Source organism: Nocardioides sp. Bht2 (assembly GCF_047308515.1).
Classification (GTDB): Bacteria; Actinomycetota; Actinomycetes; order Propionibacteriales; family Nocardioidaceae; genus Nocardioides.
Genome location: NZ_JBLBWI010000007.1, coordinates 1 through 55939 on the forward strand (window position 1 = coordinate 1; position 55939 = coordinate 55939).

56 protein-coding genes, 2 tRNA genes and 1 pseudogene (1 of these 59 cut by a window edge) are annotated in these 55939 nt (G+C 68.1%); 17 read left to right on the forward strand and 42 right to left on the reverse strand.

What is annotated here, in order from left to right; translation table 11 throughout:
* Positions 1 to 201 precede the first annotated feature (201 nt).
* The 13 genes from ACLM5J_RS10915 to glmS all read right to left on the reverse strand — a co-directional run bounded on the left by ACLM5J_RS10915 (position 202) and on the right by glmS (position 11811).
* Positions 202 to 277: transfer RNA gene (locus tag ACLM5J_RS10915), tRNA-Glu, on the reverse strand.
* A gap of 34 nt (positions 278 to 311) precedes the next feature.
* A tRNA-Gln gene (locus ACLM5J_RS10920) sits at positions 312 to 383 on the reverse strand.
* A gap of 34 nt (positions 384 to 417) precedes the next feature.
* The gene (locus ACLM5J_RS10925) at positions 418 to 1437 is read right to left on the reverse strand and encodes a CPBP family intramembrane glutamic endopeptidase (protein WP_413656441.1); all 1020 of its coding nucleotides are present in this window, start codon (positions 1435 to 1437) and stop codon (positions 418 to 420) included.
* Positions 1437 to 2879, reverse strand: a complete 1443-nt coding sequence (gene gltX, locus ACLM5J_RS10930) for a glutamate--tRNA ligase (RefSeq protein WP_413656592.1) — start codon at positions 2877 to 2879, stop codon at positions 1437 to 1439. The genes ACLM5J_RS10925 and gltX overlap by 1 nt, the downstream gene beginning before the upstream one ends.
* 41 nt (positions 2880 to 2920) lie before the next feature.
* The gene (locus tag ACLM5J_RS10935) at positions 2921 to 3733 is read right to left on the reverse strand and encodes a fumarylacetoacetate hydrolase family protein (protein ID WP_413656442.1); all 813 of its coding nucleotides are present in this window, start codon (positions 3731 to 3733) and stop codon (positions 2921 to 2923) included.
* Between the two features lie 124 nt (positions 3734 to 3857).
* Positions 3858 to 4904: a tRNA (adenosine(37)-N6)-threonylcarbamoyltransferase complex transferase subunit TsaD gene (gene tsaD, locus ACLM5J_RS10940; protein ID WP_413656443.1), complete on the reverse strand. Its 1047-nt coding sequence runs from the start codon at positions 4902 to 4904 to the stop codon at positions 3858 to 3860.
* Entirely contained in the window at positions 4901 to 5395 is a 495-nt protein-coding gene (locus tag ACLM5J_RS10945; RefSeq protein ID WP_413656444.1) for a GNAT family N-acetyltransferase, read from the reverse strand. The genes tsaD and ACLM5J_RS10945 overlap by 4 nt, the downstream gene beginning before the upstream one ends.
* Positions 5392 to 6039: a tRNA (adenosine(37)-N6)-threonylcarbamoyltransferase complex dimerization subunit type 1 TsaB gene (gene tsaB, locus ACLM5J_RS10950; RefSeq protein WP_413656445.1), complete on the reverse strand. Its 648-nt coding sequence runs from the start codon at positions 6037 to 6039 to the stop codon at positions 5392 to 5394. The genes ACLM5J_RS10945 and tsaB overlap by 4 nt, the downstream gene beginning before the upstream one ends.
* Before the next feature lie 3 nt (positions 6040 to 6042).
* The gene (gene tsaE / locus ACLM5J_RS10955) at positions 6043 to 6963 is read right to left on the reverse strand and encodes a tRNA (adenosine(37)-N6)-threonylcarbamoyltransferase complex ATPase subunit type 1 TsaE (RefSeq protein ID WP_413656446.1); all 921 of its coding nucleotides are present in this window, start codon (positions 6961 to 6963) and stop codon (positions 6043 to 6045) included.
* Positions 6960 to 8114: an alanine racemase gene (gene alr, locus ACLM5J_RS10960; protein ID WP_413656447.1), complete on the reverse strand. Its 1155-nt coding sequence runs from the start codon at positions 8112 to 8114 to the stop codon at positions 6960 to 6962. The genes tsaE and alr overlap by 4 nt, the downstream gene beginning before the upstream one ends.
* A 13-nt stretch (positions 8115 to 8127) precedes the next feature.
* The gene (locus tag ACLM5J_RS10965; RefSeq protein WP_413656448.1) at positions 8128 to 9549 is read right to left on the reverse strand and encodes an NAD(P)H-hydrate epimerase; all 1422 of its coding nucleotides are present in this window, start codon (positions 9547 to 9549) and stop codon (positions 8128 to 8130) included.
* Between the two features lie 53 nt (positions 9550 to 9602).
* Positions 9603 to 9962, reverse strand: a complete 360-nt coding sequence (locus tag ACLM5J_RS10970) for a holo-ACP synthase (RefSeq protein WP_413656449.1) — start codon at positions 9960 to 9962, stop codon at positions 9603 to 9605.
* 4 nt (positions 9963 to 9966) lie between these two features.
* Positions 9967 to 11811 carry a glutamine--fructose-6-phosphate transaminase (isomerizing) gene (glmS, locus tag ACLM5J_RS10975; protein ID WP_413656450.1) on the reverse strand — a complete coding sequence of 615 codons (1845 nt, stop codon included), beginning with the start codon at positions 11809 to 11811 and terminating at the stop codon, positions 9967 to 9969.
* A 67-nt stretch (positions 11812 to 11878) separates the two neighbouring features.
* On the opposite strand from glmS, the gene coaA reads away from it, so the two are divergent.
* Positions 11879 to 12856, forward strand: coding sequence for a type I pantothenate kinase (gene coaA, locus ACLM5J_RS10980; RefSeq protein WP_413656451.1), 978 nt, complete (start codon positions 11879 to 11881; stop codon positions 12854 to 12856).
* On the opposite strand, the gene ACLM5J_RS10985 is transcribed toward coaA, so the two are convergent.
* From ACLM5J_RS10985 to rplM, 7 genes are all read right to left on the reverse strand, one after another.
* Positions 12853 to 13611, reverse strand: coding sequence for a hypothetical protein (locus ACLM5J_RS10985; RefSeq protein WP_413656452.1), 759 nt, complete (start codon positions 13609 to 13611; stop codon positions 12853 to 12855). The two genes, coaA and ACLM5J_RS10985, sit on opposite strands and share 4 nt — an antisense overlap.
* 37 nt (positions 13612 to 13648) lie before the next feature.
* The gene (locus tag ACLM5J_RS10990) at positions 13649 to 13831 is read right to left on the reverse strand and encodes a hypothetical protein (protein WP_413656453.1); all 183 of its coding nucleotides are present in this window, start codon (positions 13829 to 13831) and stop codon (positions 13649 to 13651) included.
* A gap of 623 nt (positions 13832 to 14454) precedes the next feature.
* Positions 14455 to 15060: a DUF6318 family protein gene (locus ACLM5J_RS10995; RefSeq protein WP_413656454.1), complete on the reverse strand. Its 606-nt coding sequence runs from the start codon at positions 15058 to 15060 to the stop codon at positions 14455 to 14457.
* Positions 15061 to 15234: 174 nt separating this feature from the next.
* Positions 15235 to 16248, reverse strand: coding sequence for a GNAT family N-acetyltransferase (locus tag ACLM5J_RS11000; RefSeq protein ID WP_413656455.1), 1014 nt, complete (start codon positions 16246 to 16248; stop codon positions 15235 to 15237).
* A 67-nt stretch (positions 16249 to 16315) separates the two neighbouring features.
* A complete protein-coding gene (gene glmM / locus ACLM5J_RS11005; RefSeq protein ID WP_413656456.1) occupies positions 16316 to 17665 on the reverse strand; it encodes a phosphoglucosamine mutase in 1350 nt (449 codons plus the stop codon).
* A 121-nt stretch (positions 17666 to 17786) separates the two neighbouring features.
* Positions 17787 to 18320 (reverse strand): 30S ribosomal protein S9, encoded by a 534-nt coding sequence (rpsI, locus tag ACLM5J_RS11010; RefSeq protein ID WP_413656593.1) that lies wholly within the window; start codon positions 18318 to 18320, stop codon positions 17787 to 17789.
* Positions 18320 to 18763, reverse strand: coding sequence for a 50S ribosomal protein L13 (gene rplM / locus ACLM5J_RS11015; protein WP_413656457.1), 444 nt, complete (start codon positions 18761 to 18763; stop codon positions 18320 to 18322). The genes rpsI and rplM overlap by 1 nt, the downstream gene beginning before the upstream one ends.
* 315 nt (positions 18764 to 19078) lie before the next feature.
* On the opposite strand from rplM, the gene ACLM5J_RS11020 reads away from it, so the two are divergent.
* Positions 19079 to 20398, forward strand: a complete 1320-nt coding sequence (locus tag ACLM5J_RS11020; protein WP_413656458.1) for a citrate synthase — start codon at positions 19079 to 19081, stop codon at positions 20396 to 20398.
* A gap of 62 nt (positions 20399 to 20460) precedes the next feature.
* Here ACLM5J_RS11020 and ACLM5J_RS11025 read toward each other — a convergent pair whose 3' ends face one another.
* A complete protein-coding gene (locus ACLM5J_RS11025; protein ID WP_413656459.1) occupies positions 20461 to 22035 on the reverse strand; it encodes a long-chain-fatty-acid--CoA ligase in 1575 nt (524 codons plus the stop codon).
* Positions 22036 to 22242: 207 nt separating this feature from the next.
* Here ACLM5J_RS11025 and ACLM5J_RS11030 point away from each other — a divergent pair, with 207 nt between their 5' ends.
* Entirely contained in the window at positions 22243 to 23598 is a 1356-nt protein-coding gene (locus tag ACLM5J_RS11030; RefSeq protein WP_413656460.1) for a S1C family serine protease, read from the forward strand.
* Positions 23599 to 23807: 209 nt separating this feature from the next.
* Positions 23808 to 24752: a hypothetical protein gene (locus ACLM5J_RS11035; RefSeq protein ID WP_413656461.1), complete on the forward strand. Its 945-nt coding sequence runs from the start codon at positions 23808 to 23810 to the stop codon at positions 24750 to 24752.
* A 92-nt stretch (positions 24753 to 24844) separates the two neighbouring features.
* On the opposite strand, the gene ACLM5J_RS11040 is transcribed toward ACLM5J_RS11035, so the two are convergent.
* Entirely contained in the window at positions 24845 to 26521 is a 1677-nt protein-coding gene (locus tag ACLM5J_RS11040; protein ID WP_413656462.1) for an ABC-F family ATP-binding cassette domain-containing protein, read from the reverse strand.
* 112 nt (positions 26522 to 26633) lie between these two features.
* Between ACLM5J_RS11040 and ACLM5J_RS11045 the strand changes: the two genes are divergently transcribed.
* Positions 26634 to 27638: a phosphatase PAP2 family protein gene (locus tag ACLM5J_RS11045; RefSeq protein ID WP_413656463.1), complete on the forward strand. Its 1005-nt coding sequence runs from the start codon at positions 26634 to 26636 to the stop codon at positions 27636 to 27638.
* Between the two features lie 94 nt (positions 27639 to 27732).
* Positions 27733 to 28470, forward strand: a pseudogene (locus ACLM5J_RS11050) (phosphatase PAP2 family protein); the annotation flags it as partial.
* A gap of 45 nt (positions 28471 to 28515) precedes the next feature.
* Here the strand turns inward: ACLM5J_RS11050 and ACLM5J_RS11055 are convergent.
* The 3 genes from ACLM5J_RS11055 to truA form a co-directional block, all read right to left on the reverse strand.
* Positions 28516 to 29892, reverse strand: coding sequence for an FAD-dependent oxidoreductase (locus ACLM5J_RS11055; protein ID WP_413656464.1), 1377 nt, complete (start codon positions 29890 to 29892; stop codon positions 28516 to 28518).
* Complete coding sequence (locus ACLM5J_RS11060; RefSeq protein WP_413656465.1) at positions 29892 to 30497, reverse strand: class I SAM-dependent methyltransferase; 606 nt, start codon at positions 30495 to 30497, stop codon at positions 29892 to 29894. Before ACLM5J_RS11060 ends, ACLM5J_RS11055 begins: the two co-directional genes overlap by 1 nt.
* Positions 30498 to 30592: 95 nt before the next feature.
* Positions 30593 to 31420, reverse strand: coding sequence for a tRNA pseudouridine(38-40) synthase TruA (gene truA / locus ACLM5J_RS11065; protein WP_413656594.1), 828 nt, complete (start codon positions 31418 to 31420; stop codon positions 30593 to 30595).
* A 51-nt stretch (positions 31421 to 31471) separates the two neighbouring features.
* Between truA and ACLM5J_RS11070 the strand changes: the two genes are divergently transcribed.
* Both ACLM5J_RS11070 and ACLM5J_RS11075 read left to right on the forward strand, forming a co-directional pair.
* On the forward strand, positions 31472 to 31675 hold the full coding sequence (locus ACLM5J_RS11070; protein ID WP_413656466.1) for a hypothetical protein: 204 nt from the start codon (positions 31472 to 31474) through the stop codon (positions 31673 to 31675).
* Between the two features lie 21 nt (positions 31676 to 31696).
* Positions 31697 to 32443 carry a DUF2786 domain-containing protein gene (locus tag ACLM5J_RS11075; RefSeq protein WP_413656467.1) on the forward strand — a complete coding sequence of 249 codons (747 nt, stop codon included), beginning with the start codon at positions 31697 to 31699 and terminating at the stop codon, positions 32441 to 32443.
* A 78-nt stretch (positions 32444 to 32521) separates the two neighbouring features.
* Here ACLM5J_RS11075 and rplQ read toward each other — a convergent pair whose 3' ends face one another.
* The 11 genes from rplQ to fdxA form a co-directional block, all read right to left on the reverse strand.
* The gene (rplQ, locus tag ACLM5J_RS11080; RefSeq protein WP_413656468.1) at positions 32522 to 33034 is read right to left on the reverse strand and encodes a 50S ribosomal protein L17; all 513 of its coding nucleotides are present in this window, start codon (positions 33032 to 33034) and stop codon (positions 32522 to 32524) included.
* Positions 33035 to 33201: 167 nt separating this feature from the next.
* On the reverse strand, positions 33202 to 34218 hold the full coding sequence (locus tag ACLM5J_RS11085) for a DNA-directed RNA polymerase subunit alpha (protein WP_413656469.1): 1017 nt from the start codon (positions 34216 to 34218) through the stop codon (positions 33202 to 33204).
* A 109-nt stretch (positions 34219 to 34327) separates the two neighbouring features.
* Positions 34328 to 34936: a 30S ribosomal protein S4 gene (gene rpsD / locus ACLM5J_RS11090; protein WP_413656470.1), complete on the reverse strand. Its 609-nt coding sequence runs from the start codon at positions 34934 to 34936 to the stop codon at positions 34328 to 34330.
* Between the two features lie 46 nt (positions 34937 to 34982).
* Positions 34983 to 35390, reverse strand: coding sequence for a 30S ribosomal protein S11 (gene rpsK / locus ACLM5J_RS11095; protein WP_413656471.1), 408 nt, complete (start codon positions 35388 to 35390; stop codon positions 34983 to 34985).
* 91 nt (positions 35391 to 35481) lie between these two features.
* A complete protein-coding gene (gene rpsM, locus ACLM5J_RS11100; RefSeq protein ID WP_413656472.1) occupies positions 35482 to 35853 on the reverse strand; it encodes a 30S ribosomal protein S13 in 372 nt (123 codons plus the stop codon).
* Positions 35854 to 36073: 220 nt separating this feature from the next.
* The gene (gene rpmJ, locus ACLM5J_RS11105) at positions 36074 to 36187 is read right to left on the reverse strand and encodes a 50S ribosomal protein L36 (protein WP_004008316.1); all 114 of its coding nucleotides are present in this window, start codon (positions 36185 to 36187) and stop codon (positions 36074 to 36076) included.
* 88 nt (positions 36188 to 36275) lie between these two features.
* Positions 36276 to 36497 (reverse strand): translation initiation factor IF-1, encoded by a 222-nt coding sequence (gene infA, locus ACLM5J_RS11110; protein WP_011757309.1) that lies wholly within the window; start codon positions 36495 to 36497, stop codon positions 36276 to 36278.
* A 252-nt stretch (positions 36498 to 36749) separates the two neighbouring features.
* Positions 36750 to 37835, reverse strand: coding sequence for an LLM class flavin-dependent oxidoreductase (locus ACLM5J_RS11115; RefSeq protein ID WP_413656473.1), 1086 nt, complete (start codon positions 37833 to 37835; stop codon positions 36750 to 36752).
* Between the two features lie 13 nt (positions 37836 to 37848).
* Positions 37849 to 40239, reverse strand: a complete 2391-nt coding sequence (locus ACLM5J_RS11120) for an FHA domain-containing protein (RefSeq protein WP_413656474.1) — start codon at positions 40237 to 40239, stop codon at positions 37849 to 37851.
* A gap of 47 nt (positions 40240 to 40286) precedes the next feature.
* Entirely contained in the window at positions 40287 to 41384 is a 1098-nt protein-coding gene (dapC, locus tag ACLM5J_RS11125) for a succinyldiaminopimelate transaminase (RefSeq protein ID WP_413656595.1), read from the reverse strand.
* Positions 41381 to 41707, reverse strand: a complete 327-nt coding sequence (fdxA, locus tag ACLM5J_RS11130) for a ferredoxin (protein ID WP_413656475.1) — start codon at positions 41705 to 41707, stop codon at positions 41381 to 41383. The genes dapC and fdxA overlap by 4 nt, the downstream gene beginning before the upstream one ends.
* Before the next feature lie 58 nt (positions 41708 to 41765).
* Here fdxA and ACLM5J_RS11135 point away from each other — a divergent pair, with 58 nt between their 5' ends.
* Entirely contained in the window at positions 41766 to 42743 is a 978-nt protein-coding gene (locus tag ACLM5J_RS11135; RefSeq protein ID WP_413656476.1) for a GNAT family N-acetyltransferase, read from the forward strand.
* Positions 42744 to 42770: 27 nt separating this feature from the next.
* Here the strand turns inward: ACLM5J_RS11135 and ACLM5J_RS11140 are convergent, their stop codons facing one another.
* From ACLM5J_RS11140 to ACLM5J_RS11155, 4 genes are read right to left on the reverse strand one after another with little or no spacing between them, the layout of a single operon-like run.
* Positions 42771 to 44519, reverse strand: a complete 1749-nt coding sequence (locus ACLM5J_RS11140; protein ID WP_413656477.1) for a VanW family protein — start codon at positions 44517 to 44519, stop codon at positions 42771 to 42773.
* Positions 44520 to 44566: 47 nt separating this feature from the next.
* A complete protein-coding gene (locus tag ACLM5J_RS11145; protein ID WP_413656478.1) occupies positions 44567 to 44956 on the reverse strand; it encodes a hypothetical protein in 390 nt (129 codons plus the stop codon).
* The gene (gene mshB, locus ACLM5J_RS11150) at positions 44953 to 45861 is read right to left on the reverse strand and encodes an N-acetyl-1-D-myo-inositol-2-amino-2-deoxy-alpha-D-glucopyranoside deacetylase (protein WP_413656479.1); all 909 of its coding nucleotides are present in this window, start codon (positions 45859 to 45861) and stop codon (positions 44953 to 44955) included. Before mshB ends, ACLM5J_RS11145 begins: the two co-directional genes overlap by 4 nt.
* Positions 45862 to 45906: 45 nt before the next feature.
* Positions 45907 to 46197 carry a hypothetical protein gene (locus ACLM5J_RS11155; RefSeq protein ID WP_413656480.1) on the reverse strand — a complete coding sequence of 97 codons (291 nt, stop codon included), beginning with the start codon at positions 46195 to 46197 and terminating at the stop codon, positions 45907 to 45909.
* 106 nt (positions 46198 to 46303) lie between these two features.
* Between ACLM5J_RS11155 and ACLM5J_RS11160 the strand changes: the two genes are divergently transcribed.
* Entirely contained in the window at positions 46304 to 48271 is a 1968-nt protein-coding gene (locus ACLM5J_RS11160) for an FHA domain-containing protein (RefSeq protein ID WP_413656481.1), read from the forward strand.
* Positions 48272 to 48278: 7 nt separating this feature from the next.
* The gene (locus ACLM5J_RS11165; RefSeq protein ID WP_413656482.1) at positions 48279 to 49370 is read left to right on the forward strand and encodes a hypothetical protein; all 1092 of its coding nucleotides are present in this window, start codon (positions 48279 to 48281) and stop codon (positions 49368 to 49370) included.
* 21 nt (positions 49371 to 49391) lie between these two features.
* Here ACLM5J_RS11165 and ACLM5J_RS11170 read toward each other — a convergent pair whose 3' ends face one another.
* A complete protein-coding gene (locus ACLM5J_RS11170) occupies positions 49392 to 50207 on the reverse strand; it encodes a thioesterase family protein (protein WP_413656483.1) in 816 nt (271 codons plus the stop codon).
* Positions 50208 to 50243: 36 nt separating this feature from the next.
* Positions 50244 to 51323: a GNAT family N-acetyltransferase gene (locus tag ACLM5J_RS11175; RefSeq protein WP_413656484.1), complete on the reverse strand. Its 1080-nt coding sequence runs from the start codon at positions 51321 to 51323 to the stop codon at positions 50244 to 50246.
* An 80-nt stretch (positions 51324 to 51403) separates the two neighbouring features.
* On the opposite strand from ACLM5J_RS11175, the gene ACLM5J_RS11180 reads away from it, so the two are divergent.
* The 6 genes from ACLM5J_RS11180 to ACLM5J_RS11205 form a co-directional block, all read left to right on the forward strand.
* Positions 51404 to 52315, forward strand: coding sequence for a DUF1707 SHOCT-like domain-containing protein (locus ACLM5J_RS11180; RefSeq protein WP_413656485.1), 912 nt, complete (start codon positions 51404 to 51406; stop codon positions 52313 to 52315).
* Between the two features lie 100 nt (positions 52316 to 52415).
* The gene (locus ACLM5J_RS11185) at positions 52416 to 52592 is read left to right on the forward strand and encodes a hypothetical protein (protein ID WP_413656486.1); all 177 of its coding nucleotides are present in this window, start codon (positions 52416 to 52418) and stop codon (positions 52590 to 52592) included.
* Positions 52593 to 52687: 95 nt separating this feature from the next.
* Positions 52688 to 53200, forward strand: a complete 513-nt coding sequence (locus ACLM5J_RS11190; protein ID WP_413656487.1) for a hypothetical protein — start codon at positions 52688 to 52690, stop codon at positions 53198 to 53200.
* Between the two features lie 187 nt (positions 53201 to 53387).
* Positions 53388 to 54437, forward strand: a complete 1050-nt coding sequence (locus ACLM5J_RS11195; RefSeq protein ID WP_413656488.1) for an ABC transporter substrate-binding protein — start codon at positions 53388 to 53390, stop codon at positions 54435 to 54437.
* The gene (locus ACLM5J_RS11200) at positions 54434 to 55339 is read left to right on the forward strand and encodes an ABC transporter permease (RefSeq protein ID WP_413656489.1); all 906 of its coding nucleotides are present in this window, start codon (positions 54434 to 54436) and stop codon (positions 55337 to 55339) included. The genes ACLM5J_RS11195 and ACLM5J_RS11200 overlap by 4 nt, the downstream gene beginning before the upstream one ends.
* Positions 55336 to 55939: the 5' portion of an ABC transporter permease gene (locus ACLM5J_RS11205; RefSeq protein WP_413656490.1), read on the forward strand. Its footprint extends 209 nt past the window's final position; only the first 604 of its 813 coding nucleotides appear in the window; it begins with the start codon at positions 55336 to 55338; its stop codon lies beyond the right edge, outside the window. The genes ACLM5J_RS11200 and ACLM5J_RS11205 overlap by 4 nt, the downstream gene beginning before the upstream one ends.

Genomic DNA, 55939 nt, shown 5'->3' on the forward strand with positions numbered 1-55939 from the left:
ACCCTCGCTACCGCCGTGAGAGGGCGACGTCCTAGGCCGCTAGACGACCGGGGCACGCTCCTACCGAGGCAGGAACGAGAAGAACTTTAGCAGGCAAGGCGGCCGCTACGCGAATCGAGGAATCGGCGAGCGGCTCCGGCGATCGCGGGCGGGGAGGCCTGAAATGCAACGAACTCCCCCAGTCACCTGAGGGAGTTCGGCTGGTACCCCGGAAGGGATTTGAACCCTCGCTACCGCCGTGAGAGGGCGACGTCCTAGGCCGCTAGACGACCGGGGCATGAACATGGAACCTCCGAAGAGGAACCTATTCGCTGGGATACAAGGACTCGAACCTTGACTAACTGAACCAGAATCAGTCGTGCTGCCAATTACACCATATCCCAAGGTGTTTCAGCCCTCGCGGGCCGAGACGAAACATTACACTCGCCCACCCCTGGCTACCAAAACGCCCCTCCCACTTCGGGATTCCAGGCCCATTCGCTTCGCCAACCAGAGCGCCAACGCGAGGTAGACGAGCGACTGGGTGAGGGTGACCGGGATGCTCCACCAACTGCCGCCGGTGGGAGTCAGCACGGTGTCCATCTCACCGAAGACGAGCGCCAGGGTGAAGGCGAACCAGTTGTTCAACACGTGCATGGCGATCGCCGCCTCCAGTCCACCGGTGCGGACCACCAGGATGCCGGCGACCACGCCGAATGCGAACCGGTCGAAGAAGATCGGCCAGTCCTGGCTGAGGCCGTGCATCAGCGCGAAGATGAACGCCGGCCCCAGAACCGCGACCCAGGTCGCCAACTGCTCACGTCGCTGCGGGAAGAGGCCACCGAAGGCCTGGGTCAGGTAGCCCCGGAAGGCGTACTCCTCCCCCGCGGCCTGGATCGGGACGAGGAACGCGATCACCACCAGGAACCAGAGGCTGGTGGTGGTGAACGGCGCCAACGTGGAGCCGACCTCCCCTGCGGTCTCCGCGGGGAGCAACGCACTGACCAGCAAGGTCGCGAGCAGGGCGACGACGGCCAACCCCGTGCAGGCGAAGAGGTAGCGCCAACGCAGGCGCGGCGCCACCGAACTCAGGGTGCCGGGTCGAAGTCCGTGCAGCATCCGCTGCGCGGCGAACGCCAGCGGGATCAGGACAGCCAACGACAGCGCCAGGTAGGCCAACCCGAGCGGGGTCAACTTCTCCAGCGTCAGGACGTCCTCGAACCGCTCCATCGGGTCGTCGACCCCGGTGGCGAAGAGGTAGACCAGGTGCCCGACGCCGATCAGCAACGAGAGGATCAGGCCCGCGGTCAGCCAGGTCGAACCGAGGAAGAGCACGCCGAGTGGAGCGCGCCATCCGCCGCGCGGGCCGGCCCGATGGAGCTGGTGATAGGCCAGCCCCGAACCGGCGACCGGTTCGGGGCTGGGTACGGCCTCAGCGGCCGGGTACGGAGTGACCATCAGGCCAGGACGTCCCGGAGCCGGGTCAGCGAACGTTCCTTGCCGAGCAGCTCCATCGACTCGAAGAGCGGCGGCGAGACCTTCCGTCCGCTGATCGCGACGCGGACCGGGCCGAAGGCGTTGCGCGGCTTGAGACCGAGCTCCTCGACCAGCTTGGCGCGCAGCGCCTCCTCGATGGCGGCGGTCGACCAGGTGGTCAACGCCTCCAGGCCCTCCAGGGCGGCCCGGACGACGGCGAGGCCGTCCTCGTTGAGCACCTTGGCGACGTCCGCCTCGTCGCGGACGAAGGTGGCCTCGTCGGCGAAGAGGAAGGCGAGCATGTCAACGGACTCGGTCAGCTTGTTCATCCGCTCGGAGACCAACGGCATGGCCAGCTCGAGGAGCTTGGCGTCGGCGTCGGAGACCGGGTCGGTGACCACGCCGGCACCCTTAAGGAACGGCAGCACCCGGTGGGTGAGGTCGTCGAGGGTGAGCATCCGCATGTGGTCGGCGTTGATCGCTTCGGCCTTCTTCAGGTCGAAGCGGGCCGGGTTCGGGTTCACGTCGGCGAGGTCGAACTTCTCGACCATCTCTTCGAGGGTGAAGACGTCGCGGTCGGCCGCGATCGCCCAACCGAGCAGAGCCAGGTAGTTGAGCAGCCCCTCGGGCAGGAAGCCCTGGTCGCGGTAGAGCGCCATGTGGGCCTGCGGGTCGCGCTTGGAGAGCTTCTTGTTGCCCTCACCCATCACGTAGGGCAGGTGGCCGAACTCCGGCGTCTCGGTGGCGACACCGATCGCCTTGAGCGCGTCGAAGAGCGCGATCTGACGCGGGGTGCTGGAGAGGAGGTCCTCGCCGCGCAGGACGTGGGTGATCTCCATGGTGGCGTCGTCGACCGGCGCGGTCAGGGTGTAGAGCGGGTCGCCGTTGGCGCGGCAGAGCGCGAAGTCGGGGACGAACTCCGTCTTGAAGGAGATCTCTCCGCGGACCAGGTCGTTGAAGCTGATCTCGCCGTCGGGCATCCTGAACCGGACGACCGGCTTGCGACCCTCCGCCTCGAAGGCGGCGCGCTGCTCGTCGCTGAGCTCGCGGCAGAAGCCGTCGTAGCCCATCACCTTGGAGCCGGCTGCCTTACGGCGGTCGGTGGCCTCCTCGGTGGTGCAGTAGCAGTCGTAGGTGTAGGAGGAGTTGCGCAGCTTCGTCAGCACGTCGACGTAGATGTCGGTGCGCTCACTCTGCTTGTAGGGGCCGAACGGGCCACCGACGACGACGCCCTCGTCCCACTTGAGACCGAGCCACCCCATCAGGTCGATCAGCGAGTCGTAGGACTCCTGGGTGTTGCGCTCCTTGTCGGTGTCCTCGATCCGGAAGACGAAGGTGCCACCGTGGCGCCGCGCGAACGCCCAGTTGTAGAGCGCGGTGCGCGCCAGACCGACGTGCGGGCTACCGGTCGGCGAGGGCGCCATCCGGACCCGGACCGGACGGTCGGAGTTGCTCACTGCTGCGTTCACTTTCGCTGGGCCACCTTGTTCGTAAGAGTTCCAATGCCGGCGATCGAGACTTCCACCTCGTCGCCGACGTTCATCGGGCCGACACCCTCAGGGGTGCCGGTGAGGATGACGTCTCCGGGAAGGAGGGTCATCACGCTGCTGACGTGCGCCACCAGGGTCGGGATGTCGAAGACCATATCGGCGGTGGACCCGTCCTGGACGAGGTCGCCGTTGAGGTACGTCTGTACCTTGATGCCGTCGGTGAAGGTCTGCGGGTCGAGGTCGGTCTCGATCCACGGCCCGAGCGGACAGAAGGTATCGAAGCTCTTGGACCGGGTGAACTGCACGTCCTTGCGCTGCAGGTCCCGGGCGGTGACGTCGTTGGCGATCGTGTAACCGTGGATCACGTCGGTGGCCTGCTCGGGCGGGACGTCGCGGCAGATCCGGCCGATCACCACGGCGAGCTCGCCCTCGTAGTGCACCTCGTTGGACTGACGCGGGTAGACGATGTCGTCGCCGGGGCCGACCACGGAGGTGTTCGGCTTGATGAACATCAACGGCTCGTCAGGAACGGCGCTGTCCATCTCCGCCGCGTGGGCGGCGTAGTTCTTGCCGATCGCCACCACCTTGCTGCGAGGCAGGACCGGGGCCAGCAGGCGGACGTCGTCCAGCTTGTACTCCTGATCCAGGAGCTTGATGCCGACATAGAGCGGGTCGCCGGCCAAACCGACGATCATCGCGTCGTCACCGGGCTGACCGTACTCGTCGAGTTCGCCGGTCAGGACGCCGTACAGGGGCTCTTCGCCGAGGGTAAATCTGCAGATACGCACGGAGTCGAGCCTATCTGCCCGGGCCGCAGGACGGCAGCGCGGCGGGCACCAGTCGGCGGTATCGGGAGTTCTGGGACCGTCCGCCCGCTCGGACCGCCCATCGCAGGGCGGAGGACCGAAGCGCTCAGACGAGGACCGTGGTCACCGGCTGCGAGGAGTCCGCCGGCAGGTCCAGCGCGGACGGCGTCCGTCCACGGGCCACCATCTCGGAGCCGAGAGCCGCGACCATCGCGCCGTTGTCGGTGCACAGCCCGGGACGCGGGACCCGGACCCGGATCCCCAGCTCGGCGGCACGGGACTCGGCCATCACCCGGAGCCGGGAGTTCGCCGCGACGCCACCGCCGAGCAGCAGGTCCTCGATCCCTTCCGAGCGGGCCGCATCCAGCGCCTTGCGGACCAGGACGTCGCAGACCGCCTCCTGGAAGGACGCCGCCACATCGGCGACCGGCACCGATTCGCCGGAGCGCTCCCGGGCCTCGACCCAGCGGGCGACCGCGGTCTTGAGGCCGGAGAAGGAGAAGTCGAAGCGGTGCCGCTCCAGGTCGCGCTTCGCGGTCAGGCCCCGCGGGAAGTCGATCGCGATCGAGTTGCCCGAGGCCGCCGTCCGGTCAATGTGCGGACCACCGGGGAACGGGAGCCCGAGCAGCCGGGCCACCTTGTCGAACGCCTCCCCCGCGGCGTCGTCGATGGTCGCCCCCATCGGATCCACGCCGAGCGTGATGTCACTGACCTTCAGCAACGACGAGTGCCCACCGCTGACCAGCATCGCGATACAGGGTTCGGGCAGTGCGCCGTGCTGGAGTTGGTCGACGGCCACATGCGCAGCAAGGTGGTTGACGCCGTAGATCGGCTTGCCCAGGCCGAGGGCCAACGCCTTCGCCGCCGCCACGCCGACCAGCAGCGCACCCGCCAGACCCGGACCAGCAGTGACCGCGACGGCGTCGATGTCCTGCAACGAGATCCCGGCCTTCTCGCAGGCCCGATCGATGGTCGGCACCATCGCCTCGAGGTGCGCGCGCGAAGCGACCTCCGGCACCACGCCGCCGAAACGGGCGTGCTCCTCGACGCTGCTCGCGACCTCGTCGACCAGCAGGGTGTGACCGCGGACGATACCGACGCCGGTCTCATCGCAGGAGGTCTCGATCCCCAATACCAACGGCTCGTTGCTCATCCGGCACTCCCCTCGCTCGACGGTGCGGCGGCACGCATCAGGATCAACGCGTCCGACCCGTCGCGGTAGTAACGGGGACGCAGATCGATCTGCGTGAACCCCAACGTCTGGTAGAAGGCGACCGCGCCGTGGTTGTCGGAGGAGACCTCCAACAACATCCGCTCGGCACCGTCACCGCGAGCAGCGGCGAGAGCCTCAAGGACGAGTCGCCGGGCCACGCCGCCGCGGCGGAAACGCGGGTCCACCACGATCCGGATCAGGTCCGCGACGTCGCCGAGCACCATCGTGGCGATCACCGCCACGATCTGCTCATCGGCCCTGTCAGAGGCGGTCTCGGTGTGGGCGACGACGATCCGGCGGTTGGCGCCGGTGATCTCGTTCTCCCACCCGGCGGCGTCCCACCGGTCCGCCTCGAAGCCGGTCGCGTCGAGGGCAGCCAGCCCCACCGCGTCGGCAACCGTCGCTTCGCGCAGTGCGATCACGGCGCTCACAGCACCTTCTTCGGCTGGTGCGCCGCCACCGCGTCGGGGCGCCGCAGGTAGAGCGGTTCCGGGTCGAGAAGCTCGGCACGCTCGCCGGCGACGACCCGGCCCAGCCAGCCGGCGGACGGCCGCTGTGGGCCTACGCCCGCACCCAACAGGTCCGCGTACAGTCCAGCGCCCTCGCCCACGATCGGGGTGCCGGCGGCGAGTCGGGCAGCGAGGTCGGCAGGCCGCTCGACCTCGGGCCCCGCCGTCCGAACCCCGTCGCTGTAGGCGGCCCAATAGACCTCCTTGCGGCGGGCATCGGTGGCGACCACGAAGTCTCCGTCGACCACGCCGCTGTCCCAGGCCTCGACGGCCAGGACATCGAGTGAGCAGATGCCGTAGACCGGCAACTCCAACACGAAGCCCAGGGTCCGCGCAGTGACCAGCCCGACGCGTAGACCGGTGAACGGACCGGGGCCGGTGCCGACCGCGATCGCGGTCAGGTCGAAGCGGTCGATCTGCGCATCGGCCAGCACCTGCTCGATCAGCGGCGCCAGCAGTTCGCCGTGCTTCATCACGCGGTCGGAGACCCGTTCGGCGACCACGACATCGCCGTCGGTGATCGCGGCGGTGACCTGGGGGGACGAGGTGTCGAAAGCGAGCAGCACGATTCAGAGATTACCGAGGTCGTTGGCGCACCAGCGCGCGCCGATGGGTTGCAGGATCATTTCGCGTGGGTCGTCCTCGGAGACATCGTCGCCCACACCGCGAACGATGGTGATCTCCAGCCGGTTGTCGGCCAGCCCTTCGGCGAGCCCCTCCCCCCACTCGACGACGGTGACCGCCTCGTCGAGGGAGGTGTCGAGGTCGAGGTCGTCGAGTTCGTCGATGCCGCCGAGCCGGTAGGCGTCCACATGGACCAGCGCCGGGCCGGCACCGTTCGGCGGATGGACCCGGGCGATCACGAAGGTGGGCGAGGTGACCTCACCGCGGACGTCGAGACCGACCCCTATCCCCCGGGTGAACGTCGTCTTGCCGGCGCCGAGACCACCGGTCAACAGAACCAGGTCTCCAGCCTTGAGCTGGCTCGCCAACCGGCGGCCGAGGTCGTGCGCGGCATCCGCGGTCGGAACCGGGATCCGGATCTCGAAGAGCCTGACCATCTCCACCAGGACGCCTTCGGTGCGGCAGGTGACGAAGCCGTGGTGATCCCAGAAGGCCAACGACTTGGGGAGTTCGACGCGCGCATAGACCCGCATCCCGGCATGCCCGCGGCTCCGCGCCGCCGCGGCCGCAGCCGCCACCAGCGCCCCTGCCACACCGTGCCCTTGGGCTCCCGGAACCACACCGAACCGGCGGACCAGCAACAGCGGTTCATTCCCCGGGCCGAAGAGCAGGCAACCGACCGGATCACCGTCGAGACGCGCCACCAGACCGCCGTTGGCGGCCAACGCCTCGCGGAGCGACTCCTCGGTCTCGTGGAGTGCATCGGCGGGCGGGTCCAACGGCGGGCGCGAAGAGAACGCGGCCTGCACCACGGCATGGACGACGGCCGCGTCGGCACCGCCGACGGGTTCGATCGACAACGTCACTGCGCGTCCTCGCTGTCCACGTGCACCCGGGTGAAGCGGCCACCGATGCGAGTGACGATCTCATAGCTGATGGTGCCGCAGGCGTCAGCCCAGTCCTGGGCGGTCACCCTCCCGTCGGCACCGGTTCCGAAGAGTTCTACCTCGTCGCCGGGGTCGGCCTCGCCGTCGCCCAACTCGATCACGAACTGGTCCATGCAGACGACTCCGCGGATCGGGCGACGGGCACCCGCGGCCCACACCTCGGCGCGGTTGCCCGCTGCCCGCGGGATCCCCTCCCCGTAGCCGGCCGGAACGAGACCGACGCGGGTGGCCCGAGGCGCGATCCAGGTGTGCCCGTAGGAGACACCCGCACCTGCGTCGATCTCCTTGACCATCGCCAGCTTGGCCCGCACCGTCATGGCCGGGATCAGCCCGAGGTCGGTGCGGCGGCCGGGTGCGGGATCGATCCCGTAGCTGGCCAGGCCGAACCGGACCATGTCGAAATGCGCGTCGGGGCGCAGCAGCGCGCCCGCGCTGTTGCAGATGTGCCGCCACTGCGGCGTGAGGCCTGCCGCCTCAGCGATCTCGAGCGCCTCTTTGAAGACTCCGAGCTGGGCGTCGTTGGCGGGGTGCTCCGGCTCGTCGCTGGCCGCGAAGTGGGACCAGACGCCGGTGATCGCTACGGCACCGGTCCGTTCCAGGGCGGCGGCATGCGTGCACAGCGCGGCCCAGTCGCGCAGGTGTGCCCCGCCGCGGCTCAGGCCGGTGTCGATCTTGAGGTGGACCCGCGGCTGCACACCGATCTCGGCACCGGCGGCGATGATCCCGTCGAGCTGGCTCACCGTGTATCCGGCCACCTCGACCCCCGCCGCAAGCACAGGCTGGTACTCCTCACCGGGCACCGCGAGCCACGCGAAGAGGGGGCCAACGTCGCCGCTGGCACGCAACGCCAGCGCCTCGTCGAGGGTCGCCACCCCGAGCCAGTCGGATCCGGCAGCACGCGCAGCACGCGCGACCTCGACCATGCCGTGGCCATAGGCGTCTGCCTTCACCACCGTCATAGTGGCCGGAGTAGTCGCTGCCGACACCAGGTCACGTAGCCGACGCACGTTGTGCCGGATCGCGGCGAGGTCGACGACGATCTCCGCACGTCGTGCAGGCGTCGAGCTCATAACGGCCATTCTTTCAGGCCCGCTCCGCCCCCGGGTGCAGCAGGTCACCGATGGTGGGCCGGAGTGTCGCGGCCACCACGCTGGCGGTGAGTGGTCCGTCGGCCGCCGCACGGGTCGCGGCGGCGCCGTGCAACCAGGCTCCGACGCCGGCTGCCTCCCACGGCATCAACCCTGCGGCGAGCAGGGTGCCGATCACGCCGGCCAGCACATCGCCGGCGCCTGCCGTCCCCAGCCACGGCACCCCGGTGGTGTTGATCAGCACCTCACCGCTCGGGTCGGCGATCACCGTGCGCGGGCCCTTAAGGAGCACCACCGCGCCGAACCGCGACGCCGCCTCGCGGGCATGGTGCAACTGCGCCTCCTCGACCTCGCCCCGATCGACATCGAGCATCCGGGCCAGTTCCCCGGCGTGAGGCGTCAACACCGCCGGCACCTCGAGCGGCGCGGTCACGAAGGCCAGGGCGTCGGCGTCGACCACCAACGGGACCCGGTCGGCCAGGCAGGCGGTCAGCGCAGCCTCGGCGTCCGCTCCGCTGCCCGGGCCGACCACCCAGGCCTGCACCCGGCCGCCACCGACGACCTCGGGATGGCGGGTACGGACGGCGTCCACCGCCGCTCCGTCGTAGCGGAGCATCCCGGCCAGCCCCTGGTTGGCACCGTCCATGCAGAGCAGGGCCGCGCCCGGGTAGGTGGCGGAGCCGGCACGGACGCCGAGCACCCCCCGGGTGTACTTGTGGCTGTGTGCGCCGGGCCGCGGCAGGAGTCGGGCGACGTCGTCGCGCTGGAGCGTTCGGATCGCACTGGGCGGCAGGTCGAGGCCGATGTCGACCAGGTGCACAGCGCCGCAGGCTGCCGCGGCCGGAGCGACCAGGTGCGCGACCTTGTAGGTACCGAAGGTGACGGTGAGGTCGGCCCAGACATGGGCCCCAGGCAGCTGCCCGGTGTCGACCTCCACTCCGCTCGGCACGTCGACCGCGACCATCGGCACGCCGGCGTAACGCGCCAGCGCCCGCTGCGCGTTCTCCGCGAGCCCCGGCCGCCCGCCGATCCCGACGATGCCGTCCACCACCACGTCCGCCGAACCGTCACTCACACGGCGCGAACCGTCGCCTATCTGCGCCGAACCGTCACTCGTTGTGCCACCCGCCGCCCGTAGCGCCGCCAGACCAGCCGGATGCACCCGTTCGGCCAGGAGCTCGGCATGCACCCGAGCGCCACGGCGCGCCAGGTGGGCTCCCGCCCACAACGCGTCGCCACCGTTGTCACCGGAACCGACCAGCAGCACCACCCGGCGCCCGTAGATTCCACCGAGGAAATCGATGATCGCGTGGCTCAGGCCGACGGCTGCGCGCTGCATCAGCACGCCGTCAGGCAGGCTGGCCAGCAGGGTGGATTCAGCGTCGCGGACCTGGGCCACGGTGTGTGCATGACGCATGGCGCGAGCCTACTCAGCCTGCGCCCTCAGGCACCCCGACCCGCGCAACACGGCTAGCCCAGTTCACCTTCCAGAACGACATAGGCGGCAGCCATCCCGCCGTCGTGGGTGAGCGAGAGGTGCACCGTGCAGACGCCGAGCGAGTCAGCGACCTGCAACACCGAACCACGGATCTCGAACCGCGGCCGTCCGCTCTCCTCCTTGATCACCTCGGCGTCATGCCATGCCATCCCGGGAGGTGCGCCCAGCGCCTTCGCCAGTGCCTCCTTGGCGGCGAAACGAGCCGCCAGGGAGAGCAGCGGGAGGTGCCGTTCGGCGTCGGTGAACAGCTTCTCCCGCAACGCCGGGGTGCGCGTGATCGAGGCTTCGAAACGGTCGACGGCGACCACGTCGATCCCCACACCGACGATCATCGGTTCACTCGACGGTGACGGACTTGGCCAGGTTGCGGGGTTGGTCGACGTCGTGGCCCATCAGGGTGGCGAGCTCACAGGCGAACAACTGCAACGGCACGGTCGCGACCAGGGGCTGCAGCAGGACGGGGACCTGCGGCAACTCGATCAACTCGTCGGCGTAGTCGGCCACCGAGTCGTCGCCAGCTTCTGCGAGCACGATCGTCCGCGCACCCCGGGCCCGGATCTCCTGGATCGCCGAGATCATCTTGTCGTGCAACTGGTCGCGCCCGCGCGGCGGAACCACGCAGAAGACCGGAAGCCCCGGCTCGATCAGCGCGATCGGGCCGTGCTTGAGCTCACCGGCAGCGAACCCCTCGGCGTGGATGTAGGCGAGCTCCTTGAGCTTGAGTGCTCCTTCCATCGCCACCGGGTAACCGGCGTGCCGCCCGAGGAAGAGGACGACCTTGGCGTCGAGGAGGTCCTGCGCCAGGTTGTAGACCTGCTGGGCGCCGTCGAGGACCTGCTGGACCTGGGCCGGAACCTTGTCCAGGTCGCGGACCACGGAGGCGATCTCGTCGCCGAACTTGGTGCCACGCAACTGCGCCAGGTAGAGACCGAGCAGGTAGCAGGCGACCATCTGGGTGAGGAAGCCCTTGGTGGAGGCGACCCCGATCTCCGGACCGGCGTGGGTGTAGATCACGGCGTCGGACTCACGCGGGATGGTGGCACCGTTGGTGTTGCAGATCGCCAGCACCTTCGCCCGCTGGGCCCGTGCGTGCCGGATCGCCATCAGGGTGTCGGCGGTCTCGCCGGATTGGCTGATCGCGACCACCAGCGTGTTGCGGGTCAGGATCGGGTCGCGGTAGCGGAACTCATGGGCGAGCTCGACCTCCACCGGGATCCGGGTCCAGTGCTCGATGGCGTACTTCGCGACCTGGCCGGCGTAAGCCGCCGTGCCGCAGCCGACCACGATGATCCGGTCGATGTCACGCAACGCTTCGTCGTCGATGCGGACCTCGTCGAGCATCAGCTGACCACGCTCGGTGTGCCGGCCGAGCAGAGCAGCAGCGATCGACTCCGGCTGCTCGAAGATCTCCTTGCGCATGAACCAGTCGTGGCCGTCCTTCTCGGCGGCAGCGAGGTCCCAGTCGACGTGGTACTCCTTGCCCTGGGCCGGGTTGCCGTCGAAGTCACTCACCTCGACGCCGTCACGGGTGATGGTGACGACCTGGTCCTGGCCGAGCTCCAGAGCGTTGCGGGTGTGCTCGATGAAGGCGGCGACGTCGGAGCCGAGGAAGTTCTCGCCGTCGCCGAGACCGACGACGAGGGGCGAGTTGCGGCGCGCGGCGACCACCCGGTCCGGGTCGTTGGCGTCGACCGCGACCAGGGTGAAGGCGCCTTCCAGACGCCGACAGACGGCGCCCATCGCAGCGGTGAGGTTCTTGCCGGCGTCGAGCTCACGCTCCAATAGATGCGCGGCGATCTCGGTGTCCGTCTCCGACAACAGGTCGGCGCCCGAGTTCTCCAGCTCACGACGGAGCTCCGAGAAGTTCTCGATGATCCCGTTGTGCACCAGCGCAGCCCGCCGGGCACCGCCCAGGTGCGGGTGGGCGTTGGCGTCGTTCGGGGCGCCATGCGTCGCCCAGCGGGTGTGCCCGATGCCGACGGTGGAGCCCGGCAGCGGGTTCTCGGCGATCGCCTTCTCCAGGTTCGCCAGCTTGCCAGCGCGCTTGTCGGTGGCGATCGCTCCGTCACAGACCAGCGCCACGCCAGCCGAGTCGTAACCCCGGTATTCGAGGCGTCGCAACCCTTCGATCACGACGTCCTGAGCACTCTTGGCCCCTACGTATCCAACGATCCCGCACATTGTGCCGACTCCCTCTTCTTACGGACCCCGCCAAGAAGCGGTAACAGCGACTGCAAGAATACCGGGCATGTCGTACTCGACCGGTGCAGAGACCCGCGAGGCGGCACGGGAAACCTCGCCGTATGTCGAGTTGGACCGTGCAGCTTGGGCGGCTCTCGCCGAACACACCGAGCAACCGCTGAGTGCCACCGAGGTGGAACGCATCCGCGGACTCGGTGAAGAACTCGATCTCGACGAGATCCAGCAGGTGTATCTGCCGCTCTCGAAACTGCTCAGCATGTACGTCGAGTCGGCCGGTGAGCTGCACCGGAAACAGGAGGCGTTCCTGGAGCGCCCCCATCCCCCGCGCACCCCGTTCGTGATCGGGATCGCCGGTTCGGTGGCCGTCGGCAAGTCGACGACGGCACGTGTTCTGCGCGAACTGCTGGCGCACTGGCCCCAGCACCCGTCGGTGGCGTTGGTGACGACGGACGGCTTCCTCTTCCCCAACGCCGAGCTGGAGCGTCGCGGTCTCCTCGGCCGCAAAGGGTTCCCGGAGTCGTACGACCGCCGTGCCCTGCTCCGCTTCGTGGTCGACATCAAGTCGGGCAAGGACGAGGTCGAGGCGCCTACTTACTCACACCTGAGTTACGACGTGATCCCCGAGTCGCCCGTCACCGTGAAGCGGCCCGACATCGTGATCGTGGAGGGGCTCAACGTCCTGCAGCCGGCGCGGGTCCGCGAAGACGGTCGCGCGGGCCTCGCGGTCAGCGACTACTTCGACTTCAGCATCTACGTCGACGCCGCCACCAGTGACATCAAGCGGTGGTACACCGAGCGTTTCCTCCGGCTCCGCGAAACGGCGTTCCGCGACCCGGCGTCGTACTTCACCAAGTACGCCGCACTGACCGAGGACGAAGCGGTCGATGAAGCCGGTCGGATCTGGGAGACCATCAACGGCCCCAACCTGATCGAGAACGTGCTGCCTACCCGCTCCCGCGCGACGTTGGTGCTCCGCAAGGACCGGGACCACTCGGTCCGGTACGTGCGGTTGCGCAAGCTCTAGTCGGGCGCCCTCAGCGAGGCCGCGATGCCGGCCCAGACCCGGTCGCCGACTGCGCGCTCGGAGAGCAGGTAACGGCTCTGGATCAGGCTGACCGCGCCCTCGTCGGTGGCGATCGTGGTGGCCGCGAGCTCCGCCTGGTCCGCGAGGCAGGGGCCGTTGAAGACGGTCAGGTCGACGCGCACCCGGCTCCGAACAGCTGCCGTGCCGTCGTTGAGGGTGACCGGGGTGCTCTCGATGCTGGTGAGCGGCGCGTCGACGCCGTCCGCGTTGCGTGCCACCGTCCGCACCCAGGTCTCGACGGCGCTGGTCGAGGCGGCCTCGAGGTCAGTGCCTGGAACCGGGTCGGCAAGCACCGTCCAGGCGGCGGGAACCTCGGTGCCCGCGCCGTTGCGGCAGTTGTTGCCGAAGTAGTAGGACGGCGCGTGCCCACGGGCCACGGTGACACCAGCGTCGTCGGTGGCCACCAGTTCGGTGCTCGTGCTCTTCACCGTCCAGGAGAGCGGCACCCGGTAGCTGGCGGGCTTGCCCTCCCCTGTGGCGGTCCCGCTCTGGATCGCCCAGTTCACGTAGTAGTCGGCGTCGAAGGTCCCGACGAAGGGGTTCGTCCCGAGTTCGACCTTCGCTGCGCCCGGCTCGGAGGTGGCAGGCGCCTCGGTGGCCTGCACCACGCCTGCCGCAACGCCGGCGCCGACGGTGACCGCGACGCTGAGGATGGCGAAAGCGCGCACCGTCCCCCGCAGCCCCGAACTTGCCATACCCACAGCCTAGTGGGGGTGGGCAGTCAGGAGACGGTCAGCGGCCAGGGGCGACCAGGACGGGCTCCGCCTCGACCACCTCCACCCGCACCGGCTGACCCGCCATCGGCACCACACCCTCCACCGCGCGCCACCGACCGCCCTCCACCCGAAACCGCGCCCCGTACGACACCACCACCCGCGGACGCACCACCCCCACCCGCAGATACCGATGGGACACGTACCTCGACCACACGCGCCCCGGACGAAACCCCACCCCCGGACCCTCGGACACCTGCATCGACCCATCCCCATGTCGCCACGTGAACAACCGCGCCACGATGTCCAGCTCCACCCGCCGACCCACCACCACGACGCTGCGCCGCATCCGCGGGGCCCGCGTCCAGAAGATCGACTCCAACCCGACCAACGTTCGCCCACCCACCGGCTGAACCATCAACACCGGACGCGGCAACCCCACCCGCCGCAACGCCCGCAACACAAGCCCCTGGGTCACCCGCCCTGGCGCGACCGGCGGCGCGGAGGCGCCCGGCATACAGCCGCCGATCGAGAGACCATCCGGGGTGACGCCGCCGACCAACTGTGCGCCTGCGGCGAGACCGCAGTCGGGTACGGGGGTGCAGGCGGTTTGGTTGGTGGCACAGGCGGGGGCGGAGGTGGTCGCCGAAGACGAGCCGGTCGGGTCTGAGCCGCCCGGCGCCGTAGGGACTTGGCTTCCCGGAGCTTCCTTGGTGATCTCTGCGATGAACGATGAGTCAGCTGGGCTGACATTCCCATCGGCAGCCGCCGAGGTCGCCAACATCAATAGGCTCAACATTCCCACCAGAACCTGCACGGAACACCTCATCGGCGCACCTCCCAACGCAAGATCTGCCAGCCCCCAGGCAGGTGGGAAGTCACCGCGGTGAGACGGGTTCGCCGACTAGCGGACTGTCCCTTCTTCGAACCGTCGGAGGCATCGATGCGCTGGGCCGAAGTCTCCAGAACAAAACGCACTTCATATTGAGACTCCCGCCCCAGACGCCTTGGGGCATCAACGCCTCGGACCCGGTGTTCACCGCCGGTTATCGTCCAACCCTTCTTGAGTACCTTCTCAATCCATCGCACGCCCCGCTGGCACTCCCCGCACCTTGCATCGGTGGCCTCCCGCAACGGCTCCAGGTCCCCCGTCCGCTGCGCGTAGTTCACCAACGCGAAGTAGTACCGAACGAACGCCTGAGCGCCGACTGCGTCACCGGTCGCCATCGCCGCGGGCGCCACCGGCACCTGTTCGACCGCGGGCAGCACCGACCCACCCGGAGTCGGTTCGACCGTGGGATCGAGGGTCGTCGAACGCACCGCCCCCGCCTGCCCGTCGCCGTCGCTACCGCCGTCGGAACATCCGACCAGCCCCGCACCCACCACCACAACGAGCGCGAGCAGGACACCCCACCTACGTAACAGCACCATCGCTGAACCTTCCCGAGAATCGGCTCCCAAGCCAGACGCTGAAACCGAGAGTAAACAGCGGAAGCCGCCTCGTGAAGTCCTACGAGAGATTCTGTGAATAAGTGGCCGACAATTCACGCGGAACGATCAACGGAAAGAAAGTTGCATATGCAGAACAATCGCCGACTCGCGGCGTCAGAGCTCCTTTTGAAACTCGCCCATCCGCGCCACAGGCTCATAACCAAGCGCCTCGTTGACCGCCACCATGTGGGCATTGACCGATGCATTCCAGGTGTAGATCCGCTCGACCCCGAGCCCAGCCGCCTGAACCGCCGCCAGGTTCCGCGCCTTCAATGCCACTCCGAGTCGTGCACCGCGGGCACTGCCCGCCACCAACGTCCCCCACTGATAGGCGCGCATCGGGTCGAGCGAGGAGACCATCAGCTCGGTGTAGCCGACCAGCCGATCATCGGCATCGAAGGCCACCGTCGCCCATCGGGTCCGCCCCTGCCTGGCGAGCAGCGCTTCGCGGATCCGAAAGATCTCCACGTCGCTGGTCTCGTTCTCCAGCGCGAGATCACCCGTCGGCGCCTCGGTGTTCAGCGTTGCCGCCAACTCCGCGTAACCGGAGACCCAATCGTCAGGTACCCGACCATGGAAACTCTCCACGCGATACTGCCGGTGCGCAGGGGCCGCCGCCTCGATCAGCCCGGCCAGGACGTCGTCGGCCACCGGTAGCCGCTGCACCCGCTGAACGTCGCCGATCCCGAGCTGATAGCCACGGTCCGTGGCGAACCGAACATCAGCCGATCCGGTGCCCTGCACCGAGAGTTCGTAGTCGAAGACGACCTCGGTCAACATTCGTCGGCGCCCGAGGCCGCGCGCCTGCTGTTCCACATGGTCGGTCAGCGCCGTACCGACGCCCTCACCGCGGCGGTCCGGTCGGGTGTAGACCTTCGCCCAGGCGAGTTCGGGGTTGTCCAACTCATAGACCTCCAACTCGCCGGCGCCGACCAGTTCGCCGTCCGCCAGGGCGCCGTAGAGCCAGGTCCGCTGCGAAGGGTCAGCCGTCTGCTTGGCCGCCCGGATCTCCTCCAGCAGCCAGTCGTTGCTGTGTTCGCCTCGTCCAGCCTGCTCAGCGGCGGCGTAGACGGCATGCCAAGCGTCCAGGCGGCCCCGATCGAACGGGTCGATCTCCACAATCTCCACGACGGCAGGTTACGCACCGAGGCGGGCGCGAAGCTACGGAGTTTCGCCCCGCAGCCACGCCGGGGACTCAGCCCAGGGAGAGCCGTTCACTGACGACGGAGGCCAACTGCTCGGCGACGTTCTGGGCCTGCTCCGCGGAGGCGGCCTCCACCATCACCCGGACCAGCGGTTCGGTGCCCGAGGGGCGCAACAACACCCGTCCACTGTCGCCCAACTCAGCCTCCGCCTCACCGACCGCGGCCAACAGGCCTTCATCGGTCTCGGCGCGGGCCTTGTCGACGCCACGAACGTTGATCAGCACCTGCGGCATCCGCGTCATCACCGCGGCAAGCTCCTTGAGCGACTTGCCGGTGGTGGCCATCCGCTCGAGCAGGTGGAGCGCCGTCAGGACGCCGTCACCGGTGGTCGCGTAGTCACTCATGATCACGTGGCCGGACTGTTCGCCACCGAGGTTGTGGCCACGCTCGCGCATCGCCTCCAACACATACCGGTCGCCGACCTTCGTCTGCTCGACCGTGATCGAGGCAGCGCGCATTGCCTGCACGAAACCGAGGTTGCTCATCACCGTGGCGACCACCGTGTCGTGGGCCAGACGGCCGCTGTCCTTCAGCGAACCGGCCAGGATCGCCAGGATCTGATCTCCGTCGACGACGGTGCCCTCGGCGTCGACCGCCAGGCAACGGTCAGCGTCACCGTCGAAAGCGAAGCCGACGGCGGCACCGTCCTTGAGGACCGCAGCCTGCAGATCCTCCAAGTGGGTCGACCCGCACTGGTCGTTGATGTTGAGCCCATCGGGCTGGGCGTGGATGGCAGTGACGTCAGCACCGGCTCCGCTCACTGCGCGGGGGCCGACCTCACTGGCGGCTCCTTCAGCGCAGTCGAGCACCACGCGAATGCCGGCAAGCGGCTTCGTGGTGGTGCCGATCAGGTGCTCGACGTATTCGTCGACCGCGGTCTCATGGATGTGCACCCGGCCGACGTCGCCGCCGACGGGCCGCTCCCACGGCTCGCCGAGCCGCGTCTCGATCGCGTCCTCGATCTGGTCGTCCAACTTGTTCCCGCCACGGGCGAGGAACTTGATGCCGTTGTCCGGCATCGCGTTGTGCGAGGCGCTGATCATCACGCCGAGGTCGGCGCCGAGGGTGCCGGTCAGATAGGCGACACCCGGCGTCGGCAGCACACCAAGAAGGGCCACATCGACCCCGGCGGACAGCAGGCCCGCAACCACCGCGGATTCCAGGAACTGCCCCGAGATCCGGGTGTCCCTGCCAACGACAGCCAGCGGGCGATGGCCGGCGAACTCGCCACGATCGGCGAGTACATGGGCCGCAGCAACAGAAAGGTCCAGGGCTAGCTCAGCGGTGAGGACACCGTTGGCGAGACCCCGGACCCCATCGGTGCCGAAAACTCTTGTCATACCTTCAAACTCCTGGGGCGCGTGCCGGACTGCCGTAGAAGGCGAAGCCGCGAGAGCGACCTTCGCGCGGAGCCGGCCCCCGGGCAGTAAGGATGCCCAGGGACCGACACGCGTTCCAGAATCAGCGCTTGCTGAACTGCGGAGCCTTGCGAGCCTTCTTGAGACCAGCCTTCTTGCGCTCGATGACGCGGGCGTCACGAGTAAGCAGGCCGGCCTTCTTCAGGCCCGGACGGTTCGCCTCGACGTCAACGTCGTTCAGCGCACGAGCAACGCCCAGGCGCAGCGCGCCGGCCTGGCCGGTGATGCCGCCGCCGTGGATGCGGGCGATGACGTCGAAACGACCCTCGACCTGCGCCACGACGAAGGGCTCGTTGACAACCTGCTGGTGCAGCTTGTTCGGGAAGTAGGAGTCCAGGTCGCGGCCGTTCAGGGTCCACTTACCCGTACCCGGGACGATCCGCACACGGGCCACGGCCTCCTTGCGACGACCGGTGGCCGCAGCAGGAGCGATGGTGGCGGGACGCAGCGGTGCGTCTGCAGCCGGAGCGCTCTCCGAGCTGTAGGCGACGCCGTCTTCGCTGACCTCGTAGGTCTCTTCGACCTCGGTCACGTTCTCGTTCGACTCAGTCACGATTTCCTCTGATCCTTCTACGATTACTGGGAGATCTGCTTGATCTCGAACGGCGTGGCCTTCTGGGCCGTGTGCGGGTGCTCAGGGCCCGAGTAGACCTTGAGCTTCTTCAGCATCTGACGGCCGAGGCGGTTCTTGGGCAGCATGCCCCAGACAGCCTTCTCGATGGCCTTGCGCGCGTCCTTCTCCAGGATCTCGCCGATCGGAGTGGCGGTCAGACCACCCGGGTAACCCGAGTGGCGGTAGGCCAGCTTGGTGACCTTCTTGTTACCGGAGAGCGCAACCTTGTCGGCGTTGACGATGATGACGAAGTCACCGGCGTCAACGTGGGGAGCGAAGATCGGCTTGTGCTTGCCGCGAAGCAGGTTCGCGGTCTGCACGGCCAAACGGCCGAGCACGATGTCTTGGGCGTCGATGACGTACCAGTCGCGCTGGATGTCACCGGGCTTGGGGCTGTACGTACGCAACGTCTTCTAGCCTCATTCTCGTTCGTTGGACCCGGACAGGAAATCCCTGCCGGGGGGTGGTTCTACGTCTTCTGACGAACACTGCCCGGAACCTGCCCGAAGGCAGCCAGGTCTGCACCAGTTCGGATCACCGAGGCGATCCAACTCATGGCGCGGCAGGAGACGCGACTAGCGAGTCTACGGCGAGCCTGAGAAGCAGGTCAAAACGACCCGCTTTCGCATCTCCCCGGTCACTCCCATAGGTTGAGCACTGACACACGCGAGTCAACAGAACTCTCTGAGAGTCCACAACACTCCAAGCAGACAGGAGCCGACGTGACCGACGTATCGGCCGCCGCTGCCGGTCAGGCAGCCTCCCTGACCGTTCGGGACAACCGGACGGGCACCGAGTACGAAGTCCCCATCGTCGACGGAACCATCAAGGCCGCCGACCTGGGCAAGATCCGCACCGCCGACGACGAGCCGGGTCTGGCCGTCTACGACCCCGGTTTCGTGAATACGGCTTCGTGCCGCAGCGCGGTGACCTACATCGACGGCGAGAAGGGCATCCTCGAATACCGCGGATACCCGATCGAGCAGTTGGCTGAGAAGTCCAACTTCCTCGAGGTGGCCTACCTGCTCATCCACGGCGCTCTGCCCACCAAGGCCGAGTACGACGCCTGGGTGCACGAGATCACCTACCACACCTTCGTTCACGAGAACGTCAAGGGCTTCATGCACGGCTTCCGCTATGACGCACACCCGATGGGCATGCTGATGGCGTCGGTCGGCGCGCTCTCGACCTTCTACCCCGACGCGGGCAATGTCGACGACGCCGCCAACCGTCACATGCAGATCGTTCGGATGATCGCCAAGATGCCCACGCTGGGCGCCTGGGCCTTCCGCCACGCGCAGGGCAAGCCGTTCATCTACCCGGACAACGAGCTCAGCTACACCGAGAACTTCCTCTCGATGCTGTTCCGGATGAGCGAGCAGAAGTTCGCCGCCGACCCGCGTCTGGCCAAGGCCCTCGACGTGCTGCTGATCCTGCACGCCGACCACGAGCAGAACTGCTCGACCAACGCGGTCCGCTCGGTCGGCTCCTCGCAGGTCGACCCGTACTCCGCCGTCGCCGCAGGTATCGGCGCGCTCTACGGCCCGCTGCACGGCGGTGCCAACGAGGCCGTGCTCCGGATGCTCAAGCGGATCGGCACCAAGGAGAACATCCCCGCGTTCATCGAGGGTGTGAAGAACGGCAACGAGAAGCTGATGGGCTTCGGCCACCGGGTCTACAAGAACTACGACCCGCGCGCCAAGCTGATCAAGAAGGCCTGCGACGACGTCTTCGAGGTCACCGGGGTCAACCCGCTGCTCGAGATCGCCCAGGAGCTGGAGAAGATCGCTCTCGAGGACGAGTACTTCGTCAAGCGTCGTCTCTACCCCAACGTGGACTTCTACTCGGGTCTGATCTACGAGGCCCTGCAGTTCCCGCCGGAGATGTTCACCGTCCTGTTCGCGATCGGCCGTACGCCCGGCTGGCTCGCACAGTGGAACGAACTGATCCAGGACAAGGAGCAGAAGATCGCTCGTCCGAAGCAGATCTACACCGGCGACCGCACGCTGACGTTCGTGCCCGCCGAGGAGCGTTGGGCCTGACCCGACCTCGTCAACGCAGAAGGCCGTCACCCTATCGGTGACGGCCTTTCGCGTTCTTCGACTCAGACGATCGCGGAGTCCCGGCTCTCCCAGTGTGGACGGCGCAGCTCGCGCTTGAGGATCTTGCCGCTCGGGTTGCGTGGCAGCAGATCGAGGACGTCGACGGTGCGCGGCGCCTTGAAGTGGGCCAGCCGTTCGCGCGCGAAGTCGATCAGTTCCTGCTCGCTCGCCGACATCTCCGGCTTCAGCGCCACCACGGCCTTCACCGCCTCACCCCAACGGTCGTCAGGGACGCCGATCACCGCGACCTCAAGAACCGCCGGGTGCTCGGCCAGGACCCGCTCCACCTCCGGCGAATAGATATTCTCGCCGCCCGAGATGATCATGTCCTTGATCCGGTCGTGGACGTAGACGAAACCGCCCTCGTCGACCTTGCCGATGTCGCCGGTCCGGAACCAGCCGCCGTCGACGATCGCCTTCGCGGTCTCCTCAGGGCGGTTCAGGAACCCCTTCATCAGCTGCGGGGTGCGCAACCAGATCTCGCCCTCCTCCCCCACCGCGACGTCGTCCTGCGTCGCCGGGTTGACGATCCGCACCTCCACACCTGGGATCGGGATACCTGCCGAGAGCAGCCGTTCTGGGTGTTCGGCGTCACGGTGGTGTTCGGGCATGAGGTGGGTCGCGACGCCGGCCACCTCGGTCAGGCCGTAGACCTGGATGAAGTCCGTGTCGGGCCAGGCCGCCATCGCCGCCCGGAGCAACGGCGGCGGCATCGGCGCAGCACCATAGGTGTAGGTCTTGAGCGCGCCGAACAGCTTGACGGCGTCCGGCCCGGCTTGCAGCACCTGCGCCAACACCGCCGGCACCAGGAAGGTGCGGTTGGCTCCGGCCAGGATGGCGCCGGCCAACGATGCGCCGTCCGGGTCCCGTGTCATGACGCTGGGGATGCCGTCGTGGATCCCGAACATCACATACGACGAGCCGCCGACATGGAAGAGCGGCATCGCCACCATCGATTTGTCACCGGGCTCGAATCCCCAACCGTCGTGGGCGTTGATGGTGTGCGCGACCATCGCCGCCTGGGTCAACATGATCCCCTTGGGGCGACCGGTGGTGCCCGAGGAGTACATGATCAGGCAGACGTCGTCGGTACTGACATCGGTGCCACGATCGACCGGCTTCTGCTCGGCCAGCCAGGCTTCATACTCGTCGCCGTCCGTGCCCTCGGGGGTGACCACGATGATCCGCTCGACGTTGGTCAACCGGTCCTTGATCGCCTCGATCGTCGGCATCAACTCCTCGCCGACGAAGAGCACGGTGGCGCCCGAGTCGTTGACTGCGAAGTCGACCTCATCGCCGGCCGAGCGCCAGTTGACGATGGCGTTGGCAGCGCCCAGGCTCGCGGCCGCGTAGCTCACCTCGACACAGGCCGGATGGTTCTTGTCCAGGAAGGCCACCACGCCGCCGCGACCGATCCCCAGACCCTGGAGACCTCCCGCCGCTCGCCGGACCCGGTCGTTCCACTCCGCCCAACTCCAACTGCGGCTCAGGTAGGTCATCGCCTCGGCGTCGGGGGTCTGCTCCGCCCACCAAGCCAATCGATCGTCGACAAAGACATGCTGCGGTGCTTGCGTCACGTGCTTCCTTCCGGTTGCCATCCAGCTCGCTGCGTGCCGCCGATTGTGACCCAGCTCACGAACCGGGGCAAGGGGGGTCTACACCCCATCCGGCTGGCACGCTCCCTGCGGAGCAGTGGTTCGAGCGACACCGAGCTGAACCAACTCTTGGCCTTTCCCTCGCTTCTTCATAGGGAGCTCACAGCCAGGTCACGCAACGTAGATGTCATGACCGACCAGACGCCGCAGGACCCCAGCCAGAACCTCCCCGACGACACCACCCCGTTCGGAGCTGCCGCCGCCCCGAGCGACTGGTCGACGTCGAATCCGCAACCGCCTCGGGCGCCGCAGCCGCACCCGCAGGCCCCAGCCGGCGCGCCCGCAGCCGGATTCCCGCAGCCCACCGCGCCCTACCGCGGCCACGAGTACCGCGGCCACACCCAGCCCCAGCCGCCGGTGCCGCCGGCCCTGGTGAAGCCGAAGCGTCGCGCCCGGGCCGGAGCGGCCGGTCTTCTTGTCGGCGCCCTGCTCGTGGGCGGTGGCGCCGGGGTGGCCAGCGCGGCGGTGTGGACGTCGAACCACGATTCGTCGTCGAACGCCTCGGTGCAGCACTCCTCGGTGGTGGACACCGGCGTCACCAAGGCCGTTGACGGGAGCGTCCAGTCGGTCGCCAACAAGGTGTTGCCGTCGGTCGTACAGATCGAGGTGGTCGGCCAGCAGGGCAGCGGATCGGGATCAGGCATCATCCTGAGCTCCGACGGTCAGATCCTGACCAACGACCACGTCGTCGAGCTCGCCGGCAACGGCGGGAAGGTGACGGTCGCCTTCAGCGACGGCACCCGAGCCCGCGCCACCGTGGTCGGCACCGACCCACTGACCGACCTGGCCGTGATCAAGGCTGAGGGCGCCTCCGGGCTGACTCCGGCCAGCCTCGGCAAGTCGGGAAACATCGCCGTCGGCCAGAACGTCGTCGCGATCGGCTCACCCTACGGACTCGACGCGACGGTGACCTCCGGCATCGTCAGCGCCTTGAACCGGCCCGTCGAAGTGGCTCAGGACCAGCAGGGCAACGCGACCGCCTACGCCGCGATCCAGACCGACGCCGCGATCAACCCCGGCAACTCCGGCGGCCCGCTGGTGGACATGAACGGCAACGTGATCGGGATCAACGCCTCGATCCAGACCAGCAACAGCGGCGGCTTCAACCAGACCAGCCAAGGCGGTTCGATCGGCCTCGGCTTCGCGATCCCGATCGACGCCGCGTTGCCGATCGTCGAGCAGATCCAGGCCGGTGAGACGCCGACCCATGCCCGGCTCGGAATCACCGTCTCCGACGTTCGTACCGATGACACCGGAGCCACCGGCGCCGAGATCAAGGAAGCGACCTCCGGGAACGCGGCACAGGAGGCCGGCCTGAAGGCGGGCGACGTGATCACCAAGATCGACGACCACCAGGTGACCGGCTCCGAGGCTCTGATCGCCACCGTCCGCGGCTACCGCCCCGGCGACAAGGTCCAGATCACCTACATCCGCAACGGCACCGCCAAGACCACCACCCTGACCCTCGGCTCCGACGCCCCCTAACCCCGAACCGTCAGGCAGACGCGCCGAACCGTCAGTTAAATGGGCCGCCCCGTCAGTTAGACCGGTCGAACCGTCAGGCAGATGGGCCGACCAGTCTTTTCCCGCGCTGAGGATGCCCGAACTCATCCACATCCCACCGATACGTCGTTCTGTCCACGCCGACCTTTCTTGTGAGCACTAGACCGCCCACGTGGGGAAGGTCGGCGGGCATGACGATTCCAACCCAGGTGTTCCTGTCAAAAGACGCATCCTCTCTTGGCCTGACACCTCACAAGCTCTCAGTCCTCCTCAAAACAGGCGCTCTACGCCGTCCCTTCAAAGGCGTCTACTGCCCCAGCGCGACGCCCGATACGATCGAACTACGCGCCCAGTGCGCCGCCCTGGTTCTGCCGCAGCACGCCGTCCTGTGCGATCGCTCAGCTGCGTGGTTACACGGGGTCGACTGTCTCCGCGTGTTCGAGACCGTGGCACTACCGCAGCTTGAAGTCGTAGCAATTCAAGGCGCGGGGCGCACCCGCATGACCGGAATCTACGGCGGGGAACGCGATCTGAGACCCGACGAAGTGATGCGTATCGGCGGCGTCCCGGTCACGACCCCGGTTCGAACCGCTATCGACCTGGCCTGCCTCCGAGGGGCGGGCCTCGCACTCGCCGCTGTTGAAGGACTGATGCGGATGTGCGGCGTGACCCAAAGCGATCTACGTCGTCAACTCGCCCGCCATCACGGACGGCGGGGCGTCGTGCAGGCACGGCGCCTGGTGAACGTGGCCTCGCCATTGTCCGAATCTCCAGGCGAATCCCTCACCAAGTGGTTCCTGATTGAGGCAGGTTTCCCGATCCCGGAGCAGCAGATTCAAGTCCCCCTCGAAGGATGGGGAAACTGTCGGCTCGATCTCGGATATCGCGAGCTGAGGATAGCCATTGAGTACGACGGTGTGCTGTACCACGGCGATCGCCAGGCTAAGCACGACGAGGGTCGACGGCGCGCACTACAAGAGGCCGGCTGGGTGGTGATCGTCGTGCGCAAAGATGACCTGATGGCTGGTCCCGCCCAAACACTTTGGCTTGAGGAAGTCGGCATGTCGTTCAGCGAACGAGCTCCTCGCTTTCGTCGCCGCTTCCCGCCCAAGACCCGATCTGGCGCGTACAACTGACGGTTCGGTGCCTATGCCTGACGGTTCGGCGCGTACAACTGACGGTTCGGCGCGTACAACTGACGGTTCGGCGCGTATGCCTGCCGGTTCGGCTAGCGGGGGCGGGCGACGCGGGTCTCGTCCCAGACGGGTTCGTCGGACTCGTAGACCGAGCCGTCGGAGCCGTAGACCAGGAAGCGGTCGAAGCCGCGGGCGAACCAGCGGTCGTGGGTGACGGCGAGCACGGTGCCCTCGAAAGCGGCGAGCCCCTCCTCCAACGCCTCTGCGGACTGCACGTCCAGGTTGTCGGTCGGCTCGTCGAGCAGCAGCAGCGTGGCACCGGAGAGCTCCAGGAGCAGCACCTGGAACCGGGCCTGCTGGCCACCGGAGAGCGAGTCGAAACGCTGCTCGGCGGCGTGCGCCAGCTCGTAGCGGTCCAACGTCCGCGACGCCTGCTCGCGTGCCATCCCCGCCCGATGCGCATCACCGCGGTGCAGGATCTCCACCAGGGTCCGTCCGACCAGCTCGGGGTGCGCGTGGGTCTGGACGAACCACCCCGGTCGCACCCGCGCCCCCAGCCGCGCGACGCCGCGGTGCGCGACCGGCGCGATCTCACCCTCGCCGACCGGCAGGTGCTCCTTCTCCGGCGAGGTGCCGCCCGCGGCGAGCAGCCGCAGGAAGTGCGACTTGCCGGAGCCGTTCGAGCCCAGCACCGCGACCCGCTCGCCGTACCAGACCTCCAGGTCGAACGGCTTCATCAGACCGGTGAGCTCCAACCCCTCGCAGACCACCGCGCGCTTGCCGGTACGACCACCTGCCAGTCGCATCGTGACCTGCTGCTCACGCGGCTGCTCCGTCGGCGGGCCGACCTCCTCGAACTTCCGCAGCCGGGTCTGGGCCGCCCGGTACTGACTCGACATCCCGTCGTTGTACTCGGACTTGATCTTGAGCCGGAGCACCAGCGCTTTGAGCTTCGCATGCTCCTCGTCCCACCGCCGGCGCAGCTCCTCGAAACGGGCGAACCGGTCCCGGCGCGCCTCGTGGTAGGAAGCGAAGCCACCGGGATGGGTCCACACCCGGTTCCCGGCGCTGCCCAGCTCGACGGTCACCACCCGGGTCGCCGTCGCGTTCAGCAACTCCCGGTCGTGGCTGATGTAGAGGATCGTCTTCGGCGACTCCTGGATCCGTGCCTCGAGCCACTGCTTGCCGGGCACGTCCAGGAAGTTGTCCGGCTCATCGAGCAGGAGCACCTGATCGGGGCCACGCAGCAGATACTCCAGTACCAACCGCTTCTGCTCGCCGCCGCTCAACGTCTTCAGGTCGCGATGCTTGACCCGGTCGAAGCCGACGCCGAGCGCCGCCATCGTGCAGACGTCCCAGGTCACCTCGAGGTCGTAGCCGCCCGCGTCGGCGTACTCGGCCAACGCCGTCGCGTAGCGCATCTGGGTGGCCTCGTCCTCGTCCTCCATCAGGGCCAGTTCGCAGGCGTCGACCTCGGCAGCGGCGGTCCGTACCCGGGCCGGCGCCACCGCAAGGAGCAGTTCGGCGACCGTGGCGGCGGCGTCACCGACCATCTGCCGCATCACGCCGAGCCCACCGGACTGGGTGACGACGCCGGCATGCGGAGTCAGCTCCCCCATCACGATCCGTAGCAACGTCGTCTTGCCCGCACCGTTGGCCCCGACCAGCGCCACCTTCGCGCCGTCGCCGACCCGGAACGAGACGTCGTCGAGCAGTACTCGGCCGTCTGGCAGTTCGTACCGGACGCCGGCAACCTCGATATGTCCCACAACTCAAGATTGTGCGCGCTCACCCCTGCGCAATGCACATCCTTTTCGCCGCCGCCACACTGGCGGTGGCCGGTGCCACGAGCAGGGAACTCGGTGTCGTACGATGCCCGGCATGCCCAGTGAGTTGGAGAAGGAAGACGATCTCCAGGCCCATATCCGGCACACGGGTGCAACCAGCGTCGTAGGCCGCGTGCTGGCCTTCGGCGTCTTCCTCGCAGCGCTGGCATTCTGGACCTCGAAGTTCGGTATTCCGAGCGATACCGTCCAGATCTTCGTCTGGCTCTGGGGCGCCACGATCGCCTGGAACATCCAGGAACCGGCGCAGCACCACCTGGGATTCCTCCGGGACTGGTGGGCCCCGTTGCTCGCGCTGGTGCTCTACTTCTACGGGCGCGGCCTGGCCGACGAGCTGTATGCCATGCCGGTCGCCTTCACCATGCCGATCGACGTCGACAAGTGGATGTTCGGCGGACACCTCCCCACCCTGTGGCTCCAGGAACAGTGGTGCGGTTCGCCGTGCGACCCGCATAGCGACGCGCGCTGGTACGACCTGGTCTTCACGATGGTCTATTCGACCCACTTCATCTTCGGGCTCACCCTTGCGGTCGTGCTCTGGCTGCGGAACCGGGTGGAGTGGAAGAAGTGGATGCGCCGCTACATCGGCCTCAACTTCGCTGGCCTCGCCGTCTACATCCTGTACCCGATGGCGCCGCCGTGGATGGCCTCACGCGACGGCTACATGGTCGGTGAAGAGGTGGTCCGGCTCACCAGCCGCGGTTGGGGCGACAGCGGTCTCGGCCGCTACCACCTGATCCTGACCGGCGTCGGCAACCCGGTGGCTGCCATGCCGTCGCTGCACGCGGGCACCGCATTCCTGATCGCCTTCTACCTGATGACCCGGTTCAAGAAGACCTGGTCCTGGATCTTCCTGCTCTACCCGATCGTGATGTCGCTGGGCCTCATCTACTACGCCGAGCACTACGTGATCGACACCATCGCCGGTGCCGCCCTCGCGGTCGCCGTGATCGCCGTCTGCGGATGGTGGGAACGCGCGCGGGGCGAGACCGGACACGAGAAACAGCCCGAACCCGTCGCCTCAGGGGTCTCTGAGGGGTAGGTCCGGGTCAGATTGGGGTTGCTGCCCCTGGCCCCGGTTTGGTAGTCCGGGATTGGGTGATGGCAACAATCATTCGGACGAGAGGACAGCGTCGATGACGTCGGCGGACTTCTGGGACGAGGAGGCAACGGCCTCCACCGCCAGCGAGACCCGGCGCCTCCGCCCGGCCACGGCCTCCCCCGCCCGTTCGAGCCGTCTGCTGGCGCTCGGCTCCGAGATCCTGCTCGTCGCGCTCGCGGCGCTCGTCTACTTCGGGGTCCGCCACCTCACCGAGGGCAGTGTCAGTACCGCGGACCGGAACGCCCACTGGATCCTCGACGTCGAGCGCAGCCTGGGCCTGAACCACGAGGCGGCGTTCCAGGAGCTCGTTCTCAACGACACCTTCTTGCAGAAGCTGGCGAACTGGGTCTACATCTTCGGTCACTGGCCTGTGATCATCACCGTCCTGTTGTGGCTCGCGATCCGGCGTCCGGAGCGCTATCCGCTCTACCGGAACGCGTTGCTGCTCTCGGGACTGGTCGGGATGTTCATCTTCGCCGGCTTCCCGGTCACGCCGCCGCGTCTGCTCGACATCGGTCTGATCGACACGGTCTCGGAACAGACCTCGGCCTACCGGGTGCTGCAGCCGCCGTCCCTCGTCAACCAGTACGCGGCGATGCCCAGCTTCCATGTCGGGTGGGACCTGTTGATGGGACTCGCCCTCTTCGTGGAAGGGCGCCGGCTCTGGATGCGGGTGCTGGGTGTGCTGCTGCCGTTCGCGATGGCGTTCAGCGTCGTCACCACCGCCAACCACTATCTGCTGGACCCGATCGTCGGCATCTCGATCGTGCTCGCGGCCTACCTCTTCTGTGCCTGGCGGATGCGTCGCTCCGAGGCGTCAGCCGAGGCGCTCGGCCAGGCGGCGCGACGCCAGCGAGACGATCTCCCAGGCCGTGGCGAACGGTGGCGCGTAGGCGAGATCGGCCCAGGCCAGGTCCAGCGCGGTGAGCTCGGTCCACAGCGCCATCGCGACGACGTCGATCCGCTTGGCAGCGCCTCGTCCACCGACAATCTGGCCCCCGACTAGCCGCCCGGTCCGGCGGTCCCCGATCAGGCTGATGGTGATCGGGACCGCATCGGGGTGGTACCCGCTGGCGGTGGTGCCCTGGGTGACCACCTCGATGGCGTCGAAACCGGCGCTCACCGCCTGCGCCAGGTTGAGGCCGGTGGCCGCTGCCTCCAGATAGCCGCCTGGTGCCGCGAATCGGGTGATCGCCGTGCCCAGCGCGCCGGGGAAGGTCAGCTCTCCGCCGCCGAGGTTCTCCCCGATCGCCCGACCCATCTTGTTGGCGTGGGTGCCCAACGGCAGGAAGCTCCAGGAGTCGGTCAGCCGATGGCGCACCTCGCAGCAGTCGCCGCCGGCCCAGACGCCGGGGATCACCCGACCGGACGGATCGGGGCGCAGAGCTCCGCGCGCGGAGAGTGGGATACCGCTGCCGGTGAGGAACTCCGTCGCCGGGGTGGCGCCGAGGGCGACGACCAGGTGGTCGGCGTCGATCCGGTTCGCACCGGCGCAGACGGCGATCAGTCTGCCCTGCGCGTCGTGCTCGACGCCGTCGACGGCGGAGCCGAGCACGACCTCGACCCCGGCCGCCTTGAGCGTGTCGGCCAGTTGCGCGCTCAGCGCAGGTTCCAACATGCTGAGCAGGCGCGAGCGCGCCACCAGGGTCACCTGATGCCCGCGGGCCAACGCTGCTTCGGCCATCTCGATGCCGACGTATCCACCGCCGGCGATGACCACCCGCCGCAGAGAGCCAGCCCCGAGCTGGTCGAGCCAGAAGGAGCCGTCGTCGAGGGTTTTGACGACGCCGAGGCCCGGCTTCAGCGCACCGTCGGCGCGTGCCCACTCCGGGGTGACCGGTCGGGCGCCCGTGGCGATCACCAGTTCGTCGTAGTCGAGGCTCTGCTCGCTCCCCGCGGAGCGATAGCGGACGGTGCGTGCGGTGGTGTCCACGCGGACGACCTCGGCGCCGGTGCGCAGGTCGAGGCCCATCGCCCGGTGTTGGTCCGGGGTACGGGCGACGAGCTCGTCCTGGGTGCCGACCTCACCGCTGATCCAGTACGGGAGGCCGCAGGCGGAGTAGCTGGTGTGCACGGTCGCCTCGAGAACGGTGACGGCGACGCTGCGGCCGTGGCTGGCGGCCGAACGGACCGCCTGGTGAGCAGCGCTCATGCCGGCCGCGTCGCCACCGATCACCACGATCCTGGTCGTCATCAGGCAGCCCGGCTCTCGAGCACGCGGAAGCCCTTGGCGCTGGCGATCCGGGTGGTCGGAAAGCCCTGCTCGGTCAGCCACTTCTGGAGCGAGTCCGCGCCGAGGTTCTTGCCGACGACCATGACCGCCCGGCCACCGGGCGCGAGTCGAGGCAACCAGGTGAGCAACAGCTCGTGCAACGCCGCCTTGCCGATCCGGATCGGCGGGTTGGACCAGATCTCGTCGAACCGGAGTTCGGGGTCGACCTGGTCGGGCAGCAGCGCGGCGAACCGATCGGTGACGCCGAGTTCCTTCGCGTTCTCGGTGGCGAGGAGCAGCGCCCGCTCGTTGACGTCGACCGCGGTGACCCGGACCGCCGGCGAGGCGAGTGCCGCAGCCAGCCCGATCACGCCCCAGCCACAGCCGAGGTCCAGCAGGTGGCCCTCTGTCGGGGCCGGCGTCTCCCGGAAGAGCACCGCAGTACCGTGGTCGAGGTGTCCGCGCGAGAACACGCCCGCCCCACTCACTGCGGGGAACTGCTGCTCCCACGCCTCGACCGTCAACGACTCCCGCTTGAAGGGGACGCTCGGGTCAGCGCTGAAGTAGTGCTCCTGCTCGCTCGTCATAGGCACCATGGTGCCAAGCCTGGGACGGCACCTGAGCCACCACCCCGCCCAGGTGCTCCGGGTGCCGGGCCTCGGCACCTACCAGCAGACCGGGATCAGTCGAGTTCGCGCTTGTTCCGGGCCCGCTCGGCCTGCGCGGCAAGCTCCGCAGGTGCCGGGTAACCGACCTCTTCGAGGGTCAGCCCGTGCGCGGCGACCACCGCCACGGCGGGGTCGCGGCGCGCCGCGCGCAGCACATCCACCGCCCACTCCGTGTCGCGGCGCCCCTCCCCTACGGCGACCAGACAGCCGACCAGGGCCCGCACCATGTTGTGGCAGAAGGCGTCGGCACGGACGGTGCCGACCAGGAGCCCGTCGGCGTCGCGATCCCAGTGCAGGTCGAGCAAGGTGCGCACGGTGGTCGCGCCCTCACGCTTCTTGCAGAAGGAGGCGAAGTCCTGGAGCCCGATCAGGGGGCGAGAGGCCGCGTTCATCGCCTCAGCGTCGAGCGCGCGGGGCCAGTCGAGCACATGCCCACGGCGCAGCGGGTCGAGGAGCTCGACAGAGTCGGCGATCCGATAGGCGTAGCGACGCCAGATCGCGCTGAACCGGGCGTCGAAGCCCTCAGGGGCCACACTCACCTGGCGGACCCGGAGGTCGGCGGGCAGCACCCCGTTGAGCCGCCGGGCGACTGCGGCGAGATCGTGCTCCGAACGGCGGGTCCGCGACGCAGCTGCGACGACGCCGTCCTCGAGGTCGATGTGCGCGACCTGGCCGCGGGCGTGGACACCGGCGTCGGTGCGGCCGGCACAGACCACGGAGGCCGCCGGCAGCCGGAGCACCGTACTGAGGGCCGCTTCGAGCTCCCCCTGGACCGTGCGCAGCACGGGTTGCCGAGCCCAGCCCTTGAACTCGGTACCGTCATACGCCAGGTCGATCCGCATCCGCACGCCTGCGATCCTGTCACGGCGTAGCGCGGGCGCTACCCTCAGGTCATGGCAGCAGATGTGAATCCGAATCCCTACCGGCTCTTCATCTTCCTCGGTCTCGCCGACATCGTGATCGGTCTCGGAATCCTGGCCTTCGGCTTCACCGAGGACCTCGGCGGCCTGCTGATCGCCGGAGTCCTGCTGACCACCCTCGGGATCGCGATGTCGGCCTGGGCCAGCCTGCAGAGTCGGACCTCTCAGCGACGCTGAGCCTCCTACTCGAGGAGGACCATGAACGAGCATCCGATGCTGGCCAAGATCCGCAAGCTCTTGGCCAAGGCGGAGAACGACGCCGCCACCCCCGAAGAGGCCGAGGCCTATACCGCCAAAGCCGCCGAGCTGATCGCCGCGTACGGCATCGACCAGACTCTCCTTGCCGCGGACAGCGGCGCTCCGCTGGTGGTCGGCGACCGGGTGATCGGCCTGGAGGCGCCCTACGCACGGGACAAGGCGGACCTGCTGGCCACCGTCGCGGCGCACTACGGATGTCAAGCGGTGCAGGTCGCCAAACGAGAGCCCGGCACCACCTCATGGTCGCTGCACCTCTTCGGTCAACAGTCCGACCTGGAGCGCACCGAGCTCCTCTTCACCAGCCTGCTTCTCCAGGCAGCCACCTGGATGGTGCGGGCGCCGGTCCCCCGCGGCGAACATCAGGCTGCGTTCCGGCGCTCGTGGCTGGCCGGGTTCCGCGGGGCCGTCGGAGAACGGCTCGCCTACGCGGAGGCCCGGGCTCAGGCCGATGCCTCCGCGCAGCGTCCTGACGACCGGCCGGGCACGGCGTTGGTCCTCGCAGATCGGGCGGCAGTGGCCAAGCGGGCGATGCAGGAGGCCTATCCCCGGCTCCGCAGCGCGCGAGCCCGCCAGCTCTCCGGTTCCGGTGCCGCCGACGGCTGGGACGCCGGACAGCGCGCCGACCTGGGTGGTCGACGGATGGCAGCACCGCACCGCCGTCGGCTCGGTTGGCGTCGACGCTCCTGACCGCCGGGGCGACTGGCGCAGAGAGCAGAGAAGCCCGCCACCTTGCGGTGACGGGCTTCCCCAGAGAGATCAGAACGCTCAGGCGTCCTTCTTCTCCTCGTCGTTCTCCTCGGCGGCTTCCTCAGCGGGAGCCTCCTCGGTGACCTCAGCCTCGACCTCAGCGGTCTCCTCGGCGACGACCTCGGCGGGCTCCTCGGCAACCGGAGCGGCCTTGGCGCGCACCTTGGGCTCGAAGGCCTCGGTGACGAGCTCGATCACAGCCATGGGGGCGTTGTCGCCCTTGCGCGGACCGATCTTGGTGATCCGGGTGTAACCGCCCGGACGCTCCGAGAAGGAGGGAGCGATCTCGGTGAAGAGCAGGTGGACGACACCCTTGTCGCGGATGGTCTTGAGGACCTCGCGACGGTTGTGCAGGTCACCCTTCTTCGCCTTGGTGATCAGCTTCTCCGCCACCGGGCGAAGGCGACGAGCCTTGGCCTCGGTGGTGGTGATCCGGCCGTGCTCGAACAGCTGGGTAGCCATGTTCGAGAGGATCAGGCGCTGGTGAGCCGGGCTACCGCCGAAGCGGGCACCCTTGGTGGGAGTAGGCATGGTTCTCTCTCAATTCTCCCCGGCCGTATCAGGTACCGGAGTAGATGTAGCTGGTTGTTGCTGAGGCGTTCCGAGCGCGTGGATCGCAAGGCGGCGGAGGGAAGGCGGCCCGTACTTGGCCGTCGACCGACAACAACGCAGCGAGGCGCGTGCTCGGGATGTCTCAGTTAGTACTGCTCGTCCTCGACGAAGGTATCGTCGTCGTCGTCGCCGTAGGCGGCAAGCGCAGCTGCAGCGTCGAAGCCGGGTGCGCTGTCCTTGAGGGACAGACCCATCTCGACCAGCTTGCCCTTGACCTCGTCGATCGACTTCGAACCGAAGTTGCGGATGTCGAGCAGGTCCTGCTCCGAGCGGGAGATGAGCTCACCCACGGTGTGGATGCCCTCGCGCTTGAGGCAGTTGTACGAACGGACGGTGAGCTGCAGGTCCTCGACCGGGAGGGCGAGGTCGGCAGCCAACTGCTCGTCGACCGGCGACGGGCCGATGTCGATGCCCTCGGCCTCGACGTTCAGCTCGCGAGCCAGACCGAAGAGCTCGACCAGGGTCTTACCGGCCGACGCGACGGCGTCGCGGGGACGGATCGACGGCTTGGTCTCGACATCGATGACCAGCTTGTCGAAGTCGGTGCGCTGCTCAACACGGGTGGCCTCGACCTTGTAGGTCACCTTCAGCACGGGGCTGTAGATCGAGTCGACCGGCATCCGGCCGATCTCGTTGTCGCCACCCTTGTTCTGCACCGAGCTGACGTAGCCACGGCCACGCTCGACGACGAGCTCCATCTCGAGCTTGCCCTTGTCGGACAGGGTCGCGATCTTCAGGTCGGGGTTGTGCACCTCGACACCCGCCGGGGGCGCGATGTCCGCGGCGGTGACGTCACCGGGGCCCTGCTTACGCAGGTACATGGTGACCGGCTCGTCATGCTCCGAGGAGACGACGAGGCCCTTGAGGTTCAAGATCACCTCGGTGATGTCTTCCTTGACGCCCTCGACAGTCGAGAACTCGTGGAGGACGCTGTCCACCTTGATGCTGGTCACAGCTGCGCCCGGGATCGAGCTGAGCAGGGTGCGACGCAGCGAGTTGCCAAGCGTATAGCCGAAGCCGGGCTCCAGCGGCTCGATCACGAACCGCGAGCGGAACTCGCCAATGGACTCTTCCGACAGAGTCGGGCGCTGAGCGATAAGCACTGATGTTGTCCTTCCCGGGCCCACCCACCATTTGATGGGCCCGAACTACCGGTGATCGATGGGAAGAGGTGCCACCTCCCCGCCGGGAGGCGAGGAGGTGGACTTGAGATTACTTCTTCGAGTAGAACTCGACGATGAGTTGTTCCTGAACCGGCACGTCGATCTGCGCGCGGACCGGCAGCTGGTGCACCAGGATCCGCATCCGGGTCGGGAGCGCCTCGAGCCAGGCGGGAACGACGCGCTCGCCGTGGGTCTCGCGAGCCACGATGAACGGGGTCATCTCCAGCGACTTCTCGCGGACGTCGATGACGTCGTGAGCGGTCACCTGGAACGAGGGGATGTCAACCTTCTTGCCGTTGACCTTGAAGTGGCCGTGAACGACGAGCTGACGGGCGTGACGACGCGTGCGGGCGAAGCCTGCGCGGTACACCACGTTGTCGAGGCGGCACTCCAGCAGCTGGAGCAGGTTGTCACCGGTCTTGCCGGTACGACGGGAAGCCTCAACGTAGTAGTTGTGGAACTGCTTCTCCATCACGCCGTAGGAGAAACGAGCCTTCTGCTTCTCCTGCAGCTGCGAGCGGTACTCGCTCTCCTTGATGCGGGCGCGGCCGTGCTGGCCGGGCGGGTACGGACGACGCTCGAAAGCCTGGTCGCCACCAACGAGGTCGATACCGAGACGGCGCGACTTCCTGGTCATGGGGCCGGTGTAACGGGCCATGGTTCAGTTGCTCCTTAGTAGAAAAAGATCGGTGGTGTCGCAGAACTCAAACGCGGCGGCGCTTGGGCGGACGGCATCCGTTGTGCGGGGTCGGGGTCACGTCCTGGATGGTGCCGACCTCAAGGCCGATAGCACCCAAGGAACGGATGGCGGTCTCGCGACCGGAACCCGGACCCTTCACGAACACGTCGATCTTCTTCATGCCGTGGTCCATGGCACGACGGCCAGCGGCCTCGGCTGCCATCTGCGCGGCGTACGGCGTGGACTTGCGCGAGCCCTTGAAGCCGACGGTGCCGGCAGAGGCCCACGAGATCACCGCACCAGTGGGGTCGGTGATGGTGACGATGGTGTTGTTGAACGTGCTCTTGATGTGGGCTTCGCCCTGAGCGATGTTCTTCTTCTCCTTGCGACGAATCTTGGTCTTCGCCGCAGCCTGTCGGCTCTTGGGAGGCATAAACTAACTCCTGGATTTGCTGGTCAGTGAGGTCGAGTCGGAAGACGACTGATCGAACCTGATGAGGCGCGAGGCCTGCGTCAGGCAGCGATCACTTCTTCTTCTTGCCGGCGACGGTGCGCTTCGGGCCCTTGCGGGTGCGCGCGTTGGTCTTGGTGCGCTGTCCGCGGACCGGAAGGCCCATGCGGTGACGGCGACCCTGGTAGCTGCCGATCTCAATCTTGCGGCGGATGTCGGCCTGGACCTCGCGACGGAGGTCACCCTCGGTCTTGAAGTTGGCGTCGATCTCGTCGCGGAGCTTGACCAGCTCCTCGTCGGTCAGGGTGTGAACGCGAGCGTTCGGGTCCACGCCGGTCGCAGCCAGGATCTGCTGCGAACGGGTGCGGCCAATGCCGAAAATGTAGGTGAGTGCGATCTCGATCCGCTTGTCGCGGGGGAGGTCTACACCAACAAGGCGTGCCATGATTGGCGGTTTCCCTTCGTACACGGTGGTGTGGTCGTGATGCTTCCGTCGTTGCCACCGAAGTGGATTCTCAACTCGGCTCCGGCCATCCGTTCCGGAGGTGATTCAGCCTGTATGACCAGGCCTAGCATTCACGTTGATTACTGGGTTCTTCAGTTGTTGCCACCGGCCGAGGCCGGCATTCGCGCTCCAGGCCGGGGCCTGAACGGATGAGCTGTGCTCAGCCCTGGCGCTGCTTGTGACGCGGGTTCTCGCAGATCACCATGACGCGGCCGTGGCGACGGATCACCTTGCACTTGTCGCAGATCGGCTTGACACTCGGGTTGACCTTCACTGGGAGGGCCCTTTCTTGTTGTTCTCGGCTTGTCGGCACGCAGGAGAGGTGCCTGTGTCTCTCCCCTGGGCCAGGCCCAGGGAACCGATCACTTGTACCGGTAGACGATGCGCCCGCGGGTGAGATCGTACGGCGAGAGCTCCACCACGACCCGGTCCTCGGGGAGGATGCGGATGTAGTGCTGGCGCATCTTGCCGCTGATGTGCGCGAGAACCTTGTGGCCGTTGCTCAACTCCACTCGGAACATCGCGTTGGGGAGGGCCTCCACAACGGTGCCCTCGATCTCGATCACGCCTTCTTTCTTCGGCATGTCCTCCGCAATCCACTCATTGGTTACCGATTCCTGCAACCGAACGGAGATCCGTTCGGCCGGCCCGGGAACCTCCCGATGATGGCACCGGGTGGACCTCGTGAACCGCTGCATGACCTCGACCAGGAACAGCAGGAAAGGCACCGCGAACGGTGTCGATCACAGCCACTCCCGGCAGCCGCGAGGCACCACGAAGCAGACCCACGTTGGGCCGACTAGCCAGTCTAGTCAGAAGGCCGGATGAATCCCTAATCAGCGCCGGTCGAGCGCAGCGGCCAACAGCTCGAGCGTCTGCTCGCGAGCAGGGGCCCGATCGGCCGGATCCGTGGCCGTCGCGCCGGCCACCGGATGGATCATCACTTCGTCCACAGCATACGTCTGGGCCAGCGCCCGGATCTGATCGGCCGCCGACTGCGGGTCCCCGATCACCCAGCGGGCACGCATCGCCTCAAGCAGCCCCTGGTGCGACTCGGCGATGACGACCTCGGCAGCCGACTCGACCAACCGCTGCGGCAGCAACGGCTGCCCGGTACGCAGGGCGAGCATCGCCAGGAGCTGCGGCAGCGCTAGCTCCTGAGCACGCTGGTAGCTCTCGGCCACCACCACGTTGACCGTCAGGAAGGTGCGCGGCTCGGCCAACTCCGCACTCGGCACGAAGCTGCTGCGGTAGAGCTCCAACGCCTCGGCGGTGCCTGAGCCGGAGAAGTGGTGGGCGAAAACGTAGGGCAGGCCGCGGGAAGCAGCGAGCCGCGCCGAATAGTCCGAGGAGCCCAGCAGCCAGACCGGGGCCTGACTACGCGGAGCCGGGGTGGCCCGCAGCTCGTGGGTTCGGCCGCCGACCGAGAGTCCGGCACCGGACGGCGACATCAGGGTCACGATGTTGTCGACGTACTCGGCGAAACGGGCGACCGCATCGTCCCCGTTGGCTCCGGAACGCAGCGCCCAGCTGGTCACCGGGTCGGTACCCGGAGCGCGGCCGATGCCGAGATCGATCCGGCCGGGGAAGGCCGCCTCCAACAGGGCGAACTGCTCCGCCACCACCAGCGGTGCATGGTTGGGCAGCATCACTCCCCCGGAGCCGACCCGGATCCGTCCGGTGGCCGCGGCCAGGATCCCGATCAGGACCGGCGGATTGGTCGCCGCGACGGCGGGCATGTTGTGGTGCTCGGCGACCCAATAACGGTGGTAGCCGAGGCGGTCGGCGGCGCGGGCCAGCTCACGCGACGCGGCGACGGCGTCAGCGGAGCTCTGGTTCTCCCGAACCGGGGCGAGGTCGAGTACGGACAACGAGAGCGGTGACGTCACATCTGTGCCCAACCCCGCCTCGACGCTGGTCATTCCCCGATCCGGACTACCGGCGCGCGACCGCGCTGCGCCGGACCAGCCACCAGGCCAGCAGACCGGTGGCAGCGGTCAGGATCCACAGCACCGTCAGGTTCAGGAACCACTGCGCTGCGGTCGCGCTGTACAGCGCGTCGAGCTGCTCATCGCCCGAGCGGCGCTCTAGTGCCTGCTCCTTGGCCCGGTCCAGGTCGACCGATGCCGCCGCCGCAGCGAAGCCCCACCGCGCCGGCGCCAACCAGGCCAATTGCTCCAGCACCGCACGGCCGGCGACCGGAACCAGGGCACCGCAGAGCACCAGCTGGACCATCACCAACCCGACCAGGGCGGGCATGGTCTGCTCCGACGACGTCACCAGGGCCGAGACGGCGAGCCCGAGCACCGCCATCGCGAAGCAGACGCCGCCCATCGCGAGAGCGACCTCGAACGAGCCGAGGCCGAGCACTCCGCCGTCGTCCGGTCCCGGTAGACCGGCGGTCGCCAACCAGGTGACGGCCAACCCCTGCCCGAAGCAGGCGGTTCCGAGCACCAGAATCTTGGAGAGCAGGTAGATCCCTGGCGAGAGGCCGACGGCGTACTCCCGTTGGAAGATCGGGCGCTCCTTGACCAGTTCCCTGATCGTCACCGCGGTCCCCATCAGCGCGGCCGCGACGATCAGGATCGTCAACCGCTGCAGGGCTTCGCGATGCGAGAGCATCCCGTTCTCCTTGGCGGTGCTCAACATCGATAGGCCGGCATCGCCCTGGACCACTCGGCTCAGGGCGCCCAAGGCCAGTGGCATCAGCACAAGCATCGCCAACAGCATCTTGTCGGCGACGGTGACCGCGAGGTTGCGGCGGACCAGCGTCGTCAGCTGGCGCCCCATCGACTGGACCGGCGGCTGGGCGAGCGGAGCGTTGAGGGCCGGGAGACGCCCCGTCTCCTGGGACGGCGGCGGTGGGATCCGCTGCCACAGGTCCGGCTCGTCGAGCAGATCGAAGACCTCCGGATAGTCGCGGCAGCCGAAGTGTTCGAGCACCCCGGCCGGTGGCCCGAAGTAGGCGCGACGACCGCCCGGCGCGAGGACCAGCACGTTGTCGCAGACGTCGAGCGCCAACACCGAGTGGGTCACCACCATCACCACCCGGCCCTCGTCGGCCAGACCGCGCAGCAGGTGCATCACGTCTCGGTCCAGCCCCGGGTCGAGCCCGGAGGTCGGCTCGTCGAGGAAGAGCAGCGGTGGTGCGGTGAGGAGTTCGGTGGCGATCGAGACGCGCTTCTTCTGTCCGCCCGAGAGCTGCGTGCCGATCCGGTTGTCGACCTGACGCTGCAGCTGCATCTGGCCGACGACCCGCTCGACACGCTGGGCGCGCTCGGTCGCCGTCGTGTCCGGCGGGAGGCGGAGCATGGCGGCGTAGCTGAGGCCCTGACGCACCGTGAGCTGCGGATGCTGGATGTCCTGCTGCGGGACCAGACCGATCTGGAAGCGCAACTGCTCGTAGTGGGTGTAGAGGTCACTCCCCTGCCACAGCACCTGGCCGTAGGTGGCCGGGTTGGAGCCGGTCAGGGCACCGAGCAGTGTCGACTTCCCGGCACCCGAAGGGCCGATCACCGCCGTCAGCGACGACGGGGCGAGTTCGAACGACATGCCGTCGAGCAGCCGTCGCCCGCCCTTGACGACGGTGGTCAGGTTGTCGGCGTACAGGGTGAGGTCGGTGCGACCGGCCCGCGCGGCCAGGTTGTCGCCGGTCCAGGTGAACGCCTGGTTCCCCACCGTGACCTCGGCGCCGGGACGCAACGGTGCCGGCGCGGTGAGCCGTTGGCCGTTCACATAGGTGCCGTTGAAGCTGCCCAGATCGCGGAGCACCGGCGTCGGGCCGAGAGTGATCGTGGCGTGCTGACGCGAGACCAGCGGATCGTCGATCACCACGTCGCAGGAACGGGAACGGCCGATGGTCAGCAGCCGGTCGGCCGGCTGGTTGGGCGGCAGCACCGTGTGGCCGTCGCGGAAGTGACCTGGCGGCACCATCGGCAGCCGGTCGCCGCTCGGCGCCGGGGCTGCGATCGGCGGAGCCAGCGGTGCCGGCGCAGGGCTGACCGAGGCCGCGGTCGGCAGGGCCTGCGCGGTGACCACGACGCCGTCGACGCCGCCGATCACCACCGGCAGCACCTCGCCCACGGTTAACCGTTGGTGCTGAACCCGCCGTCCACCGATCCAGGTTCCGTTGGTCGAACCGAGGTCGACCAGGTACCAGTGCTCCCCCACCCGACGGAACTCGGCGTGCCGCCGGGAGACGTCCGGGTGGGTGAGCGTGATGGCCAGACCGCGCTCGCGCCCCAACACCAGGCTCGATTCGGTGAAGTCGCGACTCTCACCGAGAACGGTGAGACGGAGCGCAGCATTCGATGCGGCAGAGCTCATGGGCGCGGCTGACTCCTCCCGGAACGACCTACTGGGCGTGCCCCACCCTAGGCGAGGCGAGCCACCGCCGCGTCGATCCGCTCGTCGGTTGCCGTGAAGGCAACCCGGACGTGCTGATTGCCCGTCGCACCATAGAAGGCACCCGGTGCCACCAGGATTCCGCGGTCGGCCAGCCAGGAGACAGTCTCCCAGCAGTCCTCGCCACGGGTCGCCCACAGGTAGAGCGAGGCCTCGGAGTTGTCCACGCTGAAGCCCGCACCCAGCAACGCCTGCTTGAGCTTGGCGCGCCGCGCGGCGTACCGGGCGTGCTGCTCGGCGACGTGCTCGTCGTCGTTCAGTGCGGTGATCATCGCGACCTGCTGCGGACCGGGCATCTGCAGACCGAGGTTCTTGCGAACCGCGAGCAGTTCACCGACCACCTTCGGGTCACCGGCGACGAAGGCGCAGCGGTAACCGGCCAGGTTGGACCGCTTCGACAGCGAGTGCACCGTGAGGATGCCTTCGTGCGAGTCACCGCAGACGTCGGGATGGAGCACCGAGATCGGCCGCGGCTCCTCCCAGGAGCACTCCAGATAGCACTCGTCGGAGACCAACAACGTGCCGCGCTCACGGCACCACTCGACCACCTTGCGCAGGTGCTCGACGCCGAGCACCTTGCCGGTCGGATTCGACGGCGAGTTGATCCACATCAGGGCCGGCTTCTCGGGGCCGATCGCGGTCAGCGAGTCGGTCGCCAGGTGCCGGGCACCGACCAGCGCCGCTCCCACCTCGTAGGTCGGGTAGGCGAGCGCCGGGTAGACGATGAGGTCACCTGCACCGATACCCAGATGCAAGGCCAGGCTGGCGATCAGTTCCTTGGAGCCGATCAATGGCAGCACGCCGTCGAGGCCGAGGCCTTCGACGCCGAACCGCCGGCTCAACCAGTCGATCACCGCTTGGCGCGACTCCTGCAGACCGATCGTCGTCGGGTAGCCAGGGTCGTTGGTGGCGGCCGCCAGCGCGTCCTGGATCAGCTGCGGGGTCGGATCGACCGGGGTTCCGACGGAGAGATCAACGATCCCGTCGGCGTGGGCCCGAGCCCGGGCTCCGAACTCCGTGAGGTGATCCCAGGGGAAGTCCGGAAGCCGGGACGATACCGAGCTCAGTGGTCTTGGTTCTGCGGCTCGAGACCAGCCACGAACGCAGCGTCGTGGTCGATCTCGCCCATCTTGGCGGCACCACCGGGGGCACCGAGGTCGTCGAAGAACGAGACGTTGGCGTCGAAGTACGCCTTCCACTCCTCCGGGGTGTCGTCCTCGTAGAAGATCGCTTCGACCGGGCAGACCGGCTCACACGCACCGCAGTCGACGCACTCGTCGGGGTGGATGTAGAGCATCCGCTTGCCCTCATAGATGCAGTCAACCGGACACTCGTCGACGCAAGCGCGGTCCTTGACGTCGACACACGGCTGGGCGATGACGTAGGTCACCTGGTCCTCCTGAAAGGCATACGGGGCAAAGAAGTGAGATCAGCCTAGTATCCCCGCTATGGATTCGGGCAGCGACCTCCAGAATATGAGCGACCAAAATTCCCAGCACCGACTGGGCGAACACGTCGTCGGCACCCGGATCGTCGTGCGACGGCGGATCCCCGGGGTGACCGGCCCCACCGGTGGCCCGGCGTTCACCGACGTGCTCGGCACCTGTCTGCGCTGGTCGGACGGCGAATGCGTGGTCGAGCGGGAGAACGGCGAGCAGGTCGTCGTCGCGATCGCCGAGATCGTCTCCGGCAAATCCGTTCCGCCGCGTGCACCGGTGCGGCATCGGGTCAGCGCCCGGCAGGCCGAGGAGCACAGCCTGGTGCTGTGGCCCCAGGTGGAGACCAGCCCGCTCGGCGATTGGGTGTTGCGCACCGATCCGAAGCCCGTCGGTCGGTTGCTGAAGCGCGCCAACTCCTGCCTCGCCATCGGCGACCCCGGCCGGCCCGATTCAGCGGCGGTCGCGGCCGTCGTCGACTTCTACCGGGACCGTGACCGCGAGCCCCTGGCACAGGTGGTCCGCGACACCGCCGCCGAAGCCGCCTTCACCGCGGCCGGCTGGGAGCCAGTCGCCGGCGGCGACGCGGTCTTCCAGCTGGGTGCCGTCTCCCGCGCTCTGCGCGCGCTACGCAGCGTCGCGCCGCTCTCCTTCGAACAGCTCGTGGACCGTCCGCAGACGCAGATCGGGCTCCAGGACGACGGCGTCCGCGTGGCTCTGGAACTCCGCGTCGCGGGCCGCCTCGTCGCGGAGGCGCGCGGCGGCCTCTCCGGCGACTGGTTCGGCCTGCACGCGATTCTGGTCGACCCCGAGCTGCGTCGTCGCGGGCTCGCCCGTCGCATGGTCGCCGAGCTGCTCGACTGGGGTGCTGAGCGTGGCGCGACCACCTGCTGGCTGCATGTCGAGGCCGACAACCATGCCGCCCTCGCGCTCTACGAGTCGCTGGGCCTGAAGACCCACCACGAGTTGCGCTACCTCAGCCCGAACTGAGGGCGGTGGGTCTGGGCGGAGAACCGCTCAGTCGTCCTTCTTCTCGTCCTGCTTCTTCTTCTCGCCGGGCGGCGGTCCACAGACCACGCGGTCGTTGGCGATGTAGGCGGTGTGGAACTTCTCGGTCTTCTCCACGGTCTTGGAACCGGGCTTGTGGAAGTAGCGCCACACATCGATGTCGAAGCCGCTGGCCGGAGCGTTGTTCGGCTCGCAGCCGGCGCCTTGCAGGTAGCGGACTCCGGGCGCCCGGTAGTTGTAGCGCGCGCCGGTCTTGGTGGTGATGTCCCAGACCTTGGTGCCGTACATCGAGACGGTGACCACGCCGTTCGAGGAGTACCCCGGGGTGACCTTGGCGGAGATCAGGATTCCGTGGTCGGTGTTGTTCTTGAACTTCAGGTCGACCGCACCCCACGCAACGGTGGCCTCACGACCGACCGGATACCGGTCGAAGTAGAGCGAGTGAGCCTTGTGCTCGACATCCTCGAGGCCGGCGAAGAAGGCCGCGTTGAAGGTGGTCGTCGCCATCTGTGAGACCCCGCCACCCAGGTCCTGCTTGAGGACGCCGTCGGCGATCATGTAGCCCGAGGTGAAGCCGTTCGCCGCGGTCCGCTCGCCGACGGTGTCGTTGAGGGAGAAGGTCTCTCCCGGCTTCAGCACGGTGCCGTCGATCAACTCGGCCGCACGGCCGATGTTGACGTTGCGGTAGTTGGCCGGCGGGTAGTAGGTGGTGAAGCTGGAGACCTTCTCCTTGATCCCCAGGGCCTTCGCGTCCGCCGTGGTGAACTCGGCGTCCCGCACCGTGGCCTTGACCTCGGCCTTCCGCTCTCCGCTGGGCTTGACGACCAGGTCCAGGAAGGCGGAGCTGATGTCTTCCGGGGTGAAGTCGACGCCAGGACGCGAAGGCACCACGCGAGGCTTGCCCTTCACCAGCTTGACGGTCGCGTCGACCGGAGCAGCGTCGTCGTCCACGAACTTGGCGCGGACGACCTTCTCCAGCCGGGTCTCGTCGAGCTCGGGCTTCAGTTCACCGTTCTCGGCGACCATGCTCAGTGCGGCGCTGTAGTCAGCCGGGGTGAGCTTGATCGGGGTCTTGTCGAACAGCAGGGTGACGGCAGCGCTGACAGCCGGGTTCGCGAACTCGTCGAGTGCCTTCTGCACGTCGTCGCCGTCGATCTCGGGCTGCACGGTGACGAGGTCCAACTCGGCGGTGCTGCCGGTGAGCAACGCTTCAGTAAGCTCACTACGGGCCTGGTCGCGGTCGACACCGCGGCCCTGCTCGGCGTCGCCGGTGACCAGACGTCCGCGCTTGAAGGCGATGGTGCCGTCGACCGGCGCGGTGCCGTAGCCGGTGTCCAGGCCGTCGAGGAACGTGTCGAGCGCGGACTCGTCAACCGTCGTGACGGCGTCGATGTCGTCTCCGCCGGTGTAGTAGTTCCACAGGCGGCTGGGCGACCAACTGCGGCCACCGCCCGCCTCGGAGACACTTGCCGGAGCGTCGACGTTGATGCCGAGATCCGCGGTCTTCACCTGGGCGGGCTTGCCGTCCACGGTGATCTTGACCTGCTGACGGCTGCCGAGGTCAGCCTCGATCTTGGCGATGGCGGCATCGTGTTCGAGCCCACCGATGTCGACGCCGGCCACACTGGTTCCGCGCGGAACCTTGGCTCCGGCAGCTGCGTAGGCGCCGACATAACCCGCTGCCCCGAGCGCGAGCACGCCCACGACGGTGAAGGCAACGACCTTCCCGCCTTTGGACTCTTTGTTGGACTCTGTCACCCGGACATCTTAGTGAGAGCCCACCAAAGCGCCGCTTCGGCGTTTCATCAGGCGTCGGCACTGGGGGTCGCCGACGGAGCTGGAGCCCGGCGTCCCGGCACCGGTGCGGTGACCACTGCAGTGACCATCAGGCCGAGACCACCTGTGAGGAAGAGGTAGCCGCGGAGATCGGCGCTGATCGCCCACGAACCGGCGGCCGTGCCCTGGATCACGACCAGGATCATCGCCACCCAGCCGAGCACGAAGCCGAAGCGGAGCCAGCCGGCCGGCAGCGCGAGGGTGGTCGCGGCCGGAGCCGCCAGGCCGAGGACGAACCAGGCCCAGTTCGCGTCGTGCACAGCGACCGAGGCGATGGCGGTAGCCGCACCGATCGGCGCCAGTAGGGCCGCGAGCCCGATCCGGACCGGGGTCGCGGCCAACGCTGCGGAAAGGTTCACAGCCCCGCGAAGAGGTCGGTCTCGAATCCGTCCGGACCGAGCGGGCCCTGCGCACCCTTCGCCAGGCGATAGAACTCGACGCCCATCGCCTCGGCGCCGACGTTGTTGGAGAGCGCGAAGAACGGCCCGTCGGTGGTGATCTGGGTCTTGTGGGCGGCCAGCGCAGCCATCTTCTGGTCCACGTACGCGGAGCCGTCGACGGCGGCCGACAACGCCTCGTCGCTGGATACGAAGTGCGGGAGCGGGCCGTCCGGGTCCATGCCCTCGAAGGTGGCGGTGTCACCGGAGTCGCGGAGTCGGCGCAGGCCCTCGCGCATCCGCGACTCCGACATCGCACCCCAGTAGACCTTCGCGATGTCCCAGGCCTCGCCCAGGTCGGTCCGGAAGGACGGCACCGCGGCCAGCGCGGCGGCGTAGGTGGCCACCCGGTGGGCCTGGATGTGGTCGGGGTGGCCGTAGCCGCCGAACTCGTCGTAGGTGACCATCACCTGGGGACGGACCTCACGGATCACCGCGACCAGGTGGGTGGCCGCCTCGGTCAGGTCGGCCCTCCAGAAGGCGTTGTCGTGGATGTCGTCGGCCGCGATCGCGTGGCCATCGGCATGCCACTGCATGCCGGAGTCGCGGTAGGTGCCGAAGCCACCGAGGAAGCGGTGGTCGGTGACCCCGAGGACCGCCATCGCGTCGGCGAGCTCGCCCTTGCGGTGCTCGCCGAGCGCGTCGTCACGGTCGGCGGCGAGGTGCTCGAGCTCCGGAACCAGGATCTCCCCCATCTCGCCTGCGGTGCAGGTGACCAGGGTGACCCCGCGCCCCTCCTTGACGTATTTGGCCATGGTCGCGCCCTGGCCGATCGACTCGTCGTCAGGGTGGGCGTGGATCAGGAGCAGGCGCTGGTCAGCGGTCATGAGGGGAAGCCTACGACCGGGGACCGACAACAGCGCCGGGCACCGTCAATTGCCGGCGTCGGGCCGCTTGATCCGGCGCGGCGCATCGGGCAGGGCCAGCGGCGGCAGCTTGGGGATCACGCTCTCGACGACCTCCTCCTCCAACCAACCGTCGTGCTGGTCGATCAGCACCTCGAAGGTGAAGGCCGGAGCATCGGTCAGCACCGCCCACGGGTGGTCCTCGTCGTCGTCCTCACCGGCCAACCGCTCCCGGACCACCTCGGCCGACCACCCGCCGGCGGCCAACGCGCGGGCCACGGCCTGCGCGTCATCCTCATCGAAGAAGATGCCTCTCATCTCACCCGTCCCTCTCGCTGCTGAGCCTGACCAGCCTCCCACGCCGGCCGCGACGGATAGGATCCGGATTCGAAGGCACCGGTCGCCGACGACGTTGGGGAGCAAGATGAGCAGTATCCGTGTCCAAGCCGAAGGTCGTACCTACACCTTCGACGGCTCGCGACCGATCCGTCTCGGGCGGGACCCTCGGGCCGACGTCGTCCTCACCGGCGCCACGGTCTCTCGCCAGCATGCCGAACTCCAGCCGACCCGCGACGGGTGGCAGGTCGTCGACTCCGGCAGCACCCACGGCGTGTGGCTGAACGGACAACGGCTTCAGCAGGCCGCGCTGAGCGGCACCCAGACCCTCTTCTTCGGACAGAGCGGCGAGGCGACCCCGGTCCAGGTCACCGTCGAGCCGATCGGCGCACGCCCGACGGCACCGCCCCCGGCGTCCGCGCTCACCCAGGAACTCGCGATGACGGTCGTGCCGGGCCGGGCCAGCAGCCCGGGCACCATGGCCCCGGCACTGCTCGTCCGCAGCCGCGACCTCGACCGCCGGTTCGCCCCGTTGGCGCCGGTCAGGATCGGCCGGGAGCCGGGCCTGGAGGTCGTCGCCGACGACCCCGTCGTCTCCCGGCAACACGCGCTCCTCGAGCCGCGGCCGGACGGCTGGTGGCTCCACGACCGTTCCACCACGGGCACCTTCCTGGACGGCGAACGGGTCCGCAGCCAGCGTCTCGACAAGCCGACCACGGTCCTACTCGGCCACCCCACCGCGGGGTACGAGTTGGAGATCGTGCCGATGGTCGCCGCCGAGATCGCCTCGCGGGCGATCGCCGGGCGTAAGCGCCGCCGCACGTTGAGCATCGTCGGCGCGGTTCTCGGCGCTCTCCTGCTGATCGGCGGCGGTATCACCGCGGGCATCATGCTGAGCAACAACGACGACGACGGCGGCAGCGACCGGTTGACGGCGGCCGAACTGGACCGGGCGAAGGCCGCCAGCGTGCTGCTGATCGCGATGGACGAGAACGACCGGCCGATGCACTCCGGCTCCGGCTCGGTGATCAGCTCCGACGGCCTGATCCTGACCAACGCGCACGTCGGCAAGCCCAGTGCTCCCGGCCAGGGTGCCAGTGAGTTCGGCGACCCCGCCTACCTGTTGGTCGCGCTCACCCAGACCGCCGACGACAAGCCGGCCGAGCCGACCTACCGTGCCGAACCGATCGTCGCTGACGGCTACCTGGACCTCGCCGTCCTCAAGATCAACGCCGACGCCGAGGGCAACGACGTCGACAACAACAACCTGTCGCTCCCCGCTCCCCTGCCGGTCGGCTCCAGCCAGGAGTTGCGGACCGGCGACGAGATCACCGCATTGGGCTATCCCGGTATCGGCAACCCCAGCGCTGGCGCGGAGCGTCCGCTCACGGTGACCCGCGGCATCGTCTCCACCTTCCAGGCCGACCCCGTGATCGGGACCGAGCGAGGCTTCATCGACTCCGACCTCCGGCTGGGTTCGGGCAACTCGGGTGGTGCCTCGATCAACTCCGACGGCGAACTGATCGGGATCAACACCGCCGTGATCACCGCGGTCTCCCAGGACGTCGGCGCGATCACCCAGGGCTCGGCGCTGATCCGACCGATCGACCTGGCCAACGACGTCATGAAGATCGCCAAGACCGGCGGCGACCCGGACTACGTCTCCCCCTTCGCCGACCGGGCGCCCGCCGCTCCGGACGCACCGAAGGAGGCGTCGGTGACCGCGGCGGGCTGGAGCACCACCGGCACGTCGGGTTGTACCGGGACCAGCAGCCTGCGCGAGCCGCAGTCGATGTCGGTCACGCCCGGCACCACCGTGCACGCCGAGTTCGCCGTCGAAGGCCTGCCTGACGGCCTGCCGATCGGGGTCACCTTCGTCGCACCGGACGGCGTCACCGTGCTCGGCCAGGTCCAGGACACCTGGAAGGGCGGCACCGAACGCCAGTGCGTCTCGCTCCCCTTCACCGCCGAGGAAGGGCAGTCCGGCGTGAACGCGGTCTTCGTGGTGGGCACCGAGGGCGAGACCGCCGCCGAGAACCCGCTGCTGTTCCAGTGAGCCGACGATGGTGAGTTGGCCGGAGCGGGACCCGAGCTTCGTCCGGCTGCGCCGGGACCGGGACCCGTCCGGGGCCGAGGCACTGGCCGCCCGCACGCCGCGGGTCGGTCTGCGCGGGGTGCTCGCCGACCTCAACCGGACGGCACGCCGGGTCCGCTTCCCCGGGCTGCTGGGGCGTGCCGTCGACAGCGCCTACGCCTGGGACGCCGTCGACACCGCCGATCCGCGCTGGTGGCCCCAAGGCATCACCACCTCCGCGGACGCGGCGGATACCGACCTCGCGTCGCGGCGGATCGTGTTGACCTCGTGGTACTCGAAGAAGATCGCCGAGGTCACCCACGGTTCCCGGATCAGCGTGCTCGACCTGGAGACCTTGCGGTACCGGCACGTGCTGCTGGTGGCACCGAGTTACCGCGACGGCGTCCTGACGCTGAATCCCCTCCGCGTGCACGCCGGAGGCATCGCCTGGTGCGGCGACTACCTGCATGTCGCGGCCACCGGGCGCGGCTTCGCGACCTGCCACCTCGACGACATCGTCCGGATCCCCGACCACCTCGGCGCTGGCGACCAGAACCGGATCGAGGCGACTGAGCAGCAGGTGGCGGGGTTCGGTCACCGCTACCTGTTGCCGGTCCGCGAGTGGCATCGCGGCGAGACCGTCGGCGAGGGCGAGAAGCTGCGGTACTCGTTCCTCTCCACGGCCCACGGTGTCGACGGCCCGTCGTTGATCGCCGGTGAGTACGGCCGTGGCACCCAGAGCACCCGGGTCGCCAGATACGCCCTCGAACCGGGCTCCTGGGAGCTGCGCACCGATGCCGAGCAGAACGCCCATCCTGTCGCCCTGCACGATCTGGGGATCCAACGGATGCAGGGCGTCACGATCACCGACGACGACTGGTACGTGACCACCTCCAACGGCCCGCTGTGGCCAGGAACCGTCCACGCGGGCCGGGCCGGCGCGCTCCGGGCCCGGCACCTGGTCACTCCGATCGGCCCCGAAGACGTCGTCCACTGGCCCGAGCACGATGAACTCTGGTCGGTGACCGAACACCCCTACCGGCGCTGGGTCTTCTCGATGCGGCGCGACTGGTTCAGCTGAACCTGCCGCGCCGAACCGACGTCAGCGAGGCAGCCGGGCGAGCTGGCGGCTCTGCGCGACCAGGCGCCCGGTGGAGTCCCAGAGCTCGCAGTCCTCTTCGAACATGCCGCCGGCCACGTTGCGGGTCGCGTGCCGGATCGCCAACCAGCCCGGGGCCGGCACGGCGCGGATGTGGGCGCTGAGCTCCAGCGTCGGGGCCCAGCCGGGAATGCCGAGGTCGAAGGTCACCGGCGGGAGCGCATCGAGCATCCAGAGCAGGGAGAGCGCGTCCGGCTCCCGGCCGTCCGGCAACCTGATCCAGCCCTGGATCACGCCTTCACCACTCGGCGCACCGACCGCCCAGCCCGCGTAGGCCGGATCGAGGCGGAGGTCCGATCGGTCCATCATCGTGGCCACCTTCCGCATCTCCGCAGGCGCCAACCGGGTGGAGAGACACTCCTCCACGCTGGGCAACTGAGGCGGCTGCGCGGTGGTCCGGACTCCGCTGGGCAGTGCGGCGAGGTCGCCGTAGCTCGCTAGCGCGGTGATCCGCGGCGCACCGTCCTGGGTCAGGTCGACGGCAACGTTGGCGCTGGTCCCGCCGCGCCGGATGATCCTGGTCTCGATCTCCGCCTTCCCAGCGGTGCCGGCCGAGAGGAAGTAGGCGGAGAAGGCGATCGGGTCAGGCAGCTCGGGGACCGTCTCCCGCAGCGCGCGCGCCGCCGTCGCCATCAGGTAGCCGCCGTTGAGGGCGGGCCCGACTCCCCACCCGCCGTCAAGGTCGGCCACGAACCGGGCACCGGTATCCGTGCGGTCGGTCTCGGTCACCGCGGTCGCGCGGTCAAACTCGAACGTCATGGATCTCAGCGTAGGCGGCGCGCTCCGTCTTCGGGATCAGTAGCCGGTGGTGCCGTCGATCCGTTGGCGGAGCAGGTCGGCATGGCCGAGGTGGCGGGCGTACTCCTCGATCATGTGGATCAACACCCACCGCAGGTTGATCGGCTGGCCGCGGCGAAGCCCCGGCAGCGCGGCATCCAAGTCGGTGACCGCCGCCGCGATCTCGCGAACCCGGCGCAACTCGCTGCGGTACAAGGCGATCTCAGCCAGGGCGGTATCCGCACTGACGCCGTCGAAATCGGCGTCGGCGTTGACGGCGTCCTTGTAGTGCGGCGTCTCGCTCAACCCGCCCACCACGCTGGTGAACCAGTACTGCTCGACGAAGGTCAGGTGCCGCACCAAGCCCGCCAGCGTCAACGTCGACGGCGGTGTGCTGACCTGGACCAACTCGGCGGCGCTGAGCCCGGAGACCTTACGCAGCAAGGCATCCCGGTAGAAGTCCAACCATTGGTCGAGGGCGACCCGCTCGCCGGCCATGAAGTCCAGCGGCGGCCGCTTCTCGCTCGACACCGGCACCCGTTCGCCGCGTGGCCGGGGGTCACTGTCCAGCATTCCGTAGATGCTGTTGCCGCTCCAGCCGTCGTCCTCCTTCCAGTCGTTGCGCAGGTCCGCCTCACGGACCATGCCCAACCGGGAGCAGAGCTTCGCCGACGCCCCGTTGCGTGGGTCGAGCTGGGCGAAGACCCGTTGCGCCCGGTAGACGTCGAAGGCGACGTCGAGCATCGCCGTCGCGCCTTCGAGGGCGAACCCACGGCCGTGGAACGCCGGGTTGAAACACCAGCCGATCTCCAAGCGTTGCAGCGTCTCGTCCGCGGCCATCAGGACCAGATCACCGACGACCTGGCCCTCGAACTCGACCGCCAGAGCCAGACCGTTGTCCCGGGTGAGCTGCCACCGGTTCTCGGCCCAGTCGGCGACCTTGGTGACCGCCTCCTCGCGGGTCCACGGACCGTGCGGCACGTACCGGACCACCTCCGGATCGCTGCGATAGGCCCACACCGCTTCAGCGTCGTCCGGTCGGTACCGGCGGAGAACCAGGCGCTCGGTCTGGATCGGGAGGGAGAGTTCGGCGATCACCTTCCGCAGGCTACCTGTGCCGAGGCACCGGGTGCCATCGCATAATCTTCTCGCGTCGATCGACTACTCGGGAGGACACGATGCGCGCTCGCGATGCCGACCGGAACGAGGTCGTCGAAGCACTCGAGGCGGCTTTCGTCGACGGCCAACTCACCGCCGACGAGCGTGAGCAACGGGTCGCCGCCGCCCTCAGCGCCGTTGAACTGGACGACCTGCGTCCGTTGGTCCGCGACCTCCAGAACGCGCCCGAGCAGTTCCGTCCAGGAGTCGTGCAGACGGTTCGGGCTGCCGCCGTCGCGACGCCGCCGCGCCGCTACCTGCTGGCCGGGCTCGCCGTCACCGCCGTGATCGCCGCCCCGTTCGTCATCGCTGCCTTGGCAGACAACGACAGTGCCAGTTTCTCCAGCACCAGCAGCCCGGAGCAGGACGAACTCGTCACGCACTCGAACTCGTTCGTGGTGATGTGGAGCAAGGTCAAGGACGAGTTGCGCAGCGGGCAGCCGGCCAACCAACGCGAAGGGAAAGTTCCCTCGCTGGAGCCCTGGGAGGTGAATGCGGAGAAGGTCGAACTCCTCTTCGAGGTGATCCACAACCAGTTCGACGCGCCCTACCTGACCGAACTCGCCCTCCGGCCGGACTCGTTCTCCTTCACCCGCCCGCTGAAGGGAACCCAGCCGCGCACCGAGGACTGGTCCTACTACAAGAGCAGCGGAGTCAGTGCGCGCGAGCCGGAGAAGGAGAGTGGCCGGGACATGCCGCTCTTCGACACCCGCGACATCGACGTCCCCGCCCTCTTCCGCAACCTGGACTCCGCCCTGCAGACGTTGGAGGTCTCGGAGGCGACGCTCAACTGGATCGACGTGAAATTCGATGCCAGCGACGACGTCCCGGTGATCAGCATCTGGGTGACCAACCGGTTCGACGAGACAGGTTGGCTGCAGACCACTCTGGACGGCCGGGTCATGGAGACCTGGCCCTTCACTCCCTCCTGATCGGCCACTGCCGCACGCCTCCCGCTGCTGCGGACGGTTCGCAGGTAACTCGTCGCTGCAGCATGCTGCGCCGGCCGTCGCAGGTGCCTAGCGTGGCGGTATGGAGACCCACACCCACGCCCACACCCACGGCGAGACCGAACACACCCACGCCCACACGACGCATGAGCACAGCCACGTCGAGCACGAGCACGAGCACACCCATGACGGCGTCACCCACTCGCACGCCCATGTTCACGAAGCCGGGCTGGAGGAGGACCACTCCCACGAGGGCTGAGCACGGACTTTCGCCTTGATGGCAACCGGATCGGCTACTGGCGCGTCTCACTGACGGCACCCTCCGCACGGAGCGGGCCGGAAGGAGGCGGAGACATGACGTCAGGGTTGCTGGCTGCAGCAGGCGAGACCGCCGTTGGCACCGCGGTCGCCGAAAGGTTCGTCGGCTTCGCTCTCGACCCGTCCGACGATCCCGGCTCCACGCTGAGGTTCACCCCCGAGGTCCGGCTCGGACTCGGCTCCGAGCTCGTCATCGAGCGTCCGGGCCCTGCCTTACACGACGACCAGAGCTGGCTGCTCGATACCCAGGAGTTCCGCGGCTACCTCGGCCCGTTCAGCGCGCTGCGGCTGATCCGGCACCACGCCGAGGACATGGGCTCAGCAACGGTCGACGGTCCTCGCGCAGCCTTCGAACTGACCGACGGCGCGAGCGCCGACTGCGTCGGCAACCCACGCCGCGTACCCCCGACCCTGGCGAGCCTCCACCGGGTCTCGGTGCAGCCCTCCGCCCACTCCCGCAGCACCTGCCTGCTCTGGTTCTCGATCGATCTCTTCCTCGACGACGAGGGCAGGGTCGCAGCGGTCACCTTGGACCTCTGGGAGCCGTAGCTCCCCCGCGACCTCTCGTCGCCCACGCCCCTGGCGCCCCTGTGGCCCCAGGGGCGTTCTGCATTCCTTCGCGGCCACTCAGTGGTAGGTGAGCGCTCGCAGAAAAATTCTTCGACCGACCCCTTGACGCGTGACGGCCGTCACGCTTTCATTAATAACTGATCCATCAGTCAACTTAGGAGAAACGATGCGTGCCAAGGCAATCGCCGCTCTGTCCACTGCGGCTCTCGTCGTGTCGGTGTCGGCTTGCAGCTCCAGCGAGGACAGCAAGTCCGTGACGGTGACGATGTGGGGCGGTGCCGGTCAGAAGGCGCATGTCAGCTCCTACTTCACTCCCTGGGCGAAGGATGCCGGCGTCACCATCCGCCAGGACTCCCCCACCGACTACGCGAAGATCGACGCCCAGGTGAAGTCCGGCAAGGTCAGCTGGGGCCTGGTCGAGGTCGAGCCGAACTACTCGGAGTCGGCCTGTGCCGCCGGCAAGCTGGAGAAGCTCCCGCAGCGGGTGCTCGACGCAGCGGAGAAGGGCGGCATCGACCCGGCCCAGATGAACGACTGCGCGATCCCCATCCTCCAGTACACGTTCAGCATCGCCTACAACACCGACAAGTTCGCCAAGGCCCACCCGACCACCTGGGCGGAGTTCTTCGACACCAAGCAGTTCCCGGGCAAGCGTGGCTTCTGGAAGTACGTCACCGGCGGCATCTTCGAGGCGGCCCTGCTCGCCGACGGCGTCGCCCCTCAGGACCTCTACCCCCTCGATCTCGACCGGGCCTTCAAGAAGCTCGACACGATCAAGAAGGACATCGTCTGGTACGGCACCGGAGACCAGCAGGTACAGCTTCTCGCCAGCGGCGAGGCGCCCCTGGTCCAGGCCTGGAACGGCCGCGTCTCCCAGGCCGCCGCATCCGGTGAGCCCGTCGCCAACGAGTACGGCGAGAACCTCGTCTCCTACGACCACGTGGTGATCCCCAAGGGCTACGACAACGTCGAGCTGGCCGAGGACTGGATGGTCTGGTTCCTCGAGAACCCGCAGGCGCAGGCCACCGACGCCGAGGCGTCCGGTTTCGGCCCCGCCTCCAAGGACGCCATCGACCTGGTCCCCGCAGAGATCCGCGACGACGTCGCCCCGAGTGACAACGTCGTCGACCAGTCCGCCGGCCTGATCGACTACTCCTACTGGGCGAAGAACTACACCGAGGTCACCAAGCGCTTCAACACCTGGATCGCCGAATGACCAGCATGACCCTGCACCGCCCGCGGAGAGGATCCGCCGGCGACGGCGCCCTCTCCCGGGTCCGGGCCTACCTCGCCTTCGACGGTTGGGGCCTGTTGATCCTTCCCCTGCTGGTCTTCCTGCTTGTCTTCTTCGTGGCTCCGCTCGGATTCATGATCGCGAAGAGCTTCACCGATCCGACGCTGAGCCTCGACAACTATCGCGAGATCTTCTCCGCCTCGATCTATGTGAAGGTCCTGGTCAACACGTTCGTGATCGCGTTGACCGTCACCGCGGTGACGATGCTGCTGGCCTACCCCTACGCGTACCTGATGACGATCAGCCGGCCCGCCTGGCGCAACCTGCTGATCCTGCTGATCCTGGTGCCGTTCTGGACCAGCGTCCTGGTCCGCAGCTTCGCGCTCGTCCTGCTGCTGCGCGACACCGGCGTGATCAACACGATCGCGATGGATATCGGCGTCATCCAGGAGCCGCTCTCGATCATGCGCTCGATGAAGGGCGTCATGTTCGGCATGGTCCAGGTGGCACTCCCGTTCGCGGTGCTCCCCATGTACGCCACGATGCGCAACATCGACCCGCGGCTCACCGAAGCGGCGCAAGGCCTCGGCGATCGCCCGTCCGGAGCCTTCTGGCGGGTCTTCGTACCGCTGAGCATGCCCGGCGTCGCGGCCGGCCTGCTGCTCACCTTCATCCAGGCGCTGGGCTACTACATCACTCCCTCGCTCCTGGGCGGACCCAAGAACACCATGATCGGTGAGTTGATCGTGCAACAGGTGAGCACCGTGCTCCAGTTCGGCTTCGCCGCCGCACTCGCCGTCCTGCTGCTGACGACGACCTTCGCCCTGCTCGCGATCGCCAGCCGGTTCATGGACCTCGAACGCATGCTGATGGGGCGCTCATGACCAGAATCCTGACCCGCACCGGCCTGGTCCTGCTGGCCGTCGCCGTCGCTGCCTACGTGCTGTTGCCCATCCTGATCATCTTCCCGATGTCGGTCGGCGAAAGCTCCTTCATGACCTTCCCGCCCGAAGGCTTCTCCTGGAAGTGGTACGAGGCACTGCGGGACGACCCGACCTGGCTGGAGTCCGCCGTGGCCAGCCTCCGGGTGGCCGGCCTCTCCGCTGCTCTCAGTGTCGTGCTCGGCACCGCCGCCGCGCTCGCCCTGGTCCGCGGACGCTTCCCGTTCCGCCGCGGCGTCCTGGTGGTCATGCTGGCCCCCCTGATCGTGCCCTACGTGATCGTCGGTCTGGCCGTCTACGTCGCCTTCCTGGAGGCTGGTCTCACCGAGACCACCCTGGGCTTCGTGCTGGTGCACACCTGCCTCGGCGTGCCCTACGTGATGATCAACGTCTGCGCCGGACTCGTCGCCGTCGACCGTCGTCTGGAGATGGCGTCGATGAACCTCGGAGCCGGCCCGATCTCCACCTTCTTCCGGGTGACCCTCCCCGCGATCCTGCCCAACATGCTGGCCGGCGCACTCTTCGCCTTCATCACCAGCTGGG

Bases quoted from the DNA above. Each gene is read 5' to 3' on its own strand.
- ACLM5J_RS10925 (WP_413656441.1), bottom strand. From the start codon at position 1,437: ATGGTCACTCCGTACCCGGCCGCTGAGGCCGTACCCAGCCCCGAACCG.
- gltX (WP_413656592.1), bottom strand. From the start codon at position 2,879: ATGGCGCCCTCGCCGACCGGTAGCCCGCACGTCGGTCTGGCGCGCACC.
- tsaD (WP_413656443.1), bottom strand. From the start codon at position 4,904: ATGAGCAACGAGCCGTTGGTATTGGGGATCGAGACCTCCTGCGATGAG.
- alr (WP_413656447.1), bottom strand. From the start codon at position 8,114: ATGAGCTCGACGCCTGCACGACGTGCGGAGATCGTCGTCGACCTCGCC.
- ACLM5J_RS10965 (WP_413656448.1), bottom strand. From the start codon at position 9,549: ATGCGTCATGCACACACCGTGGCCCAGGTCCGCGACGCTGAATCCACC.
- ACLM5J_RS10970 (WP_413656449.1), bottom strand. From the start codon at position 9,962: ATGATCGTCGGTGTGGGGATCGACGTGGTCGCCGTCGACCGTTTCGAA.
- glmS (WP_413656450.1), bottom strand. From the start codon at position 11,811: ATGTGCGGGATCGTTGGATACGTAGGGGCCAAGAGTGCTCAGGACGTC.
- coaA (WP_413656451.1), top strand. From the start codon at position 11,879: ATGTCGTACTCGACCGGTGCAGAGACCCGCGAGGCGGCACGGGAAACC.
- ACLM5J_RS10985 (WP_413656452.1), bottom strand. From the start codon at position 13,611: ATGGCAAGTTCGGGGCTGCGGGGGACGGTGCGCGCTTTCGCCATCCTC.
- ACLM5J_RS10995 (WP_413656454.1), bottom strand. From the start codon at position 15,060: ATGGTGCTGTTACGTAGGTGGGGTGTCCTGCTCGCGCTCGTTGTGGTG.
- glmM (WP_413656456.1), bottom strand. From the start codon at position 17,665: ATGACAAGAGTTTTCGGCACCGATGGGGTCCGGGGTCTCGCCAACGGT.
- ACLM5J_RS11030 (WP_413656460.1), top strand. From the start codon at position 22,243: ATGACCGACCAGACGCCGCAGGACCCCAGCCAGAACCTCCCCGACGAC.
- ACLM5J_RS11035 (WP_413656461.1), top strand. From the start codon at position 23,808: ATGACGATTCCAACCCAGGTGTTCCTGTCAAAAGACGCATCCTCTCTT.
- ACLM5J_RS11045 (WP_413656463.1), top strand. From the start codon at position 26,634: ATGCCCAGTGAGTTGGAGAAGGAAGACGATCTCCAGGCCCATATCCGG.
- ACLM5J_RS11055 (WP_413656464.1), bottom strand. From the start codon at position 29,892: ATGACGACCAGGATCGTGGTGATCGGTGGCGACGCGGCCGGCATGAGC.
- ACLM5J_RS11060 (WP_413656465.1), bottom strand. From the start codon at position 30,497: ATGACGAGCGAGCAGGAGCACTACTTCAGCGCTGACCCGAGCGTCCCC.
- truA (WP_413656594.1), bottom strand. From the start codon at position 31,420: ATGCGGATCGACCTGGCGTATGACGGTACCGAGTTCAAGGGCTGGGCT.
- ACLM5J_RS11070 (WP_413656466.1), top strand. From the start codon at position 31,472: ATGGCAGCAGATGTGAATCCGAATCCCTACCGGCTCTTCATCTTCCTC.
- ACLM5J_RS11075 (WP_413656467.1), top strand. From the start codon at position 31,697: ATGAACGAGCATCCGATGCTGGCCAAGATCCGCAAGCTCTTGGCCAAG.
- rplQ (WP_413656468.1), bottom strand. From the start codon at position 33,034: ATGCCTACTCCCACCAAGGGTGCCCGCTTCGGCGGTAGCCCGGCTCAC.
- rpsD (WP_413656470.1), bottom strand. From the start codon at position 34,936: ATGGCCCGTTACACCGGCCCCATGACCAGGAAGTCGCGCCGTCTCGGT.
- rpsK (WP_413656471.1), bottom strand. From the start codon at position 35,390: ATGCCTCCCAAGAGCCGACAGGCTGCGGCGAAGACCAAGATTCGTCGC.
- rpsM (WP_413656472.1), bottom strand. From the start codon at position 35,853: ATGGCACGCCTTGTTGGTGTAGACCTCCCCCGCGACAAGCGGATCGAG.
- infA (WP_011757309.1), bottom strand. From the start codon at position 36,497: ATGCCGAAGAAAGAAGGCGTGATCGAGATCGAGGGCACCGTTGTGGAG.
- ACLM5J_RS11115 (WP_413656473.1), bottom strand. From the start codon at position 37,835: ATGACCAGCGTCGAGGCGGGGTTGGGCACAGATGTGACGTCACCGCTC.
- ACLM5J_RS11120 (WP_413656474.1), bottom strand. From the start codon at position 40,239: ATGAGCTCTGCCGCATCGAATGCTGCGCTCCGTCTCACCGTTCTCGGT.
- ACLM5J_RS11135 (WP_413656476.1), top strand. From the start codon at position 41,766: ATGGATTCGGGCAGCGACCTCCAGAATATGAGCGACCAAAATTCCCAG.
- mshB (WP_413656479.1), bottom strand. From the start codon at position 45,861: ATGACCGCTGACCAGCGCCTGCTCCTGATCCACGCCCACCCTGACGAC.
- ACLM5J_RS11155 (WP_413656480.1), bottom strand. From the start codon at position 46,197: ATGAGAGGCATCTTCTTCGATGAGGATGACGCGCAGGCCGTGGCCCGC.
- ACLM5J_RS11160 (WP_413656481.1), top strand. From the start codon at position 46,304: ATGAGCAGTATCCGTGTCCAAGCCGAAGGTCGTACCTACACCTTCGAC.
- ACLM5J_RS11165 (WP_413656482.1), top strand. From the start codon at position 48,279: ATGGTGAGTTGGCCGGAGCGGGACCCGAGCTTCGTCCGGCTGCGCCGG.
- ACLM5J_RS11170 (WP_413656483.1), bottom strand. From the start codon at position 50,207: ATGACGTTCGAGTTTGACCGCGCGACCGCGGTGACCGAGACCGACCGC.
- ACLM5J_RS11180 (WP_413656485.1), top strand. From the start codon at position 51,404: ATGCGCGCTCGCGATGCCGACCGGAACGAGGTCGTCGAAGCACTCGAG.
- ACLM5J_RS11185 (WP_413656486.1), top strand. From the start codon at position 52,416: ATGGAGACCCACACCCACGCCCACACCCACGGCGAGACCGAACACACC.
- ACLM5J_RS11190 (WP_413656487.1), top strand. From the start codon at position 52,688: ATGACGTCAGGGTTGCTGGCTGCAGCAGGCGAGACCGCCGTTGGCACC.
- ACLM5J_RS11195 (WP_413656488.1), top strand. From the start codon at position 53,388: ATGCGTGCCAAGGCAATCGCCGCTCTGTCCACTGCGGCTCTCGTCGTG.
- ACLM5J_RS11200 (WP_413656489.1), top strand. From the start codon at position 54,434: ATGACCAGCATGACCCTGCACCGCCCGCGGAGAGGATCCGCCGGCGAC.